Source organism: Hydrogenophaga sp. NFH-34 (assembly GCF_021401345.1).
Lineage (GTDB): Bacteria > Pseudomonadota > Gammaproteobacteria > Burkholderiales > Burkholderiaceae_C > Hydrogenophaga > Hydrogenophaga electricum.
Genome location: NZ_JACBGE010000011.1, coordinates 53,940 through 110,782 on the forward strand (window position 1 = coordinate 53,940; position 56,843 = coordinate 110,782).

58 protein-coding genes (2 of these 58 cut by a window edge) are annotated in these 56,843 nt (G+C 58.1%); 47 read left to right on the plus strand and 11 right to left on the minus strand.

Annotated elements, in window-relative coordinates; genetic code table 11:
• From L0977_RS12115 to L0977_RS12130, 4 genes are all read right to left on the minus strand, one after another.
• Positions 1-968, minus strand: partial view of an IS5 family transposase gene (locus L0977_RS12115; protein WP_234265107.1) — the 5' portion only. 16 nt of this gene lie to the left of the window's left edge; the window shows 968 of its 984 coding nt (coding positions 1-968); the start codon lies at positions 966-968; its stop codon lies beyond the left edge, outside the window.
• A 103-nt stretch (positions 969-1,071) separates the two neighbouring features.
• On the minus strand, positions 1,072-1,608 hold the full coding sequence (locus L0977_RS12120) for a hypothetical protein (RefSeq protein ID WP_234265108.1): 537 nt from the start codon (positions 1,606-1,608) through the stop codon (positions 1,072-1,074).
• 61 nt (positions 1,609-1,669) lie between these two features.
• Entirely contained in the window at positions 1,670-2,260 is a 591-nt protein-coding gene (locus L0977_RS12125; RefSeq protein WP_234265109.1) for a hypothetical protein, read from the minus strand.
• 467 nt (positions 2,261-2,727) lie between these two features.
• A complete protein-coding gene (locus tag L0977_RS12130; protein ID WP_234265110.1) occupies positions 2,728-2,982 on the minus strand; it encodes a hypothetical protein in 255 nt (84 codons plus the stop codon).
• Positions 2,983-3,117: 135 nt separating this feature from the next.
• Between L0977_RS12130 and L0977_RS12135 the strand changes: the two genes are divergently transcribed.
• The 12 genes from L0977_RS12135 (at position 3,118) to L0977_RS12190 (ending at position 13,461) form a co-directional block, all read left to right on the plus strand.
• Positions 3,118-3,690, plus strand: a complete 573-nt coding sequence (locus L0977_RS12135) for a JAB domain-containing protein (RefSeq protein WP_234265111.1) — start codon at positions 3,118-3,120, stop codon at positions 3,688-3,690.
• Between the two features lie 107 nt (positions 3,691-3,797).
• Complete coding sequence (locus L0977_RS12140; protein WP_234265112.1) at positions 3,798-4,160, plus strand: hypothetical protein; 363 nt, start codon at positions 3,798-3,800, stop codon at positions 4,158-4,160.
• Positions 4,147-4,647 (plus strand): DUF262 domain-containing protein, encoded by a 501-nt coding sequence (locus tag L0977_RS12145; RefSeq protein ID WP_234265113.1) that lies wholly within the window; start codon positions 4,147-4,149, stop codon positions 4,645-4,647. The genes L0977_RS12140 and L0977_RS12145 overlap by 14 nt, the downstream gene beginning before the upstream one ends.
• A 31-nt stretch (positions 4,648-4,678) precedes the next feature.
• Positions 4,679-4,960 carry a hypothetical protein gene (locus tag L0977_RS12150; RefSeq protein WP_234265114.1) on the plus strand — a complete coding sequence of 94 codons (282 nt, stop codon included), beginning with the start codon at positions 4,679-4,681 and terminating at the stop codon, positions 4,958-4,960.
• A gap of 129 nt (positions 4,961-5,089) precedes the next feature.
• The gene (locus L0977_RS12155) at positions 5,090-5,965 is read left to right on the plus strand and encodes a hypothetical protein (RefSeq protein WP_234265115.1); all 876 of its coding nucleotides are present in this window, start codon (positions 5,090-5,092) and stop codon (positions 5,963-5,965) included.
• Between the two features lie 120 nt (positions 5,966-6,085).
• A complete protein-coding gene (locus tag L0977_RS12160) occupies positions 6,086-6,400 on the plus strand; it encodes a hypothetical protein (protein WP_234265116.1) in 315 nt (104 codons plus the stop codon).
• Entirely contained in the window at positions 6,397-7,821 is a 1,425-nt protein-coding gene (locus tag L0977_RS12165; protein WP_234265117.1) for a DNA cytosine methyltransferase, read from the plus strand. The genes L0977_RS12160 and L0977_RS12165 overlap by 4 nt, the downstream gene beginning before the upstream one ends.
• 301 nt (positions 7,822-8,122) lie before the next feature.
• Positions 8,123-8,632, plus strand: coding sequence for a hypothetical protein (locus L0977_RS12170; RefSeq protein WP_234265118.1), 510 nt, complete (start codon positions 8,123-8,125; stop codon positions 8,630-8,632).
• Positions 8,625-9,149, plus strand: coding sequence for a hypothetical protein (locus L0977_RS12175; RefSeq protein ID WP_234265119.1), 525 nt, complete (start codon positions 8,625-8,627; stop codon positions 9,147-9,149). The genes L0977_RS12170 and L0977_RS12175 overlap by 8 nt, the downstream gene beginning before the upstream one ends.
• A 158-nt stretch (positions 9,150-9,307) precedes the next feature.
• On the plus strand, positions 9,308-11,896 hold the full coding sequence (locus L0977_RS12180) for an adenosylcobalamin-dependent ribonucleoside-diphosphate reductase (protein ID WP_234265120.1): 2,589 nt from the start codon (positions 9,308-9,310) through the stop codon (positions 11,894-11,896).
• A gap of 729 nt (positions 11,897-12,625) precedes the next feature.
• The gene (locus L0977_RS12185; RefSeq protein WP_234265121.1) at positions 12,626-13,186 is read left to right on the plus strand and encodes a hypothetical protein; all 561 of its coding nucleotides are present in this window, start codon (positions 12,626-12,628) and stop codon (positions 13,184-13,186) included.
• Positions 13,183-13,461: a hypothetical protein gene (locus L0977_RS12190; protein ID WP_234265122.1), complete on the plus strand. Its 279-nt coding sequence runs from the start codon at positions 13,183-13,185 to the stop codon at positions 13,459-13,461. Before L0977_RS12185 ends, L0977_RS12190 begins: the two co-directional genes overlap by 4 nt.
• Positions 13,462-13,529: 68 nt before the next feature.
• Here L0977_RS12190 and L0977_RS12195 read toward each other — a convergent pair whose 3' ends face one another.
• Positions 13,530-14,405, minus strand: coding sequence for a nuclease-related domain-containing protein (locus L0977_RS12195; RefSeq protein ID WP_234265123.1), 876 nt, complete (start codon positions 14,403-14,405; stop codon positions 13,530-13,532).
• A 181-nt stretch (positions 14,406-14,586) separates the two neighbouring features.
• On the opposite strand from L0977_RS12195, the gene L0977_RS12200 reads away from it, so the two are divergent.
• From L0977_RS12200 to L0977_RS12305, 22 genes are all read left to right on the plus strand, one after another.
• Entirely contained in the window at positions 14,587-15,612 is a 1,026-nt protein-coding gene (locus L0977_RS12200; RefSeq protein ID WP_234265124.1) for an ATPase, T2SS/T4P/T4SS family, read from the plus strand.
• Complete coding sequence (locus L0977_RS12205) at positions 15,560-15,928, plus strand: hypothetical protein (RefSeq protein ID WP_234265125.1); 369 nt, start codon at positions 15,560-15,562, stop codon at positions 15,926-15,928. Before L0977_RS12200 ends, L0977_RS12205 begins: the two co-directional genes overlap by 53 nt.
• A gap of 6 nt (positions 15,929-15,934) precedes the next feature.
• Positions 15,935-16,264: a hypothetical protein gene (locus L0977_RS12210; RefSeq protein WP_234265126.1), complete on the plus strand. Its 330-nt coding sequence runs from the start codon at positions 15,935-15,937 to the stop codon at positions 16,262-16,264.
• Between the two features lie 9 nt (positions 16,265-16,273).
• Positions 16,274-18,775 (plus strand): VirB4 family type IV secretion system protein, encoded by a 2,502-nt coding sequence (locus tag L0977_RS12215; RefSeq protein ID WP_234265127.1) that lies wholly within the window; start codon positions 16,274-16,276, stop codon positions 18,773-18,775.
• A 2-nt stretch (positions 18,776-18,777) separates the two neighbouring features.
• Positions 18,778-19,527 (plus strand): hypothetical protein, encoded by a 750-nt coding sequence (locus L0977_RS12220; RefSeq protein WP_234265128.1) that lies wholly within the window; start codon positions 18,778-18,780, stop codon positions 19,525-19,527.
• A gap of 9 nt (positions 19,528-19,536) precedes the next feature.
• A complete protein-coding gene (locus tag L0977_RS12225; RefSeq protein ID WP_234265129.1) occupies positions 19,537-20,958 on the plus strand; it encodes a type IV secretion system protein in 1,422 nt (473 codons plus the stop codon).
• Positions 20,959-21,002: 44 nt separating this feature from the next.
• The gene (locus tag L0977_RS12230) at positions 21,003-21,491 is read left to right on the plus strand and encodes a hypothetical protein (RefSeq protein ID WP_234265130.1); all 489 of its coding nucleotides are present in this window, start codon (positions 21,003-21,005) and stop codon (positions 21,489-21,491) included.
• A 216-nt stretch (positions 21,492-21,707) separates the two neighbouring features.
• A complete protein-coding gene (locus L0977_RS12235) occupies positions 21,708-22,430 on the plus strand; it encodes a transglycosylase SLT domain-containing protein (protein ID WP_234265131.1) in 723 nt (240 codons plus the stop codon).
• Positions 22,424-23,176: a toxin co-regulated pilus biosynthesis Q family protein gene (locus L0977_RS12240; RefSeq protein ID WP_234265132.1), complete on the plus strand. Its 753-nt coding sequence runs from the start codon at positions 22,424-22,426 to the stop codon at positions 23,174-23,176. Before L0977_RS12235 ends, L0977_RS12240 begins: the two co-directional genes overlap by 7 nt.
• A gap of 6 nt (positions 23,177-23,182) precedes the next feature.
• The gene (locus tag L0977_RS12245; protein WP_234265133.1) at positions 23,183-24,913 is read left to right on the plus strand and encodes a type II and III secretion system protein; all 1,731 of its coding nucleotides are present in this window, start codon (positions 23,183-23,185) and stop codon (positions 24,911-24,913) included.
• 15 nt (positions 24,914-24,928) lie between these two features.
• The gene (locus L0977_RS12250; RefSeq protein WP_234265134.1) at positions 24,929-26,224 is read left to right on the plus strand and encodes a hypothetical protein; all 1,296 of its coding nucleotides are present in this window, start codon (positions 24,929-24,931) and stop codon (positions 26,222-26,224) included.
• Positions 26,214-26,864: a hypothetical protein gene (locus tag L0977_RS12255; RefSeq protein ID WP_234265135.1), complete on the plus strand. Its 651-nt coding sequence runs from the start codon at positions 26,214-26,216 to the stop codon at positions 26,862-26,864. Before L0977_RS12250 ends, L0977_RS12255 begins: the two co-directional genes overlap by 11 nt.
• Positions 26,865-26,895: 31 nt before the next feature.
• Positions 26,896-28,761 (plus strand): GspE/PulE family protein, encoded by a 1,866-nt coding sequence (locus L0977_RS12260; RefSeq protein ID WP_234265136.1) that lies wholly within the window; start codon positions 26,896-26,898, stop codon positions 28,759-28,761.
• Complete coding sequence (locus L0977_RS12265) at positions 28,758-29,984, plus strand: hypothetical protein (RefSeq protein WP_234265137.1); 1,227 nt, start codon at positions 28,758-28,760, stop codon at positions 29,982-29,984. Before L0977_RS12260 ends, L0977_RS12265 begins: the two co-directional genes overlap by 4 nt.
• Positions 29,985-29,991: 7 nt before the next feature.
• A complete protein-coding gene (locus tag L0977_RS12270; RefSeq protein ID WP_234265138.1) occupies positions 29,992-30,600 on the plus strand; it encodes a type 4 pilus major pilin in 609 nt (202 codons plus the stop codon).
• An 86-nt stretch (positions 30,601-30,686) separates the two neighbouring features.
• On the plus strand, positions 30,687-31,160 hold the full coding sequence (locus L0977_RS12275; RefSeq protein WP_234265139.1) for a hypothetical protein: 474 nt from the start codon (positions 30,687-30,689) through the stop codon (positions 31,158-31,160).
• A gap of 64 nt (positions 31,161-31,224) precedes the next feature.
• Positions 31,225-32,493 (plus strand): type II secretion system protein, encoded by a 1,269-nt coding sequence (locus L0977_RS12280; protein WP_234265140.1) that lies wholly within the window; start codon positions 31,225-31,227, stop codon positions 32,491-32,493.
• 191 nt (positions 32,494-32,684) lie between these two features.
• Positions 32,685-33,377, plus strand: coding sequence for a type IV secretion system protein (locus tag L0977_RS12285; protein ID WP_234265141.1), 693 nt, complete (start codon positions 32,685-32,687; stop codon positions 33,375-33,377).
• Positions 33,374-34,186, plus strand: coding sequence for a TrbG/VirB9 family P-type conjugative transfer protein (locus tag L0977_RS12290; protein WP_234265142.1), 813 nt, complete (start codon positions 33,374-33,376; stop codon positions 34,184-34,186). The genes L0977_RS12285 and L0977_RS12290 overlap by 4 nt, the downstream gene beginning before the upstream one ends.
• Positions 34,187-34,191: 5 nt before the next feature.
• Entirely contained in the window at positions 34,192-35,493 is a 1,302-nt protein-coding gene (locus tag L0977_RS12295; protein ID WP_234265143.1) for a TrbI/VirB10 family protein, read from the plus strand.
• Between the two features lie 8 nt (positions 35,494-35,501).
• A complete protein-coding gene (locus L0977_RS12300; RefSeq protein WP_234265144.1) occupies positions 35,502-35,858 on the plus strand; it encodes a hypothetical protein in 357 nt (118 codons plus the stop codon).
• A 68-nt stretch (positions 35,859-35,926) separates the two neighbouring features.
• Entirely contained in the window at positions 35,927-36,322 is a 396-nt protein-coding gene (locus tag L0977_RS12305) for a phage integrase N-terminal domain-containing protein (protein WP_234265145.1), read from the plus strand.
• Here L0977_RS12305 and L0977_RS12310 read toward each other — a convergent pair.
• Entirely contained in the window at positions 36,297-36,797 is a 501-nt protein-coding gene (locus tag L0977_RS12310) for a hypothetical protein (protein ID WP_234265146.1), read from the minus strand. The genes L0977_RS12305 and L0977_RS12310 overlap by 26 nt on opposite strands.
• Before the next feature lie 398 nt (positions 36,798-37,195).
• Here L0977_RS12310 and L0977_RS12315 point away from each other — a divergent pair, with 398 nt between their 5' ends.
• From L0977_RS12315 to L0977_RS12360, 10 genes are all read left to right on the plus strand, one after another.
• Positions 37,196-37,756 carry a YcbK family protein gene (locus tag L0977_RS12315; protein ID WP_234265147.1) on the plus strand — a complete coding sequence of 187 codons (561 nt, stop codon included), beginning with the start codon at positions 37,196-37,198 and terminating at the stop codon, positions 37,754-37,756.
• A gap of 238 nt (positions 37,757-37,994) precedes the next feature.
• Positions 37,995-38,336 carry a DUF1566 domain-containing protein gene (locus tag L0977_RS12320; protein WP_234265148.1) on the plus strand — a complete coding sequence of 114 codons (342 nt, stop codon included), beginning with the start codon at positions 37,995-37,997 and terminating at the stop codon, positions 38,334-38,336.
• A 140-nt stretch (positions 38,337-38,476) separates the two neighbouring features.
• Positions 38,477-43,426: an Eco57I restriction-modification methylase domain-containing protein gene (locus L0977_RS12325; protein WP_234265149.1), complete on the plus strand. Its 4,950-nt coding sequence runs from the start codon at positions 38,477-38,479 to the stop codon at positions 43,424-43,426.
• A gap of 219 nt (positions 43,427-43,645) precedes the next feature.
• Positions 43,646-43,981: a hypothetical protein gene (locus tag L0977_RS12330; protein ID WP_234265150.1), complete on the plus strand. Its 336-nt coding sequence runs from the start codon at positions 43,646-43,648 to the stop codon at positions 43,979-43,981.
• A 68-nt stretch (positions 43,982-44,049) separates the two neighbouring features.
• Positions 44,050-45,018 (plus strand): phosphoadenosine phosphosulfate reductase domain-containing protein, encoded by a 969-nt coding sequence (locus tag L0977_RS12335; RefSeq protein ID WP_234265151.1) that lies wholly within the window; start codon positions 44,050-44,052, stop codon positions 45,016-45,018.
• 128 nt (positions 45,019-45,146) lie between these two features.
• The gene (locus tag L0977_RS12340) at positions 45,147-45,446 is read left to right on the plus strand and encodes a hypothetical protein (RefSeq protein ID WP_234265152.1); all 300 of its coding nucleotides are present in this window, start codon (positions 45,147-45,149) and stop codon (positions 45,444-45,446) included.
• 15 nt (positions 45,447-45,461) lie between these two features.
• Positions 45,462-45,635 (plus strand): hypothetical protein, encoded by a 174-nt coding sequence (locus L0977_RS12345; protein WP_234265153.1) that lies wholly within the window; start codon positions 45,462-45,464, stop codon positions 45,633-45,635.
• Positions 45,632-46,027 carry a hypothetical protein gene (locus L0977_RS12350; protein WP_234265154.1) on the plus strand — a complete coding sequence of 132 codons (396 nt, stop codon included), beginning with the start codon at positions 45,632-45,634 and terminating at the stop codon, positions 46,025-46,027. The genes L0977_RS12345 and L0977_RS12350 overlap by 4 nt, the downstream gene beginning before the upstream one ends.
• A gap of 121 nt (positions 46,028-46,148) precedes the next feature.
• On the plus strand, positions 46,149-46,622 hold the full coding sequence (locus L0977_RS12355; protein WP_234265155.1) for a DUF1419 domain-containing protein: 474 nt from the start codon (positions 46,149-46,151) through the stop codon (positions 46,620-46,622).
• The gene (locus tag L0977_RS12360; RefSeq protein ID WP_234265156.1) at positions 46,619-47,098 is read left to right on the plus strand and encodes a thermonuclease family protein; all 480 of its coding nucleotides are present in this window, start codon (positions 46,619-46,621) and stop codon (positions 47,096-47,098) included. Before L0977_RS12355 ends, L0977_RS12360 begins: the two co-directional genes overlap by 4 nt.
• Positions 47,099-47,192: 94 nt before the next feature.
• Here L0977_RS12360 and L0977_RS12365 read toward each other — a convergent pair whose 3' ends face one another.
• The gene (locus L0977_RS12365; protein ID WP_234265157.1) at positions 47,193-49,076 is read right to left on the minus strand and encodes a DEAD/DEAH box helicase; all 1,884 of its coding nucleotides are present in this window, start codon (positions 49,074-49,076) and stop codon (positions 47,193-47,195) included.
• A gap of 288 nt (positions 49,077-49,364) precedes the next feature.
• On the opposite strand from L0977_RS12365, the gene L0977_RS12370 reads away from it, so the two are divergent.
• Positions 49,365-50,921 carry a recombination directionality factor gene (locus tag L0977_RS12370; protein WP_234265158.1) on the plus strand — a complete coding sequence of 519 codons (1,557 nt, stop codon included), beginning with the start codon at positions 49,365-49,367 and terminating at the stop codon, positions 50,919-50,921.
• 66 nt (positions 50,922-50,987) lie between these two features.
• Here the strand turns inward: L0977_RS12370 and L0977_RS12375 are convergent, their stop codons facing one another.
• The 3 genes from L0977_RS12375 to L0977_RS12385 are packed head-to-tail and all read right to left on the minus strand — an operon-like array spanning position 50,988 to position 52,091.
• Complete coding sequence (locus tag L0977_RS12375; RefSeq protein ID WP_234265159.1) at positions 50,988-51,560, minus strand: AAA family ATPase; 573 nt, start codon at positions 51,558-51,560, stop codon at positions 50,988-50,990.
• Positions 51,547-51,768: a hypothetical protein gene (locus L0977_RS12380; RefSeq protein ID WP_234265160.1), complete on the minus strand. Its 222-nt coding sequence runs from the start codon at positions 51,766-51,768 to the stop codon at positions 51,547-51,549. The genes L0977_RS12375 and L0977_RS12380 overlap by 14 nt, the downstream gene beginning before the upstream one ends.
• Positions 51,769-51,806: 38 nt before the next feature.
• Entirely contained in the window at positions 51,807-52,091 is a 285-nt protein-coding gene (locus L0977_RS12385; protein WP_234265161.1) for a hypothetical protein, read from the minus strand.
• Between the two features lie 591 nt (positions 52,092-52,682).
• On the opposite strand from L0977_RS12385, the gene L0977_RS12390 reads away from it, so the two are divergent.
• Both L0977_RS12390 and L0977_RS12395 read left to right on the plus strand, forming a co-directional pair.
• A complete protein-coding gene (locus L0977_RS12390; RefSeq protein WP_234265162.1) occupies positions 52,683-53,570 on the plus strand; it encodes a hypothetical protein in 888 nt (295 codons plus the stop codon).
• An 83-nt stretch (positions 53,571-53,653) separates the two neighbouring features.
• Positions 53,654-55,534 carry an ATP-dependent helicase gene (locus L0977_RS12395; protein ID WP_234265163.1) on the plus strand — a complete coding sequence of 627 codons (1,881 nt, stop codon included), beginning with the start codon at positions 53,654-53,656 and terminating at the stop codon, positions 55,532-55,534.
• A 15-nt stretch (positions 55,535-55,549) separates the two neighbouring features.
• Here the strand turns inward: L0977_RS12395 and L0977_RS12400 are convergent, their stop codons facing one another.
• A protein-coding gene (locus L0977_RS12400; protein WP_234265164.1) for a helicase C-terminal domain-containing protein crosses the window boundary here: on the minus strand, positions 55,550-56,843 show its 3' portion. The gene runs 725 nt beyond the window's last position; only the last 1,294 of its 2,019 coding nucleotides appear in the window; its start codon lies off the right edge, out of view — the gene reads right to left on this strand; it ends in the stop codon at positions 55,550-55,552.

Below are 56,843 nucleotides of genomic sequence, written 5' to 3' on the forward strand. Positions count from 1 at the left end.
TGCAGCAACGTGCGCCGCACCATCCACAGGTTGGACAGCGCAAACAGCGTGCGCAGTTGCGCCGTGTTCTTGGCCAGCCCCCGGTAGCGAACCTTCACATGCCCGAACTGGCACTTGATCACCCGGAACGGGTGTTCAACCTTGGCCCGCATGCGCGCCTTGAGCTGTTCGAGTCGGTCGAGGATTGCGCCCCTGGGCGTGCTCTTGTCCAGCACCTTGCGCTTGCCCGGTCGCATCGCAACGTGCCAGTGGGCGTTGATGCCTTGGGTCTCTTCTCGCTTGTCCACGCCTTGGTAGCCCGCATCGGCAAGGACATTGGTTTCCTCTCCGTGCACCAGCGCATGCGCCTGCGTCACGTCGTTGACATTGGCAGCCGTGCCCACCACCGTGTGCACCAGGCCCGAGTCCGCATCGATCCCAATGTGGGCCTTCATCCCGAAGTGCCATTGGTTGCCCTTCTTGGTCTGGTGCATCTCGGGGTCGCGTTCGCCGCCGCTGTTCTTGGTCGAACTCGGTGCAGCAATCAGCGTGGCATCGACCACGGTGCCGCTCTTGAGAAGCAGGCCCTTGGCCGCCAGCGTGGCGTTAACGGTGGCCAGGATCTGCAAGCTAAGGTTGTGGGCTTCGAGCAGATGGCGAAAGCGCAGGATGGTGCTCTCGTCGGGCAGGTTGTCTTCGCCAGCGTCCAGCCCCACAAACTCGCGGAACAGCGCCATGTCGTACAGCGCTTCTTCCATGGCCGGGTCCGAGAGGTTGAACCACTGCTGCAGGAAGTGAATGCGCAGCATGGTCTCGACGGCAAACGGCGGGCGTCCGCCCTTGGCGCCCGGTGCCGGCGCATGCGGTGCGATCAACGACACCAGCTCAGCCCACGGCACCACCAGGTTCATCTCGTCCAGGAACTCGCGCTTGCGTGTGCGCTTGGTCTTGCGCTCGAATCCGCTCTCGCCCAGGCTCATTTGCTTCATGCCGTCAATGTCTCACATCGGGCCAGGGGTGCCGGGGTTGTGCAGACCTTCCCTAACGGTCCTGTTGGGAGTGCGCCCAAATTTGAGCGCTCGAAAGCTGTTCCTACAGCATCAGGATTTGAGCGCCCAAATTTGGGCGGCCCTTCGACTTGGGTGCGTTGGGTGTGCAAGCATGCTTGTCTACTCTCAGTGCGGCGATATCTTGTGGGACCAGCGAGCCCTGGATGATGACGGGCGTGTCGCACCCGTCGATGGCTACCCACAGGGGCAGCGCCAACCGGCCGATACTGCGGAAGACTTCGGTGTTTGCATTCAAGAACGATGCGTGCAAGGCATCCTTCTCCCTGGTCGTCGCGTAGATGGCGATTGGAACAATCTTCGTAGGGACGGGCGAGGTGCCAGCTTGTGCAACGGCTTCGCTACATATCGCGCACTCGGGGTCCACGAAGAGGAATGCACGGGGAGTGCCCGCTTGCACCTGGTAGCCATGAGTGGCTCGAAGGGAAAGCTCAAAGGCCTGCTCTGGAGTCAAGCTTCGGGATTCAGCCCTGCTTGTGGTCAGGATTACGGCGCATCCGATGCATGACGCTGCCACCAGCAGATAGCCCATGAATGAGGAAATGATGTTCTGTTGTTGCACTGCAAGCTCCTTTGAAGGCATGCTTGCACTTGGATTGGCAAATGCAACTTGGCACGAGAGCCTAGAGGCCGGCTTCTTCCAGAAGCTCAGTTGTCGATTTCAAGGGCAGCTTCATGGCCCGGGCCTTGAATCCCATGTATGCCATCTGACTGGGCAGTGTGAGCGCCCAACGTTGCTTGGGTTGCATACGTCCTGATTTCTGCGCGTTGATGAGGATCGTGTAGGCCTGGTCGTACTTTGTGAAAGCTCGAAGCCACTGAGCGCAAATCGGGTGAACGATCTGCAGGTTGATCTTTCGAGGTCTCATCCACGCATGTTCGATCTGTCCGACTGGCAAGGACTTGACGATATCCAGTAGGTCCGACATCTGCCAGGTCATCTCGGCAGCGTCTTCGCGGACGAGCTTGGCCCAATCTGGGTCAAGGCAGTTCAGGAATAGCTTGGCCGAGACGATGTTCCAGTCACGCCGGAGGATCCGTGCTATCGGCGAAGTGGCGAACTGGATCGATGCCGCGGCACTCATCGAAGCGCGGATGCGCTGCAGTCGATGGCCATTCTTCAACTCGACGACCAGTGGTTCGGTACTGGTTTCGAGTTCGTTGTCGAGTACGCGATCGACGGACAAGTCGTTGTGATTGATGATTGCTTCCACACGTTGATTCTGATGACGAGTGCCGATGGTGGACCATGAATACCTATGTTCAAAGGGCTACATTTGTTCGCACGCTCTTGTGCATCGGAAGAAAAATATCTCTACTCACAAAACCACATCTGTGGAACGAGATGGCCGGCCCAGTGCTCCGAATCTCTTGGCCCGCCAACCAGCGACCTTCGTGTCGCCCCTCTGAGCCTGACTACTCAGATTGACATGTGCCCGTTGCGGCGATTGGCCTAGTCAGCCAAATGGTGAACCTGCCAGTGTCAACGTCCAGGCTAATCCTGACGTGATGCAGATGGTCCCGTAAGGGTGCGTGTCCTGTATGCGCAGTCCCTTGTGGGGCTGGGCGGATTCGCTACTTCGCAATGTGTGGTTGTTCTACAACCGCAGCAAAAGCCCCCTCCGAACCACCAACCACGGTTCGGAGGGGGTCGGCCTTTTCAGACACCCATCAAACAACACTAAGCCGCTCGCTGATCAAGATATCCTTTTTCGGGCATCTCGATAAGCCGGTGGCTGCGCTCATTTTTTTCAACTTCATACATGAAGGAGATGAGTATGCTGAAAATCCAAGCAACCGTGTACTCCCAGTGCCGCGCAAGCCGGCGCAATTTCCTCCAGCCCGAGTTCCACGGCACTCGAAGCGAATGCAATCGATTCATATCAGATCGCGCAAGGCAAGGCCGTCCGACGCATTTCTCGTTCTTGTCGTCCATGGATCGTCGCAAAGCCACCCGTAGGTAATGCGATGAGGCGCTTCGTGCGCCTTCCTTGGTGTTGCTCAAGCAGCACCAAGGAAGGCTCATGCCGTTTCCTATTTGAAAACCTCATTCGAGGAAAGGAAACGCAAAATGAACACCATATCTGCATCGATCGACGAACTCTTGCAGTTCGCCTTTGGCCTGACCCCGCAACAGGCCGAAGAAGCGAAGGACCAACTATTCCCGCGAAATGGTCAGCTTTTCCTCCAGGACAGCGCAGGCTTCGACGCTCGCGCAAAGCTGGAGGCAGCAGTCGAAATTGATCGCCGTATAGCCGCATCGAAATTGGCTTCGGTTAGCAGCCCTGAAATGGCGGTCGAAATGCTCAGAAAGATCATTGGACCGCAGGAGCATGAGTCGTTCTGGTGTATCTGGCTCGATTCACAGCACAACATCATTGGTGCCGAAGAGATGTTTCGCGGAACTGCCACGCAGACCTCTGTTTATCCTCGGGAAGTGGTGAAGAAAGCACTGAAGACCAACGCATCAGCGATCATCATGGCCCACAACCACCCCAGCGGAAGCACCCAGCCCAGCCGCTCTGACGAAGAACTCACGCGCACGGTCAAGTCCGCGCTAAGCCTGGTCGATGTGAGGGTGCTCGATCACGTCATCATCACTCGGGAGAAGACGACTTCCATGGTCGCCATGGGTCTTTTCTAAACCCATCTCAAACCCCGCTTCGGCGGGTTTTCCAGTGGGGAATGCCACCGGAAAGCCCACCGGCTTTTGTCCTTTCAAAACTCACTTTCGAGGAAAGGATACGAGACATGGACTGGAAAACGCAAGCCTCCATGGAGGCCGAAAAGAACTGCACGGTCATCGCGATGCGTAACCGTGCTCAATGGCATCGTGAGCGTGGCATGGACTTCTTGAACAACAGCGTTCGAGCCATGGCTCAGCATGATGACGATGCCAGGGCTCTCGATGCAGCGGCCGACATGATCGTCCAAGAGCACATCGCCAACGCGGGCGTCAAGGCCGGCGTGTACGAGTCGGCAGTCACCGGCTTCGATCGTGTTCGTGGGAAGTACGTCGAGGTTCGAGACGAGAAGGGCTGGCGCTGCATCTGGAGTGAAAAGCTCAATGCACAAGAGGCAGTGGATATGGAGGCATCCGATGCCTATTCCTAAACGGCTTCTAAGGGGGACAACGCGGGAAACCACGATCGAACACCTGTTTCTGCGTGAAACGGCGATCAATTGCCATCCTGGCGAACGCCTCATCTTCAACCAGTTCATTCCACCCTGGCAGAGGCCGGAGGTGTGGACCATCGAGCAGAAGCGCAACTTCCTTGAAAGCGTCTTCCTCGGTCTGAACTGCGGGTTGATCGTGTGCAACGGCTTGGACTGGACTGCCAGCGGGCGAAAGCCGATGTCGGGATGGGTTCTGGATGGCCAGCAGCGTTTGACGGCTCTGCGTGAGTTCATCGAACGCGGCATGCTCATCTTCGATGACGTGACTTATCACGGGATTAGCCCCGTCGAGAAACTGCGATTTCACCGAAAGCATTTCACACGCCATGAGCTGGACTACATCGATGATGAGTCTGTTCTCAAGGAACTGTACAACCGTCTCAACTTTGGTGGAACAAGCCACTATCACTCCCAGAGACTTTGATTTTTCAATATTACGGAAGAAGGAATCTGCAATGCAACTGCTGCTTACGAAATCACTGAATATCACATCGAAGAATGGTGTGGCTTTGGAACTCTTTCCTGTCCACATGGAAAATGGATTTCCGAGTCGAGACCCGGGCCTGTGGTTGGATTTTCTATATCCACCAAGCAAAGAGAACACTCATGAGCTGAGCGCAATAGAGTGTGAAAAGGCCCAAGACTACATGCGAAAGCATCAGACTGAAGCGCTCAGCGAGGATGGGGAAAAAGCCTTCACCATAGCTGGGGACCGTTTGGTTCGGTGCAAGCCGTAGCTCATCTTAAAACAATGAAAGACCAACCCGCATCAGTGGGTTTTCTCATTCGTGAAGGAATGAGAAAGCCTGTTGGCACTCCTTTCTAGTCACCGACATGTTCGGTATGAAAGGAAAAATATGAGCATCATGAGCTTTCCCGATCGTGGGAATTGGGGGAAATCGGCGTGGCGTGGCAACTGCAGTGGCCATGTCTACAAAGAACTGTTCGAGCGCCTGAAGCCTGGTGTTTTTGTTGACCCCATGGTCGGCTCTGGCACCTCCGTTGAGGTGGCGAAGGAAATGGGCATTGAGGCCTATGGCCTGGATCTGCATTCCGGATTCAACGCCGTCAGGGACAGCATTCTGCTGGCCGTGGGGAAGCCTGCTGACCTGTGCATCTCGCACCCTCCCTATGGCGCGATGATCGTGTACAGCGGCAACGTCTGGGGAAAGGCAGATCCCAATGACTTGTCCCGCTGCCCGAGCGATGAAGACTTCCACGAGAAGATGCAGCTCGTGCTGATGAACCAACGTGAGGCCACCAACTCCGGTGGTTACTACGGGACGATCATCGGAGACTGGCGCCGCAAGGGGGTCTATACCAGCTACCAGGCTGAAATGATCGCCCGGATGCCCAAGGGTGAGTTGGCCGCGGTGATCATCAAGGCTCAGCACAACTGCACATCTGACCGCAAGACGTATGGTTTGATGAAGCTGCCCCACATCCTCCACGAGTACATCCTGCTCTGGCAGAAGAAGGCGGTTCCTGTCCTGCTGATGCTCCGCGATCTCGCGCATCAGCAATACAGCCGGCTGACCGGCACCTGGAAGAACATCGTCAAGTGCATCCTGATGGAGCTTGGCGGTAAATCCGACCTGTCGGCGATCTACCAGGAAATCGAAAAGTCCGCACCGGACAAGCTTGCAAGTAATCCCCACTGGAAAGCCAAGATCCGGCAAACCCTCAACCAGAATGAAGACCTGTTCAGGCCCGTTGCAACTGGTGTCTGGGCGATCGCCTGATTCCAAAACCCAAACCCGCTTCGGCGGGCTTTCTTCTGGTGCTTGCCGGACCCAGTAGAAAGCCTACCCGGCTTTCCTTTCTCTCATCGCCGCATCTGCCGGCAATTCAGAAAGGAAACCATGAGCAACAACATCAAAATTACGGCCTTGCCGTACGACATCAATCCGGAGGCTTCCAGCGAAGGCTACGGACCTGAGTACATGTGCCGAGTAAGCGCCAAGACTGCCCGTGGACTCGCCCGTATGTACCCCATGCCTCGCATGGGCGAAAGTCTCACCGTCGCCATCCCGCGACTGGCGTTGGTCAACGTGTCGGGCAGCTTCTACCTTCGCCACACGGATGTACCGATCCGCGATTGGCCTTCGGTCTTCAGGATCGAGGTCATTCAAAGCAAGGATTCCAAGGCCAGCAAAGAAGAGGGGGCCGAGGCATGAGCATCCGGCGATACCTCATCCGCAAGCTCGGCGAACACCGCGGCTCGCCGCGCCTTTACATCGACACGATGGCGCTGAAGGAAGCCGGCTTCGAGCCTGGCGCATCCTACACGCGCCACGTCGATAAGGAGGCAGGCCGCATCGTGCTCAAGCTCGATCCGATTGGGACGCACCGCGTCTCCAAGAAGGAAAAGAGCGGCAACACGATGCCGGTGATCGACATCAACAGCCGTGAGGCTCTGAGTCCCCTGGATGGCCTGCAAGCCGTGAGGCTGGTAATCCAGGACGGCATGATTGCCGCAATGGCCCCGGCCTCGCAACTGAACGCTCGTCGCCGGCTGCATCGTTTGCGCGAACACCTGGTGCAGGGCAGGGTGGTCACAGGGTCGCTCTCGCATGGCGGGGGTATCCTGGACAACGCCGCGCATGCAGGCTTGGCATCTGCCGGTGTCGATTCGAGCCTCGCTTTTGCCAATGAAATCGACGAGGGCCTGATGGAGCACTCCAGCAAGGTCAACGAAATCTGGGACATGGGCACGATCGGGATTGGCGCTGGCATGCAGGAGGCCGTCCAGGATGAGTGGCTGATGCAGCGTCTGCCGCAGATCGACGTTCTGGCCGTGGGCATTCCGTGCAGCGGCGCATCGAAAGCCGGTGCCGCCAAGCGCAAGCTGGAGTTGATGGAGAATCACCCGGAAGTAGGTCACCTGGCCGCCAGCTTCCTGATGATGGTCCAACGCACCCAGCCCGCGGTTGTCGTTGTCGAGTGTGTTCAGGAGTATGCGAATACTGGGTCCGCCCAGATCATCCGCCAGCACCTTCGAGACAGTGGCTACAACGTCAATGAGGTCACCCTGAAAGGGGAGGACTTTGGCGTGCTGGAATGTCGCAAGCGCTGGTTCTTGGTGGCCGCTACGAACGGAATCACCATCGAGCTGGACAAGTTGGAGCCCGCCTGTACTCCGGTCCGGATCGTTGCCGAAGCTCTCGATGAGATTGCCGATGATGACGCAATCTGGCGCAGCTTCGACTACCTCAAAGCCAAAGCTGTCCGTGACGTGGAGAAGGGAAACAACTTCTCCATGCAACTCGTGCAGCCTACTGATACGTTCGTACCTACGCTGCGCAAGGGTTATCACAAAGGCGGATCAACCGACCCGCTCCTGGCGCATCCCCGCAAAGAAGGACTGTACCGGTTGTTCACGGCAAAGGAGCATGCTCGAATCAAGCAGATCCCAGATCACCTGATCGTTGGTATGTCCGAGTGTCGAGCACACCAACTCCTAGGACAGAGCGTGCTGTTCACTCCTGTTAAGGCGCTGTTCAACCGGATCGGGCAAGCACTGGCGATGTGGGTAGAAGGCGAGCAAACCTCCAGCACCTACTCAGCCGGCTACAACCTGATCCGTGCAACCGGTTGACTGACCAATAACGAAGTCCCTTCGGGGGCTTTCTTCTGGATGTTGATGCTCTCCAGAAGAAAGCCAAACCCGTAGCAGCGTCCAAAATTGAGCGCTCGAATTCGACGACAACTGATGCGACTTTTGATCGCCTCGGTAGTAGGTGACTTCTCAGAATGAACCCATCTGGCATCTGTCCGCTACTGCGGAAGCCAGATCACTTCCACTGCAATCTCAGGTCCGTGCTCACCCAGAGTAGCGCGACCCATATGCGCTCACCAAGATCCCCGGCCGGCTTCCTCATGGTGCCCTTCAAGGCCACATGAGAAAGCCATTCGGCACTTCCTTTCAACCAATACCAGTTCGTCTGGAAGAAGGGAAATTCGAAATGAAAGCTCAAACGATCGCGTGCCAATACGCACCGTACGAACTCATCAAGGAATGGGGTATCCGTGGTGTACGCCACCCCCTGGCACTGACCCAGGCCCCTGATGCAGCCACTTCTCGAAGAATGGTCAAGAAGCTCTTCCCGTACATGAGCAAGGAAGAGCATGCACTTCATGCGCGGGCATGGGAGCGTGAACTTCACATCTTGCAAGACTGTTGGAAGAAAACGGTGGACAAGAGCTTTCGGAAGATCTTTGGCCGCCCGTACACGGCGGCTGACTATGTGGTTAGCGGAATCGCCCGAGACGAGTTCGATGAACCCACAAAGAAGAAACTTCGTCTGATCTGCCACAAGCAGAGCGTTGCAGCGTCAGCGGGGAATGCCCATGCATCGGCCGCTACCAAGGCTGTCATGGCAAAGTTCCAGGAGGTGCAACATGCTTGAGCTGGCACTTCCTCGCCACGTTCTGGACGAACGGGACCAGGCCCTTGCAAAAGTGATCAAGGCTGCTTGGCTCGACCGTCCCGGAATGCGTGTTGGTGACTTCGTTCATTGGCCCAATGGGGAAGTCCGCCGCTGCTCTTACGACTGGGGTGACGGCATGCAGACCAGCAAGATCGACAAAGGAAGCTTCTACATCGGTCGTGATGCAGGAGTCTCGTTTTCTGGGGGGCTCCAGCCGGCAAATCCGATGGAGTTCTTCAAGCCCACCGACGAGATCATGGACGGTAGGTTCTGGTTCTTCTCCCATGGAAGGCCCGGCGCCGGCAGGGGCAAGGACGTGACGCTTCCTTGCAGGGTGTATCTCCTGGAACCCTATGCAATGTCCGAGGAAGAGGCCATGAGGCGACCTCAGATGCGCCGAATCCTGCAGGAGTGGGGCAAGCGCTCACATGTCTTTCGCGAGAACCTGCAGGCTTTGATTGATCCGCCTGTCCTCCGCGATCCCGACTACTACTGAAGCGAATGTAGCCATCTCGATCTCCGAAATCGAAGTGGCTTCAACGCTGAAAGAAAGCAGATTCAACTCATTGTGCGCAGCAGCGTGCGATGGGTTTTTTGTGCTCGTCTTTTAACCCAGCGGACTGTTCCGCACCCTATCATTTTCAGGAGAAATGCATGCACAACGAAATCACAAAGGCTGTCCTGGCCGAAAAGTACCTCAAGGGCGAAGAGCAATCCGCCCAAGACCTGTTCAAGCGCGTGTCTGCAGGCATCGCGAAGGCAGAGCAGAATCCCAAAGCCACGCAAGAGTGGGCCATGAAGTTCGAAACCATGATGAACCACGGCGCCATCGGTGCAGGCCGCATCATGAGCGCAGGCGGTACCGATATCAAGGCAACCCTCATCAACTGCTTCGTGCAACCGGTGGGAGACTGCATCACGGGCATGGACGATGACGGGTATCCCGGAATCTACACCGCCCTGCAGGAAGCCAGCGAGACGATGCGCCGCGGCGGCGGTGTGGGCTACGACTTCTCGCGGATTCGCCCCAAAGGCGCTTTCGTGAAGGGCACCCACAGCGAAGCCAGCGGCCCGTGCAGCTACATGGACGTGTTCGACCAAAGCTGCAAGACAGTCGAGTCGGCTGGCTCGCGCCGTGGTGCCCAGATGGGTGTCCTGCGGATCGACCACCCCGACGTGCTGGAGTTCATCACGGCCAAGCGCACGCCCGGTCGTTGGAACAACTTCAACGTCAGCCTGTTCGTCGAGGATGCCTTCTTCTTCGCGATGGCTGCCGGTGCCGAGTGGGAACTCGTCCACAAGGCTGAGCCCAGCCCGAAGACCAAGGCAAACAACCCCGGGATCTATCAGCGTGAATCTGATGGCAAGTGGGTGTACGCCAAGGTCAATGCAGCCGAACTGTGGGACACCGTGATGCGGAGCAACTACGACTTCGCTGAGCCCGGTATCTTGCTGGGAAGCAACATCAACCGCGAGAACAACCTGTTCTACTGTGAGAAGCTGGAGGCTTCCAACCCCTGCGGCGAACAGAATCTTCCACCTTACGGCTGCTGCGACCTGGGCCAGATCATCCTGCCGAAGTTCGTGCGCAATCCGTTCACGGATGACGCGAGCCTGGACTGGGAATGGTTCGAGGAAGCGGCACGAACGATGGTCCGCTTCCTTGACAACGTGCTGGACGTGACGGTCTGGCCACTGGAAAAACAGCGTGAAGAGGCGATGAACAAGCGCCGCATCGGCATCGGCTTCACGGGCCTAGGTTCGACCATGGCCATGCTGGGGCTGAAGTACAGCGACCACTTGGGCGTTGCCTTTGCCGAGACTGTCAGCAGGAAGCTCCGCGATGCCGTTTACCAGGCGTCGATCGATCTTGCAGTGGAGCGTGGCCCGTTCCCCGCTTACAACGAACTCTATCTCCAAAGCGAGTTTGTGAAGCGCTTGCCCGCGAACCTGCAAAAGGCAATCAAGGCGCATGGAATCCGCAACAGTCATCTGTTGTCCATCGCGCCTACGGGTACGGTGAGCCTTGCCTTCGGTGACAACTGCTCCAACGGCATCGAGCCGATCTTCGACCTGTCCTACAAGCGCAACAAGCGCACGGCAGACGGGGGTAACGAGGTCTTCCACGTCATGGATCACGCCCTGCGTGTGTTTCTGGAAAGCGGGGACGTCAGCGCCCATGTCGATGGTCTTCACGCGCAGGCCTACAAGCTTGCGATGCTCGAAGCGGTGTTGGAGAAGAAGGAAACATTCAGCTTCGGCGGGGTGGATCAACTGGTCAGCGCCGTGTTGCCGGAATCCTTTGTGACAGCCCAGAAACTGACGGTGGACCAACACCTGAACGTCCTGGCAGCAGTGCAGCCGTACATCGACAGCGCCATCTCCAAGACCATCAACGTGCCCGCGGACTACCCGTTCGGGGACTTCAAGGCGATCTACACGAAAGCCAATGAGATGGGTCTGAAGGGTGTGGCCTGCTACCGCCCGAACGACATCCTTGGTTCGGTACTGGTGGCTGAGCCGGCAAATCCCAAATCCGATCCGCAAGCCGAGGCGAAGAATGAGCAGGCGTCAACTCGTCTGGATGAAGACCCGGGCAACGTGAAGCTGAGCAAGCGTCCCAAGGGCGACCTCGATGCCATCGTCAAGAAGGTGTCATACAGCGGCCCTGCCGGCGATGCGAGCATGTACCTCACCGTGTCCTTTGCTCGCGTGCAAGGGGTCATCGGTGGTGATGGTGTGAGCGTCGAGCGCCCCGTGGAAGTGTTCGTGACGGCTTCGCCCGATGGTGTGCCGGCGGAATGGGTTGCAGCCTACGCTCGCAATCTGTCGCTGCTGGCTCGCTCTGGTGTGGAGTTCCTGTCCAAGGCGCTTCAGGACGGCCGTGCAGTGCGATCCGACAAGGGCCGCGTTCGCTACGGCTGGTACGAAAAGGACGATGGCTCCAAGGTGCCGCGTTTCCACAGCTCCGAGGTGGCCCTGATCGCGTACGCGGTTCAGGAGATCCTGGTGGCCAAGGGCGTGCTGGACGTGGACGGCAATCCCGTACCGAGCAGGGTTCGTGCAGCCAAGGCCTTCGTTGCCGAGAAAGCCGAGCCCGAGAAGGCCAAGGAAGTCGTCACCAGCCAGTCGAATCAGGTCATGGCGGGCAAGGAGTGCAAGGAATGCGGTGCACATGCTGTCATCCGAAAGGATGGCTGTGATTTCTGCACGAACTGTGGCTCCGTCGGTTCCTGTGGCTGATTGCAAATCCCGCTCTCTGGAGCGTTGAGTCCATCCCCGAAAGGGGGTGGGCTTTCTCAAGGCCATATGCCTTCAGAAAGCCCACCTGACTCATGCATGGTGCGGTGTTGTGCATGGTGATTTGAGCTTCACGAGACACTACCCCCGAAATCGGGAAGTCCTCTTTCAAACCTGAGATTCATCAGTGAATCCTGCGGGAATCACGTGGCGATTCGCTGTTGCCTATCCAATTCAAAGGAGCTGCTTAGGTGGCCGCCTGGTAAGTGCCATGCCTGGTCAGGCCGGATCATGGCGCCCCCTGATGCCCTACCCAATGTGGGTCATGAGGGGGCGCCGTGCCCGTAACCAAACCAGGAGCACATCATGGTTCATAACGCAAACTCCAACCCTCTGAACCCCCAAGTTCTCAAGGCGGCCGGTGTGCCGCTGGATGACGCCCTGTGGTTCGCAAAGGTGCCTGTCAACCGGAAGGTGGCCGCGCTGATGTGCTCTCGTGGGAGGCGAATTATCCAGTTGGTGCAACACCACTTTGGAGTGCATTCCGGGTCAATCGGGTGCACTGCTTGAGGTGAGGATATGGATTCGGCAACGGCGCCAGGAGTCTTTGAGCTTCTGGCGCTCGAAGCCTTTGCCGTGGACTTTCTCCTGGGTGCTCATATTTGGGCGGCAGAAGAAAGCCGATGGCTTGCACCTTTCAACAACAACCCAGATAGGGGATGAAAGGAAATCATGAGCAAGAAGAAAATGACCCTGTGCGTCGATCTGTGCGCCTATGTCACTCTCGATCTTCCGATGGACACCGATATGTCGGAGGAGAATCTGAAGAAGCTGGCCAAGCAGGCTGATGAAGACGGTGAGTTCAACGGACAGGATGTGATTTACCAGGCTGACTGGTCCACACAAGAGGGCCTGCGCATCGTCTGCACAGAAGACGAGGGCGGCGATGACCTGAGCGACATCCCGGTCGATCAGTGCCCGAACGATGCAGGCTTGTTGCTGCGCACATACCTTGCAGGCCAAGGGCCTATGACCCTGGAAGGTCTGGTGAAAGAAGCGGCGCCGTTCCTGGGTATCAATCTCGATGACCAGGAGATGTTCGAGGGCCAGTTCAAGATCCCGGGCTGGACCGTGCCTGTCAAGGTGAGCTTCCAATGCCGCAAGGACGCGACCAAAGAAGAGAAGGATTTGGCCTTCTTCAGCGCCCTGGTCGAAGAAACCCCTGCATCGTTCGATTACCTCTGCGTCGGTAGCGAGCAAGCCGTGTCGAAAGCGGAAGGGATGGGAGCATGAAGAAGCGAGTCTGGCGCGACAAGGACGTTCGGGCTCTTGCCCTGCGGATCAGCTCCGCGATTCTCGAACTTCCGAAGCCTGCCTCCAATCAGGATGTGATCCGGGTGTTCGAAGAAGCAGAGGCACCGCCACATGTGCTTTGTGACGCCTTCTGGAAACTGGACAACTGCCCATCCCACTGGCCGTCTTACATGATCTGGCATCCACCGCTGCGAGCACTGCGCAACGATCCCCACGACGCCCCAAAACTGTTCGCTCTGTTCAGACTGAAGTAAGCCCTTCACGGCCTAACGGCCACATCACCTAGCCCCCGCAGCCTCATGGCTCGCGGGGGCTTTTTTGCCTAAGCGGTAGCGAGAAGGCAAGTATTCAATGCATATCTGGGAGACATGTGCCACGCCGCCTGCGTCAATCCCATATGGGGATACTGACCCAGCAGTTCATCCACTGGATTGCGGCACACGGCTCTGCTCAGCAGGAAAGCCGCATCAGCTCGGTCTTTCTGACGCGATTGATCTCGGGTTTTCAACAGCTCCGATTTTTCATGGGGGGTGGGTGAGAGTGAAGAAGAATCCGAGAGCTTTGCCGTCTCACGTTGCTTCCTGGCATTGACGTAGGCCATGACATTGGCCAGGTGCATCTCAGGTGTCAACCCGGCGCCGGCCTCCAGTAGAACGTCTGCGATGGCATCGATCATGCGCTGGTCGATGAACTTCTCGCAAACATCCTTGTGCTTCTGACGAATGAGCCGCGGGAGCATTGTGACCTCCTTGGAGGTCACGAGGTAGACCGACATATCGGGCGCCACTTCCAGATCCGGATGGGTGAAGAGCACGTAGTGCTGCGTCCAGATGCCCAGTTGCTCTCGCAGCAGGCGAGTCTTGCCGACGCATTGCTTGAGCGCATTACTTCGCTCGTCTGGCTTGACTTCGTCGTTGAATCGCATGTACCAGCGGCTTTGGCCGTGGTGGTCAGTCTCACTGAAGAGGTACGAACCACGCCAGCCTTTGACCTCGAAGTGCACGAGGCCGTACTTCCAAACGACGATGACATCGTATTCGGCGGTCGCTGATCCGGCGGAGATGTCAAGGCCTGTGCGAATGATCACGTTGGTCAGCACTCGGCACCCAGGGCATGCTCTCTCGAAGATCTCCTTGAGCTGATTGTGGGCCTGCATCTCGCTTTCACTGGCCAGGCAAGGTTCATTGTCGTTTCGCACTTTGATGTCCTCTTTGAAAGTTGAGTTGATCTTCAACTCAGAAGGACAGCATGGCCCATTGAGCACGCCGTTCAAATCGGATTGGCGGTGTTATGCCGTCCAAATTTGGGCGCTTGAAAGGGGTGGCTGATTTGATCGCTTTCGCTTGAGGGTAAGAGTTCAAAGCGGGAATGATCGATGCATGCTCAATCCGTCACGGCTCCAGGAAATCATCAGGGGATCACTTCAAGCAGTGGCCCATCTGATGGACGACAAGCTGGTGTCAGAAATCATGGTGATCGGCTCCGGGCTCGTATTCGTTGAGCGACGTGGAGCTATCGAAAGGACCGACATCGTTCTGCCCGAAAATGATCGTCGGCTAGCTCTCATCGCCGTTTCCAAGTACGCGGGAGGGGGGTCAAAGGGCATCGATATAGTGGAGGGCACCGAATCTGCTGTTGCCTCCACCAGCGTAGGGGGGTTGCGCTTTGCGGGTGCCATCAAGGGTGTTGACAGCGCCGGAACCACGCTCACGATTCGCAAGCACCTGGACCCAGAAGAGCGGCCCGATTTGGCCCAGTTGATCGATTGGGGAATGCTGTCCCATGAGCTTGCTGAAAAGCTCGTCGATCTCATCATCCATCAACGGCTGAACTGCGTTTTTGCCGGCCCCACATCAGGTGGGAAAACAACGCTGGCCAACGCGATTCTCATGCGTCTTCCCAGCCATGAGCGCATTGGCCTGATCGAAGACGCACGTGAGATGGCATTGCGCGTCGAGCACAAGAACTGCTACCTGGCTTCTCCCCAAACGGGCCTGACGGCAAAGGTTCTTGTCAAGCAAGCCATGCGCGAGCGCTACGACCGACTCATCCTGTCCGAGACACGGGGCGACGACACGTTCGACCTGCTTCGGGCGCTTTCATCGGGACACAACGGCTCAGTGACGACTCTTCACGCTTCGTCGGCCGTCGGTGCCTTGAGCACCCTCGAACTGCTCTTCCAGATGTCGCTTCCTCCTGGCGTGCAGATGTCTCCGGCCGCCGCCCAGGGCTACATCACCAGTTGCATCAACCTCATCGTGTTTTGCTCACGCCCATACGAGCGTCAGGCCGATGGGACAGAGAAATCCTCTCGTCGCGTTTCCGAAGTCGCCATTGTCAAAGGAGTCAAAGATGGCATCTACCAGCTTGAGTACGTTTTTCCAGAGCCTCAAACACTCCACTGACGCCAGTGAGTTTGCAGCACGCCAGCGGCTGCAGATTCGAGTCATGGCTGCGTTCTTCTTGGTGGCACTCGCGTTCTTCATGCCCGACGCGATGGCCCAGCAGGTCGAGGGCATTTGCGGCTTCGCACGGTTCTTGAAGCAACTTGTAGCCGGCGCCGCCATCGTCGCTGTGCTGCTCTTCATCATCAACTCGTTCTTCCTCAAGAGTTCGGTGATCGGCGACATCATCATGTACGTGATCATCGGGTGCGTGATCGCCGTGGCCGTGGTGTTCATCATCGAATCAACTGGGCTCGCCGTTACCTGCACCCTCTGAATCTCAATGAGCGAACCAGCGTTCATCACCGACTACCCAGCCCTGCGCAGGCCTCGGCTTAGCGCAGGGGTGGGTGCAAAGACCGCGACGATGATCTGGTCGGTTTCCGCCCTGATTGGCATCCTGATTCCAATGCCCTGGAGTCTGATCGTTGTTCCAATCGGCTTGCTTGTCCACACGGCGCTTGCGTGGTTTTTCAAGAAGGACCCGCACATCATGGCCTTGTACGTGGTTCACGAAGTTGTGCCCAACAACTTGTTTGCTGGTGTGCCTTCCCACGGGGAGAAATGGTCATCGCGACCCTCAGGTTACGCGGCGCATTTGCCCCTCAACTGATTCCTGAACGTGCTCAATTCCATCTTCAGCAAAGGCGATCGTGGTACCACCAAGGCACGATCGCCGCGACCAGCCTCAGACTCGCGGATTTCAGAGCATTTGCCATGGCTCGTGCACGTGAAGCCGGACATGGTGCTGACCAAAGATGGGTCATTGCTGGCTGCCTACGAGATGGGCGGCATCGATCTGGATGAGGATGGCGTTCACAGGCTTCAGCAAGCCATTCGAGAGATGCAGGAAAGCCTGTCGATGCTCGACGAGCGCTACTACCTGTGGATGGTCACGGACAAGCGGCTGAAGCTCCACCCTGATCGCTGGGATGGAATGAATGAGAACATCGTTACGTCCATCATTGAGCAGCGCCGGGAGAACGTCTACAAGCAGCAACGCGTCTACACGCTCAGTACCTACCTCTACATCCTATTCACCGGCGAGACGGGCGTATATGCGTTCATGGAGAACGTGCGCCGGAAGATGACAGAAGAAGACCAGGGCTTTGCTGCGGCCTTCCTGTCGAGCTTGAATCCTGCCAACAACACCCGTTCTGCAATCCTCCATGACGCTCGCCAACTGGATTCAAACATCGCCATCGCCGAAGATGGATTTGCCAGCTACATCAGCGCACACAGCCTGATCAATTTCACCAGGCTGACAGGTCATGCGCTGGACACCGTGCTCCATCGTATGGCCAATCCGACGATGGCCGATGACTCCTATGTGGAGCCCTTCCCGTCGAGCATGCTGGACGCCACCTTGGCGTGCTCTGATGTTCGATTCGGTCGCGAGGTCTACGCAGTTCACGGTCCTGACCGAAGCCTCTACGGCACGACAGTTTCTTTGACGGGATACCCGTCCAGCCATTCGACGCTGATGAGCGTATTGGGTGTCCAAGCTGAGTTCCGCCTTGTTCATGTACTGCGATGCATGAGCTACGAGGCCGGACGCAAGCTGGTAAAGGAGCATGCCGACTACTACCACATGACTCAGAGCACAGTGATGCAAAGAGCCGCCGCATACTTGAGCGGGACCAAAGCGGAGGTGGATCCAGGAAAAGGCGATCTCTATTTGCAGTGCACCAACGCTCTTGCTCGGATGCAGTCTGAGAATCTGGGGTTCAGTGAGCACTCTGTCAGCCTGACATTCTTCGCGGAATCCGCAGAAGACGCAAAAAGGCTATCCGCGAATGTCCTTCGGGAAATCGGTGGGATACCTCATACCCGCGAACGGATTGGCCTGAAGTCAGCCGTGCTTTCCACATTGCCAGGCCAGTGGGCGCACAACCGGCGGCTCATGCTCGCCAACAACCAATTGATTGCGCACACGACGCCAGTCACCACCATCTACCCCGGGAGCCCGAACTCTGCGCACCTGAGCGACATCTACGGCCGTCAAATGCCCGCGCTGGCCACTTTTACCTCACGGTATGGAACCGAGGTGAATTTCGATCCCTATGTGGGTCAAGTTGGACATGGGTTGCTGGTCATGCCAACCGGGGGCGGCAAGACAACGTTCGTCAACTACTGTCTGGCCTGTTTTTCGCGCTACCCAGACGCCCAGGTGATCATCTTCGACCGTGACCACTCCTGCCGGATCATCACGCACCTGATCGGAGGAGCGCACCTGGACATGCGTGAGGGCCTTGCACTGAACCCGATGAAGCACATTCGGGAAAGTGACTTGGAGCGCGTGCAGGCAAGCGAGTTCATCATCCGGCGGATCGAAGAGGGCGGCGAGCGCCTGAGTGCCGAAGAGCGCAAGCAGATCTACGACACCATCGTGATGGTGGCGAGCACGAGTTCGCAAGAAGCGAGCTTGAACACGATTTTCTCGCTCCTTCCCAATGGCCTGCAGATGAAGCTGCACGAATGGGTGGAGGGAGGTCCATACAGCTACTTCGGCGGGGCCGAGGATCGCTTGTCTCTGTCCGACTGGACTTGCATCGAGATGAAGGAGATCATGAAGGTGGACCGGCTCTCCCGCGCCTTCCTCGATCACGCATTCACAACGATCAGCAGGCTGTTGACCGGGCGGCCCACATTCATCTACGTGGAAGAGGCGTCCTTCGCCCTGAGCAATCCCACCTTCCTCGATGGTTTGGATGAGTGGCTGAAAACCTTCCGCAAGAAAAATGCCTTCGTCTGGTTGACTGTGCAGTCTCCAGAATCGGTGACCGGCGTCGATGTCGAGAAGATCCGGGCCACCCTCACGGACAACGTGCCCAACATCATTCTCGGGGCCAATTCCAGGCTTGAAAGTCATCGTGACCTTTACCGTCAGTTCTTCGGCTTGACCGATGACCAGGTTTCGATGATCGGCAATTTGCGTCCTCGTCGCGATTACCTGCGAATTGCGGACAACATTTGTCGCGTGCTTCGAACCAGCTTCGATGACCATGTACTGGCTCTGATCCGCTCGGAGCCACGGTTTCAGAGCCAGCTTGATCGGCTGCTCAGCAGTGGCGACCCTGAGTGGCGACAGAAATACATCGCCGAAACCCTCTCAAGGAACTGACCATGAAGCTGCAAGCCAAACTCCGTGCCGTGACCCTGGCCGCTTTCTTGGGAATGAGCTTGGGTGCACACCAGTCTTCTTCGGCCTACGTGCTGCCTGTCGTCGAGGTCGGCCCGAACGTCTGGGCAAATATCGCCACCGAGTACGAACAGGCCATCAACACGGCACAAGCATACATCTCGGCCTACAACGACGTTCTTCAGACGTGGAACGAGATCAGCACTTTCGATGTCGCCTCTGTCTTCCTGACGACGGATGAGAAGAACGCACTGATGTCTTTCATCAGCACGGGCAAGAACGTCTATGGGGCTGTCCGCAAGACGCAGGACGTGTACACGCAACTGCAAACTGCGTTCGCGACATCCCCTTTCCAGCGTTTTGAGGATTTCCTGAAGGACTTCTCACGTCGCAATGCGCACGGCGAACAGATGGCCAAGACCCTCTATGACGCCGCAGTCGTTGCCGAAGATGAACTCAAGAAAGCGCACGAGCAGCACACCAGGGTCGTCAATGAAATGCCAAATATCCACGGCGTTACGGAGGCGGCAAAAGCAACCGCCCAATCCGTGGGTGTTCTCATTCAGCAGAACCAGGGCGTTGTTCAACTGCTGTCGGCCCAGGTGCGTGCTCAAGGGCAAGAACTGCAGCGCCAGTATCAAGAACAAGCCCAGGATGAAGAGGCCAAGCTCAAGATCTTGGAGCTGCAGCGTGAAGCTTTCCGGAAAGACATGGGTTTGATGGGTGGCCGATAAGGAATCCACATGAGTATTCAATTTTCGTGGAAAACACGCCATTACGCCTGTATTTCGCATTTGCAACTTACATTGCTGGCGATTGCCCTTGTTCTTTCGCTCATGCCAACAACGGCATTTGCTCAGCAAGAGGCCGGTATGTTTGAAAGTATGCTGTCGGCAGCAAAGATGTGGATGGCCGACATCATCAATGGTGTTTTTGGCCGAAATTTTGCCGAAACTATCAAGAATTCGGCTCTAACCTTCGCCGGGAATTTGACTGCAACCGCAAATGTTCTGGGTGGCGCCTTGGCGCTTGTCACTTTACTTTGGAAAGTGACTCTGGCAATGGTCAGCAAGACATCAGTGATAAACGCTACGTTTGAAGTCTTGTTGTTTGGCATTATCGCATTCGCCCTGATCAATAACTACGCCTTGCTGGTCAATCAAGTGTGGGATATCGCCACGGCAGCACTCAGTGCTGTCGGTGCCGATATTGGTTCGGCATTCTCTGATTTTGTGACCGCATTCCTGACCCCTGTTGGAAATGCATTTGCTCGATGGCAGGCTGTTACGTCAGGTCAGGGATTTTGGTCGAGTCTCTTCAGCAAGGCATCCCTTGACTGGATTGGCACGGTGCTGATGTCCATCGTTATTATGTTGCTGATCATCTTCTCGATCATCAATATCGTAGGCGTGTTTCTCATGGGGCCAATGTTCTTCGGAGTGGGAGTAATTTTTGGTCCTTTGATGATCGCCTCCATCGTCTCTGATTTCACTCGCAAATGGTTTGATCAGTGGCTCAACTTCATGGTTGGTTCAGCTTTTTTGACAGCGGTTGCAGTAGCTGTGCTCAAACTGCTGACTGAAGTCATAGGGACAACCGTGAAGACAATCGCTGACGGTACCAGTTCGACACTAGGCCTGATGGGTGTCGCGCTCCTCATGGCCAGTGCAGCGAAGCTCTTTGGAGCAGTTCCCGCCATCACTGACGCAATCTTCCCGGGTCGCACTGGTGCTGGATCTGCGATTCCAGGTGGAGGGGGATCCAGCAAGGTCGGTGGTGGCGTGGCAGGTGGCGCCACGGGTGCGGTTACCGGCGCTGCCGCGGGTGCAGCCGTCGGAGCCGCCGTGTCCGGCATGACGGCCAACGTGGGCAGTAGGGCATCAGGTGGTGGTATCGGTGGAGCGGTGGCAGCGGCGAAGGGCACTTTTGCCAAAGCAGCAGCGCCGCTCAAGGAAATGGGGGCGGAGGCGGCCCGATCAGGCAGTGCAAACCCAGTCTCGACTATTGCGAACATGGGTGGAACCGCAATCAAGTCCGGAGCAACCGCTGCTGCCTCAGGTGTCAAAGCGGCATACGACGGTGGCATGAGCCTGGCAAAAAGTATTGGTGGCGAAAAGCCATCTGCTGATAAACCTGCCGAAGGTGGTGGAGTCAGAGGCGTTTGATTGATTCAACATTTCATTCCCATCAACATCAATAGGAGTTTTTCATGAAAAAGTCCATGTTCGCCATTGCGGCCGTTGTCGCTGCATTCAGCGCGTCAGCGCAATCTTCCATCGAGTGCCGTCCGGCCGATGATGGTTCCTACCAGGCTGCGCTCATTTGGCAGAACACACTGGGTGCAGAACGGGCGAATGCCATCTGTCAGCGCTACTCAATGAACTTGGGGCTGGCCAAGAAGACCCCGCAAGTCCATGGCGGCGGTTCCCACTCAGATGTGGTGGCAGCGCAGGACTCTTCAAAGCCTGGCGCCGTGGCTCCCACCGCTCACGTGAAGCAGGTGTCCCGCTTCGATCAGGACGTACTGGCGAAGGCCTATGCGTCCTCGGTGAGGATGGGTGCAGTCCCGATGCAGTCTTCTTCGCCGTCGGTACCACCTGTGGTTGTGCAAGCTGATCCCGTCCTGGCCGGCTATGACAACATCTCGGAGATGGAGGCCAACGTCCACCCGGACAATCAGTACATGCTGCTGCGTTAATCCGTGATCACTTCGACGTAGGCATAGTCCGTCTTCACGTCGCCCCCCTGGCAGAAATGCTTGGGGGGTTTTTCTTTGGCACCATCTAAGAAGTCACAGCAATCGCCCCAGAAGCTAGGTGGTCGTCAAAGCGCTCAAATTTGGGCGCTTGAAAACTGGTTGAAAGTCCAATGCATTCAATCTAGGACGGCAAGGGTGTAAGTCTTTAATCGATGCATGCGTTCAGCAGCATCGTTCCTCAAGCTCCTTGTCTTTCCCGTGGCGATCATTGCCTGCGCGGGGTTGGTTCAGGCTGGGGAGATCGATGTTTTCACGTGCAAGAGTGGTCAGTTGACTACCGTGCGCGTCAAGTCCAGCAGCACCGAAGTTGAAGCGCTCATCCGTAGTGGGAATGCCATATGGTCATCGCGTGAAGTGGATGCTGTCACTGTCCAAGCAATTGCCGAAGGTCGGGGTATCTGGGCACTGACTCCCGATCAGACCATCTTCAATGTCCTGAAAACAAAGACCCCCTCCGCGTACATGGCGGCAATCGCCAACCAGGAATCAGGCAGGAAAGGGCGCTTTTGGCCCTGGACCATCAACTACGCGGGCAAAGGGTACTTCTTCACGACCAAAAGCCAGGCCATTGCAGCAGCACGTCAACTGATCGAGCGAGGCGCAGAGCTGTTCGATGTCGGTCTGATGCAAGTGAACTGGTTCTATCACGGCAATCGATTTGCATCCATCGAACAGGCCTTCGACCCTGTTTCGAACATCCGCGCAGCCGACGACATCGTTCAGGAACACCTGAACGATTCAGGGTCAATGCAAGAGGCACTGGGCCGCTATCACTCGAAAACTCCGAGCTTGAAAGCGAAATACCAGGGCCAGCTCGATGCGCAATTGCGCAGGGTTTCCCTCAACTCCAACCTCCAAAAAGGAATTCAGCCATGCTGAAACTTGCCGCCGCAATGGTGTTGGCTGCCGCTACGTTTGGTGCGGCGGCTCAGCCGACGATCTCCCACATCGGACAGCCGCAGGACGCCGCCACGGTGCCCAGTTCCCTGAAAGTCGTCAGCGATCTGATGGGCGCGACCAAGGTGATCCTCCCAGGCGGCTGGGCAGCCTACGCCCGCCAGGGTATGGACGTGCGCCGAGCTTCGACTGCCGAGTTCGTTGCCGGCGAAACCTGGACCAGTGCACTGGAGCGCTGGGCCTCTGATGAAGGGCTGTCGGTTCGACTGGACTGGAAGAACAAGCGGGCCTACCTCGATCAGGTTTCAGCCCCGAGGGTTCCCCTCGAAATCGACACCGCTTCCAAGCCGGCCGCCACCACCGCACCCGCTGTCGCCACCCTGGCCATGCCGGCGGCAACTCCAGCGCCAAACGTTCCGGCGGCGCCGAAGGCCATCAATCTTCCGGCCGAAACCTGGTCGATCCAGATCAGCGATGTGCGCCTGGAAACCACGCTCGAACGCTGGGCCAAGCAGGCCGGCTACACGCTGATCTGGGATGCCGACCGCCACGTCCTGATCACCGCCGAAGACAACTTCAGCGGCTCGTTCGACGAGGCATTGCTTCGTGTCCTGTCATCGCCCGCGATCAGCAAGAGCGACTTCCCCCTGGAAGCCGTCATCTACGGCAACAACCCCCCAGTCCTGCGAATCACCGGCCTCGGTGAACAAGGCGCCGCAAAGGAGTAAGCCAACATGCGCTCGAACACGAACAAAATCATCTTCGCCTTCTCGGCCATCGCTTCTGCCGTCGTGCTCTCCGGGTGCTCCAGCCCGGGCATGACGCGACAGCAGCAGGAGATCAAGAACATGGTGCCCACTGGCGCCATCACGCAATCCCTGCACGCGACCAGTGAAACCTACGGCGCACCGGACCACGTGGCACAACGGGGAACCGAGTTCCGGTCGCAAAATGTCGTCCGCCGTGTGAGCGCTCCATGGGTTGGTGGCCTGCGCACTGTCGCCAAGACCGAAGACCGTCTGCCGGCGGTGTTCAACGCCCGCTACACCTTCGACTTCGCAGGGCGCACTTCGATCAATACCGTGGCCGAGCGCCTGTCCATGATGACCGGCGTGCCGGTGCGCGTGCGCGCCGATGTCTTCGCCTCTCCTGGTGCACCCGAGTCCGCGCAAGAAGGAGATCCAGTCAAGCCGGCGTTCCCGACACCGATTGCTGGTGCAAGTCTCGACGCGGCCGTGCCCAATCTGGGGATCACGGCGAAGTCACCCCAGATCCTGGCCGATGCGAAGCTGACGACGGTTCGCTCTGTCGATATGCGCTTCGAAGGACGCCTGCGCGACTTCCTCGACAGCATGACGGCCAAGATGGGCCTGAGCTGGGAGTTCCGCGACGGCGCTGTCGCCATCGTTCGACTGCTGACCGAGTCCTACGATGTGGGCGCTTTCCCTGGCAGCCAGAACTACACCTTCAACACTGGTGGCGGCTCGGGCGGCACGAGCAGTGAGGACGGCGTTCGCATGTCGGCCTCCAACCGCCTGGCGATCGCGCAAAGCGGCGAGACCGACGTACGCGAGTCGATCCTGAAAACGGTCCAGGAAATCGTCGCAACCGACATCGGTGCGTCGGTGACCTGGGCGGATGGTTCCGGGCGACTCGTGGTGGTCGCTTCCAAGGAAACCCAGGCGCGTGTCCGCGACTTCCTGAACAAGGAACACAAGGCCCTGACCCAGATGGTCAACGTCACGTTCGACGTGTACTCGGTCCTCGTGAGCGAGAACGACGAGAAGGGCGTGGACTGGAGCAGCGTCTTCCAGTCGCTGAATCAACGCTACGGGATCACCTTCAAGTCGCCCAGCTTCACCAGTACATCCACCGCTGGCAGCCTGACCACGAACTACATCTCGGCCGGGGCAACCACCAATACCAGCTCGATCCTCACGCTGCTCAACTCCTACGGCAACACGGCCAAGATCCGCCCCGTCTCCATCAATACCCTCAACGGCCAGTGGGACACGAAAAGCCGGCTGTCCACCGACGGCTACCTGAAGGAAACCACGCCTGGTACGGCAAGCTCCAGCGGTGCTGCAGGCGCCCCGGGCCTGAAGACGGACACCATCACCACGGGTGACCAGTACGCCGCCCTGCCATACATCCAGTCGGACAAGTCGATCCTGCTGAAGTATTCGATCAGCCTGTCGGACCTGCTGGGCCTGTTCGAGGTATCGACGGGTGCTGGTGAGACCTTCCAGAAGGTCCAGACGCCCCGTGTGGACTCCATCAATGCCAGTTCGACCATTCGCCTGGCGCCCGGCGAAACCGCGGTGATCACTGGTCTGTCGCGGCTGGTGGCTTCCAAGAACGAGAACCGGCTCTCCCGCGAAGTGCCCGTCATCGCGGGAGGCAATCTCAAGTCGTCAATCCAGCGCGAGCACTTCATGGTTCTCGTGCGTGCAACGCCGCTCTGATCGGACGGAGTTCCAATGAGCAAAGTCGTACACCTGGATCACAAGGGCAACGCGATCGTCGCCCGGCTGAACTGGTCACCCATCAATGGCACCCGTCGGTCTCACATCCGTGATTCCGCCACAAGCCGCGGTACGGGAGCCAGGCGCTACGTCATCTACAAGCCCGATGAGGCGATGTATATCGGCCTGGAGTCGGATGATGTGATGGCTGAAGTTCCGGTCAAGGCAAAGAGTCGGCATTCCTTTGCCTTGCTGTGCCTGGAACATCTGCTGTGCAATGAAGCCGATGAGCTGTCTGCTTCGAACGGGATTTTCGTCCTGAGCATCGAAGAGGAGAAGGACCAGGACCGCCGTGCGATCTGCATCATCCGCAACGGGGCAATCGTTCACGATTCGGTCGAGAACGGCGATCGTGCCCTGAACATCGCGCAAACCCAGTTCCAGGAAATGGGGGGGTACTGCCTGGTCTTCTCTGACCATAGCGATGTGCCTATCCAGCAGGTCGAGACCATCGAGTGGGGTCACCTGGCCAAGCACGAGAGTAAGGCAACGTCGCTGAGCCCTGTTCCCATCAGCCCCCTCGTGCCGCTGGGAATCGCTGCGGTGCTCTTGTTCATCGGGTGTGGCTTCGCCTACCACCAGATGATCCACATCCCCAAGAAGGAGGCAGAGCGGGCAAAGCGCATGGCCGAGGCGGACAAAACGCCTCAGTACCTCCAGGCGCTGCGGCAAGCTGCCGACAGCTTGGGCTGGGAGCGAGGTGCACTGATCGACCTGATCGATTCGATGAAGGGCCGTGTGTACTTCCATGACGGCTGGTCGTTGTCGGAGGTCACGTGCACGACTTCGAAGTGCACCGAGAAGTGGGAGCGCGAAGGTGGAACCCTTGCGGACCTGCTCAAGATGCAAGCCGGCTCCACCCTGGTGCCCGATCCGAAGTTGAGCACGAAGGTCGCACAACTTGAATGGTCGATCGCGTCGAAGCCCACAAGCCTGGACCTCAACAACCTGCCTCGGGGTGACCTCGAAAAGCAGTTGAGCTACAAGCCCGTGCTCCAGATGCTGGACAACGCAGGCATCAGCACGAACATCGGGACGCCTCGTGCCTGGCCCAACTTCGACGTGCGCAACGTCAAGAAGAAGGACGTGATCGTCAAGGCAGAGAAGTTCGAGGTCCGAACCATCTACCCGTTCGGCTCCGACTCCATACGTGAGCTTCCGAGCAACGTCATCTTCAACGGCTTCACCCTCAAAGCCGTCAGCCCAAAATCGTTTGTCCTCGTCGTGGAAGGAGCTGGCTATGTCCGCTGAAATCAAGAAACTGGCCAAAGCGAAGCTGGCGATCGTGCTCGCAACATCATTCGTCACGGGAGCACTGGCTGATGAAGTCCAGCTTCCCGAGGCGCCGCGGATGACGGCTGCTCAACTGCAGGAACGGCCGGACGGCGCAGGCCAGCCCTTCGTCATCGGACCGCCTGTCGAAGCCACCGACGAGAAGGGGCGCATCTACCGGGACCCGAGCCAGCCGCTGACCATCGGCGAGATGTCCGACATCCAGAAGGAGAAGGCCGTGGCCGACTTCCTGCGCAAAGCCGGGTTCACGACCGAGAAGCCGCCGGAGCCTCCCAAGCCCGAAGCTCCGAAGGCTCCTGAACGAGTCGAGTCCAAGCTCTCGGTGAAGTCGGTCTTTGCCCGTGAGGGGCAAGAGCCATTCGCGGAAATCGAAACGGCAGCCGGTTCGATCCTGAAGGCGTCGGTGGGCACTCGGATCAGTGACCGGATTTCGATTGCTGCTGTCGATGGCCGGCAGATTGCGCTTTCCGTGATCCCTGAACCCCGCCCAGGCTGCGAGAAGGGTGCTCGTGCGTCCAAACGAAAGGCCACGTCCTGCAATCTCGCACCGAGTCTCGTCTTCCTGATGGCAGGCGACCAGTACACCTGGTTCGAGTAATCGGCCATCGAACCGCCTACGAGGACTCTCAATGGGATTGTTCGATCGCCTTCGAGGCCGTGAATCCGCCGAGATTGTCGCTGTGCCCACCATGGCCCAGCGCCGTCGCACGCCGAAAGCTGCGCAGGCGAACGACTCGATTCCTACGCCAACCCTCCAGGTACAGGACGTGGATTTCGTCGAGTCCAGGCCCGAGAGGGAACAGCGGACCATGGGCAGCGTGATCTCGCAGATTTCCGATATGCCTTCGGTGCGTGAAGTGCTCACTGCTACCGATTCATCGAACCCTGCGCTGCGTATCCCAAAGGGGTTGCAGGATGCCGTCATCGCCGTGAAAACGGGGCCGGGCAAGGGTGGCATCTACTTCGACTTCAAAAGAGTCAATGAGGTATCGAAATACTTCCCGACGCTCCATTCAGCACTGGCCAATGCAGGTTTGTCTGTTGGTGGTCGTGAATACCCGGCGACGGGCGACATCATCCGGCAGGTCCGACTGAACTACGAGCGTAGTACGGGCAAGGGTGGATCGGGTCTGACCTCCCAATCTGCTGGGGCGGAGATGTTTCGTGAATGGACTCGGGTTGCGCAAAGCATCAAGGCGACGGACATCCATTTGCGAATTCTCGAAGGCGGGAAGGGTGAGGTCATGGTCCGGGTTGACGGCACCCTGGAGCCTATCCCTGACGGCAGCGGCGGTCTTTTCACCGAGCTGGATGTGAAGAACGCCATCAAGGCAGCCTACGAAGTGCTTTCGGACAGGCACAGCAACAACCAGGGCGCGTTCTCGGAAACATCGACGCTCTCGTCGATGATCGACGCGGCTTTGCAGATTCCTGACCTGCGGTTGCGCTTCTCGTCGATTCCCGGCCTGTACGGCCCAAAGTCTGTTTGCCGACTGCTCTCGAATGTCTCGGGTGAGAACGCCATGTCGTTCGAGACCATGGGTTTCGCACCCAGCCACATCGCCATGTTCGATCGTGCACAGCGGCTGCAGGCCGGCGCTATCGGCCAGATGGGTGTGACCGGCTCTGGCAAGACAACCGCGGCGAAGACCTTCGTCGAAACGCACCCGGGCTACGGATCGATGGCGATGTACCAGATTGCTGATCCGATCGAGTACCCCATCGCTCAGATGCACCAGATCTACGTGCAGCGCAGCCTGGTGACCTCGAAGGAAGAGGGCAAGAAAGACCCGTTCACGGTCGCCATCGAGTCCCTGATGCGCTCGGACCCTGATTTCGTCGACGTTGGCGAAGTCCGTGATGCTCTGTCCGCTCGCGCAATGGCCAACGTTGCCAAGTCCGGCCACATGAGTCTTTTCACGTTGCACGCAGACTCCCTTGCCGGCGCCCTGAACCGCCTCACCGACCCGAACATCGGTCTCTCTCGCTCGGAGCTGACCACATCCAACTTGCTGGGGATGCTGTGCTACCAGGCGCTCTCCCCGGTGCTGTGTCCACACTGCCGGCTCAATCACGCGCAGGCTCACCAACACCACAAGTCCCGGGACACGAACCGTGACCAGCAGGAGGCCAAGTACATCCAATGGCTGGTTGAGATCCTGGAGAGCAGATTCGGTATCGAGCGCGAGCGCCTGCGCTTTCGCAATCCTCAGGGATGCGAACACTGCCGCTCCCGGGGGACGAAGGGGCTGACCATCTGCGCGGAAATGCTCATGCCTGAGAACGGCTGGCTGGATCTGTCGGCCATCGGCAAGGACCGCGATGCCATCCGGTGGTGGCGACACGAATACAGCGACAGGGATCTCCTGTCGCCAAACATGGACGGAAAACTCGTTTCAGAGCACGCCATGTTCAAGGCCGCCCAAGGCCTCATCGACCCACGCGAAATCGAGCGATTCACACAACTGCAATCGCTGGAGGTTCTCAAAAAATGAAAATCGTTGCCAACCTGAAGCGCTGGTGGAAACTCGGCTGGACCGGATTCTGGGGTGAGCGTCACGTCTTCTACAAGACGCTGGCCCGCTCTCTGGAAAAGAAGGAACTCCTTCGTGATTTCGTCGATGGCGAGTACGCCATTGCGATGGATGAGCGCACACGTGACAGGGCCAAAGCCTCGGGCCTGCGATATATGCGCGAGGTGATGTCCAGGGGTGTGACGACGATTGCCGAAGTGCTTCAGGCAGTCATGCCGGAACAGGACCGGATGGCGCTTTCCATTCTCGGTGAATCGAAAGACCAGGTGGCCGCCCTGTATCACCTGTCTGCTGCCATCGAAGAGCAGAACGCCATGAAGAAGGTGGTAAGGATGGCGCTTTTCACGCCCATCTTCCTGATCCCGGTCGGATTCGCCTTTGCGTACATGCTGACCACGTCCACGATCCCGGCCTTCGTGGAGTCTGCCCCTGAAGAGGTGTGGGTGGGGTTCAATGCCTTCTTCCGCTCATTTGCCGAGGGCTTTTCCAAGTATGGCCTCTATGTCTTCGCGTTCCTGACGGCGATGACTGTTTTCGTTCTGTACTGGTGCCTGCCCAATCTGACTGCGTCCTGGCGGTACAAGGCGGAAAAGGCGCAGGGCATCAAGAAACTGGGTTGGACGCTTGCAATGCCATATCGCCCTGTCTTCGGGCTGTACCGAGACATTCAGGGCACGCGCATGCTCACCGATCTGTCGTTCATGCTCCAGTCCGGCCGGATCTTGAGGGATGCGGTGGAGACACTTGCTACAAGCGCCCAGCCTTGGATGCGCAAGCACCTGCTGGTGATCCTGACGCATATGCAGGAAATGCCCGGCCAATACGTGCAGGCATTCAGCCACGGGGTTCTGTCGCCATTCCTGGCCGGATACATGCAATCGCTCAATCGAGTGGATAGCGAGGCACGCTTCGACAAGGTTCTCGTGGAAATTGCCACACGAGGCATGAATGACGCAAGAGAAGCAGTCAGAAAGACAGCATTCAAACTGAATTTCTGGCTGCTCGCATTGATCATGGGCCTCATTCTTTTCCTGTACGGCGGCCAGGCATTTGTGGTGATGGCGATTCAGGAGGCCAATCAGCCTGCGGCCATCATGAAACGCGAAGCCGCTCGCCGCAAGGCTGCCGAACAACAACAGTTTCAGTCAAGCACACCACGGTCCGTAACTTCAACAAGCGAGTGAAAAAAACATGACGAAAAACATCTTCGATCTGTCCCGCGCAGTCCAGGCACGGGCTCTGAGCAGCCGCGCCCGGCTGAAGTCCGCCAAAGGGCTGAAGCAGAGCGGTTTCATGTCCATCGAACTGGGCCTGGTGTTGCTGGCGGTGGCCGCGCTGATCGCCTTCGCCGTCCTCTACTACCGTGAGAACCAGCGCAAGAACTCGGTGAACAGCAATCACTCCGACATCATCGCCATCAGCGGCAACCTGGTGTCCAAGTACGGGCAGCTCAACCGGTACGGTGACGTGACGACGGAGCTGGCGGTGAAGTCCGGCGTGATTCCCGCACACCTGCGTGATCCGGGCGCCGACACCGCTCAGAACCGCTTCGGCGGCGTGATCGAAGTCGCGCCCGTGGACCTGACCGGCACCAGCGATGGCATTTCCATCACATGGCCCAACGTGTCTGCGAACCAGTGCAGCGACATCGTGAGCGCGTCCGAGGGCGAGTTCCGCGTGATCACGGTGGACGGCTCCGAAATCAAGGGGGACGGCGGCGCGATTGACATCACAGCCCTGGAGGAAGCCTGTGACACCGACGCTCCGGTCGAACTGGTGTTCACGGCCGGCCGTTTCTAAGGCCCTACAAGCACTCGCTCTGTGACCAGTGAGGGCGTGAGCCCTCACTGCTCCAGCAAGCAGATATCAACTCTCTGGAGTCACCTATGCAAGCACCTTCGAAATTCAAGCGCGGCCTGATCATGGCTGCGGCTATTGCAACCATCACCCTGGCCGGCTGCGGCGGTGGCGACGAAGATGGTCCCGGCAGCGTCCAGACCCCCGAACTGCGCACGCATACCGTGAGCCCTGCCGATTCCGCTTCGGGAAAAGTCGGCATGCGCGTGCCCATCGACTCGTACACCGAGACCTTCGGCACCACGATCGAGCAAGTCGAGTGGCAAGTCGAACCCATCGCCGATGCCGAAGGAGATCTGAAGATCGCAGACCCGACGTGCACCAAGGGAGAAAAGTCCGTGCGAACCGTTCCCGGCAGCGACAAGGTGATCGAGGCACTGTCCTGCGAGACCACCGTCATGGCCCTGGATGGGGCCAAAGGCAAGTTCGAAGTGACCTCCCGCGTCACGCTCGGCACCGGTTCGGCCAAGAAGGCCAGCTTCGTCTTCACCGCAACGAAGTAGTGACCGAAGGGCTGGATTCGCCCAGCCTGATTTCTGACTTTCGATTTGAGTTCCGGAGAACATCATGCAGCACCTTCGCGTCCGAAGCGCGCCTATGAGACGCCAACGAGGCATTGGCCTCGTCGAAACGGCGCTGGCGATGATCCTCATCTCGATGGTGCTGCTCTTCCTGTTCAATCTTTGGAGCAAGAACGAGGACGGCAAGAGGGCTGAGAACCAGGCCCAGGTGCTGAACCTCATCCGCGAGTCCGCCCAGACGCTGGTCTTCGAACACTACGATGCCTACCAGGCCGGTGAAGACATCACCCGCAACGGCATCACTCTGCCGTTCGGCGACGATGAAGGCCAGGCTCTTCGGCCCACGGTCGAACAGCTCAACGATCTGGCCGTTGGTCTACACAACGCATCGAGTTCTCCGCTCTATAAATCCTTGGCGGAGGGGGGGTATTTCATCCGCATCAATCGCGAGCCCGCCGGCTGCGAAGCATCCCCCCAGGGCCAGGAGTGCAACATCACGGGGCACGTCTGCTTCGACCAGCCACTTCGCGACCCCAAGCGCTCAAACGAAGACACAGATGGCTTTGCCATCGGACGCATGTTGACCCAGCTTGGCTCAAATGGCGGAGCAAGCGTTGACGACGCCGATGGTTCGACGATCTACGGCTATGGCGGAAGCTGGAGTATCGACAATCCCATTGCAGGCCAACCACCTGGAATCGTGTGCGCGAGATTCGGATTCGGCTCGGCTGGGTTCGGCAATTTCCTGCGCGTGCGCGACTCCCGCGACCCCGAGTTTCAGAACAATGTCACTCTCCGTGGTGGACTGAACATTCAGCGAACAGTCGTGAACAACGAAGTGTGTACGGCCGATGAAACCGGGCTGATTGCCCAGGGCGTTCTGGCTGGCCAGCAGATGCTGTTCCGATGCAATGGCACGATCTTTGAGCCGGTCAATGGCATCGAATACGGAACCATCGGGGGGGTGTGTACGACTGCCAACCAATGGGCTTTGGTGGAGGCAACTGGGCAGGCGCTCGTGTGTTCCAATGGACGATGGGTAACCCAGGAGGGCAGGGGCATCAGGACGATGGGTTACTTCGGGCACGGCGCTGTCGTCCCGACTCCCGCGTGCCCGGCCCTGCATACGCCGGCAGCGGTAGTCGCTGCAGTCTCCGCGGCCAATATCATCGGCCTCAATAACCCAGGCAACAACTCGGGTGCTTTCCAGGCCGCGATCAGTGCCGGCTGGCAGGTCACGATCCGTGGGTCAAATGGCGCGACCGCGGGAACGTCAGCGCTTGCATTGGTGATCACAAGCTGCAATCGCACCTGATCGCCTTTCCCTCTGGCTTGCGCCCATGACCGCCCAAATTTGGGCGGTCATTTTTTTGCTTGGCGATACACCAGCGAGGGAGACCATTTCATGCAAAGCGGAATGCAGACATGCTCATTGGTATTGAATGATCGTGCGCTAACCACTCCTTTCAATGCTCTTACGCTTCAAGGATTCCGACAATCGTATGCATGAGCAAATCGCAGATTGGACGGCGTCCAACCCCAGATCATGTGCCGGGCAGCATCGAAGAAGCTGCAGCCAGGATCTATTTTGAAAGGGGTACGAAAGAAGCTGTCGAACGCAACAGATGGGCTCTTTCTGGAATTCTGAATGCATCCATCTCGGTGCTCTTGCTGATCGCGCTCATCAGTCTGATCTTGAACCAGAAGATCTACGTCTTCCAGGCAGACAAAGACCCGGCAGGCCGCATCTCTGTCAGTGAGGTGGCCACTTCGTTCAAGGCCGACGAAGACACCCAGATGGCGTGGGCATCGGCCTGGGTTGCGACACTGACCGAGATTACTCCTGCGCTCTGGCAGCGCAACGTCAAACTGGTTCAGTCCAAATCCGCAGGCGTGGCGCTCGATCAAATCAAGGCCTACCTCCAGCGGGCGGAAAACAACCCTGCACAGCTCGTCCACCGGTACCCGACCTACGTGCGTGAGTACAAACGTGGCTCGGTCAACAAGGTTACGGGCATGACCTATCTGATCCGATACGAACTATTGAGCCGGCCGGCTCCTGGGATCGATCCTCAGACGAAATCCTACGCAATGACGGTGACCTTGACCCATGTTGGGCACAAGAGCCGTGATGACGTTTTCTCCAACCCCGAGGGCCTGACGGTTCTCAACTTCAGCGTTTCAGAGGAAGCAAGATGAAGAAGCTCCTGTTCACCATCGTCGGCACCTTGATTGCCGCCAGCGCCCTGGCCCAATCCACTTCCTCGATCTCTGCCCCCGTGCCAGGAAACCTGGATAGCAGGATCGTGACCTTCGCCTACACACCGGACGTTGTGTTCAAGTTGCCGGTGACCGTGGGCATGCACACACACATCATGCTCGGCCAGGATGAAGAGCTGGTGGAAGTGCCGCGGCTGGGTGACAAGATCCGCTGGCGCGTGGAAGGCAATGAGCGCAACCTCTACATCAAGTCCACGGTGCCCGACACGAAGACCTCGCTGTCCTTGGTGACAAGCCGGCGGACTTACCAGTTCGAGTTGGTGGCGACACAAAAGGGCGATGAGCGGGTCCAGCAAGTTGCCTTCAGCTACCCGGATCAGGAAGAGTCCATCCGGGTCGCCACACGGCGAAGCCTGGAAGCCGAGCGCACGATGGCCGAGATGGCCGCCTCGAAGCTACGTGCCCAGAATCTGGCGGCAGAGCCCATCGATCCGTCCCAACTGCGGTTCCTCAAGGTCACGACCAAGAATGAACAGTATGCGCGCATCCACGCATACACCAACGGCATTCAGACATGGATCAGGATGCCCAATGGCGTGCAAGACCTTCCGGCCGTCTTCATGGTGTCGGTCAATGAGCGGGGCAAGGAAAGCCTGATGCCTGTCAATTACTCCGTGGGGGACCGGAAATCGATTCTCGATCGCGACGCACTCATCATCGATCGCACCGCGCCCATCTGGATGCTGCAGGTCGGTGAAGACATCCAGGTTCGCTTGACCCAGGAGTAAGCGCCATGAAGCAACCGAAGATGCCTCGTGCATCCACAAACCCACTCGCAGACGAATCCCTGGATGGTGGGGCTGACCAGGGCCTAGATCCGGATGTCGCCATCCAGAAGGGCATGCCGGCTCGGAACTTGAAGAGCATTCTCATGATGGTGGCGCTGGTCGGTGTTGGGGTCTTCATGCTGTGGAGTAACAATTTCAAGACGGCCAAGCCCAAAGATCCACCCCCGGTCAGGCCATCCACCGAAAACGTCGTGGATGACCTGATCGATGGCCTGAAGAACCCGCCGGTGCCGTATGCGCCTTCCGAGATCAAGGCCCCGACGCCTGAGCCCATGTTGCAAGCTCAGGTCGAGCCGGTCGATGAGCGGTTGCAGGCTGCGCTTGTCGCGCCCATGGATGCCTCGGACGTGAACATCAACTCAGGTGTCAAGGTGGTGCAGCAACAGCGTGCCAGCGTAGATGATCGCATCCGTAACCTCATGGCCGAACAGCGGACCATCGCCGACAACCGGGCGAAGGAGTCGTATCAGCGCCAGATGGAAGACCTCAGGGCCATGGGGCTTGCGCCTGGTGGTGCTGCAGGTGCTGCTGCCGGCGGAATGGCTGGTATCGGTTCGGGGCAGGGGGGGAACATCACCTCCGGTCAGGACACCATGCATGCCCGTTTCATCGAAGACCAGATGCGGCGATCAGACCTCGCAGACTCGACGAAGGTGGTGGCTGCCAGAAAGGGGCATACGCTCTATGAGGGCACGATCGTTCGGGCAGTTCTGACCCGTTCGCTGAAAACGGATCTGCCCGGGATGATCACGGCCAAGGTCACATCGGACCTGTACGACACGCTGACCCAAAAAGTCGTTCTGGTCCCCCGTGGCTCCGAGATCACGTGCAACTACCAGCCTACGCTCATGGTCGGCCAGAAGCTCGTTCTTGCGGCATGCAATCGCCTTCGCCTGCCCAACGGCCGATCGTTCTCGCTGCATGCGGCGTCAGCCAGCGACATGCAAGGGGCCTCTGGCTTGCCTGCGGACATCGACAACCACTTCTGGGAGATGTTCAGGGATGCGCTGATCGTTGGTGCCGCTTCCTACCTGCTGCCTGATGAAGACAGGAGAACGACGGCGAACTCCACGGCATCTGGAACCCAGGTCGTTGGGTCTGTTTTGGGCACGACTCTGGGCAAGGTGATCGACGCGACCATCGGCCGCAATGTCCGGATTCCACCGACAGGCCATGTCGAAGTTGGAACCCCGTTCACGCTCACGCTCTCGCGTGATGTGGAACTGGAGCCGTACTTCACACGATGAACGGAGTCATGATGCGCAAGAACCAATGGAAACCGTCGCACTTCTTGGGGGCTGCGGCGCTGGCGGTAAGCATCAGTGCTTGCACCCATGCGCCAATCTACGAGGGCACCACCTTCATCAAGCCCCCTGAAGACATTTCCACCGCGTGGCTTGCCGAGGATGGTGGCGTCTACCTGGTTCCCGAGAAGGGGGTTGTGGTCGATCGGGTATTGGATCGCGAGGGCAACTCGGTCAAGTGGTCGTTGGTGGGCTCATACCTGGCCATCGGCAAGGACGTGCTCGACAGCGCAGATGGAGCGCTCTGGTTGCTGATCGAGGGCAAGAAGCGCAAGCTCGACTACAAGGCCCTGCCAACTCGGAGATAACCGTGGCTCGAAAAAGGAGCCATCTGGTGGTCGCGGGAAGCCCTCAGCTCGAAGTGCTCCAGCATAGCTTGAGTCAGCTCATCAAAAAGAAGCTGCGCTCGGAGACGGCAGGGAAGCCCGTCTCCGAAGCAACGATCAAGATGACATCCAACACTCTCAGCGCTGCGATCATGCGCCTATGGGCGATGGGGTTCCACCTGCAAAGCGTGTCTCAGTTGCGCAGCCGGCACTGCAAGGCCCTTGCGGAAGACTGGCTGAGAGAAGGGTACAGCGTCAATACCATCGTGAACAACCTGTGCCGCTTGCGCAGATTGGGCCACTGGATAGGCCGGGACGATCTCGTTCCGAACAATGCCGCAGCTATCTGGCTCAATGTCAAACGTCCAAAGCCTGGTTCATCGCGAGCGAAGGTCGAGATAGTGGCAGCCGTACAGGATCTCAAGCAGCACGCGCCTGCTCGATGACCTGGCCGAGTACCTGATACTCATTCGGATTGAGCAAGCTGGGCATCAAGATGGCCTGGCGCTTGAGTTCTTCCATCATCTCTCTGGACAAGCAGCGCGTCCTGCCCAGGCGGCTGGAGTCTTCAGGGTAGTCGAACTTGCAGCGTTGCAGCCAGCCTTCGGCTTCACCACGCAGGAAGGGGTAGAGGTTGCGAAGGTCCAGCGCTTCGGCTTCGTCTCTGGCATACATATTTGCCCACGCCTTCACGCGCTCGATGTTCATAGCGACATGAAAGAGCCGAACAGGCCTCAGCTCCCCGCTAAATACGGCGTAAGGCTTGAGCTGGTCAACGATGATTTCTTCACCGCCCATCATGTCGATGGGCTCAAAAACTAGGGTCTTCTGCCCTTTTGTTTTTACTTCAAGGTGCCAGAAGGCGACATGTACTCGAATGTCGCCCGCGATCTTGAAACGTGCGGAACGGAATGATTGCATGCCTCCATGCTCTATTAAGGGGCGTGCATGCCGCTTACAAATAATCCAGGGCACCGTCCATCATTCAGTCAAAGACTTCTCCCTCCTTGAATCACACTGAAACTCAAATCGAAGGACTCGATACCGTACCTGACTGCCTGGTGCTCTGAAACGAAATCCGCTTTTGTGCCAGTCCAGCTCGATGGTTGTTTTGAGGACCCGGTTGATGTTCGGATCTGAATGCCATTGGGCAGGCAAATTGCGCGCCTGTCCAGGCCTCTGGTCATTCTGTTGCATTTGTCTTCCGTGGCGGTCTGCGAGCCGCTTCGCTGGGGGTCTAAAGGGTGTGTGCATTGTGTGGGCTGGAAGATAAGTCGCGGGCAGGAATGTCGGCCGGGAAAAGTCCGCAATCGTCCGCGGTGAGCATCGATGCACCAAGCTTTTCAAGGCGTCAGCTTTTGCTTGCCGCGGGTGCATTGCCTGCCGTAATGGCTACCAACGCACTTGGTCGAGATTTCTGGTCAATGCCCCGTGAAATTTGGATTCAAAGGCAAACGCCCAAGGGGCTCGAAGCACACCGTACCGTGTATTTCGCCGATGGCAACTTGGTGTGGCCGGAGTACAAGCGGCTTTGCATGATCCTCAGGGACGTTCGGGCGGGGCAAGCCGTGCAAATGTCCCCTGTCTTGCTGGACATCCTTTGTGGCATCCAGGGCGTGGCAAGAGCCAACGGCCACGACGCTCCGCTCATCACGACATCAGGCTATCGGAGCCCGAAGACGAATTCAAGCACCGAGGGCGCGGCCAGGCACAGCCTGCACATGGAGGCTCGCGCATGGGATGGACGGATGCCTGGGTACAAGGCCTCCGTGGTCGCGGATATCGCCAAGTACCTCCAGGGTGGAGGCGTGGGCCTGTACCTTGAGCGCGACTTCATTCACGTCGATGACGGGCGCCTGCGTACGTGGACAGGCAAGTAGGTTTGCAGAAAGGCGTTCCTGCTGCAACGTGATTCACTCCCCGTTCAGACACATCACGGCCTGAGAATCGTCCTGTCCGACAGACCCAATTTTGGGGATGGACAACACAGCCGCCCAAATTTGGGCGCTATCAGCCCAAGTCCTCTGCCGGCTTTCGTGTGGGACAACTCACAGGAAAGCTATGTGCTTGCTCCTTTTTCAAATCCGCATGTGCGGAACTTTCAAAGGAGTTCACCCTATGTCCGTTGTCATCAATCCAGTTCTGTGGTTGGCACTGCCGCGATTTCTTTCCGAAGAATTCTACCGAATGGAGCCCTGCGGGGCATCCGGCCGTGATGTCACATCGCTACTGCAAGAGATCAACACCTCCGAAGAGCTGGGCCATTCCTTCTCGGACTGGCGCCTCCCGACACTGGAGGAGATCACAGAACTGTCGAGCCAGGGCCTCCTGAAGATCAATAAAACGGTCTGGACCAGCACGCGACATCTCCAGGGGTACAAGGTGTTCAACCCTTGGTCCGGCTATATCGGGGCATACGGCCCCAAGTGCTTCGTGCACGTTCTGCCTGTGCGCGGCTGAAATAAATCGACGATTCACCAAAACCCCTATTGAGGGGTTTTTTCTTTGCTTTCTGCATTTGATTCGAGCAGTGCGCCAAGAAAAGGCTCCGCAGCGCCTTCCCCTTTCAACCAACGCTCTGATTGAGCAGGAAGGGCAAAATGCGATTCAACAATAAGGATACGAAGGCTCAGTTGAGCCTGTTTGATGATTTCGCAGTGGTGGCCGAGCCACCTTGCGAAGTCGCAGAAATGCAGCCCGTCGCCCTGGCGGTGCAGCAGGCCTACGAAGAGCCGGCCTTGGTGCGGGAGTTCTTCCGCCTGGATGAGACGGTCCTCGATGCACTTCGTGGTCCCCGCTCGAAGGCATTGGCCAACCTCAAGGCGATCGAGACGCTCAAGGCCTGCGAGGCTGAACGGCGCATCCCCACGACCGAAGAGCGCAGCACGATCTCGGCCTATACGGGCTGGGGCGGGCTCTCCGAGGTCTTCGCCAAGAACAGCGAGCTTCAGGACATCCAGGACAAGCTGCGTGAGCTGCTGTCCGTGGATGAGTACCGCTCGGCCATGGAGTCCGTTCTGACGGCCTACTACACGGAGCCGCACGTCGTGCGGGCGATGTGGGAGATGGTCCGCGGCTACGGTTTCACACACGGCCGCATCTGTGAGCCCAGCGTCGGCGTCGGCCACTTCATAGGGTGCATGCCCGATGACATGCGCGAGCAATCGCGCGTGATGGCCATCGACATCGATCCGCTTTCGGCCGAGATGACCCGAGCGCTCTACGGAGACCGTGAGACGTTCGTGGACTGCACCGGGATCGAGAAAACGTCCTTCGTGGACGAATTCGACCTGGTGATCGGCAACGTCCCGTTCGGCAACTATCGCGTGAGCGACCGTCGCCTGAGCCACCTGAAGTACCCGATCCATGAGTATTTCGTGGCCAAGGCGCTGGACATGGTGCGGGTTGGTGGACTGGTGGCATTGATCGTCACCTCGTCCATGCTCGATAAGGTCGGAAGCGAGGGGATCAAGAAGTACATGCTGCAACGCGGCAAGCTGCTCAAGGCGATCAGGCTGCCCTCGGGTGCCTTCAATCGTCTGGGTGGGACCGACGTGGTGGCTGACATCATCGTGCTGCAGAAGCGACCTGCCGCCCTGGATCTGGATGAATTGCGCCGCCTCGAACCGCAGGCGGCTGACATCTTCGATTGGAAGCGCACCAGCTTCCCGGAGGCGATCTACTGTTCCTACTTCTTCAACAACCCGCACCATGTGCTGGGTCGGCTTGAGGGCGTCAAGGGTCAGTACGGCATGAAAGCCGGAGTGAAGGCGCATCCCGACTGGGTAGAGCGTCTGCGCGAGCTGGCGGGCGAGAAGGTCGAGATCTGCTTCGATCCTCAGACGAATGTGACGCTGCAAAGCGCTTTCCGCGTCGAGAGGTCGATGGAACCGTCTGGTCGCAAAACGATCTGGACTCCGGGTTTCTTCTTCGACGAAGACGGCCGGTTGATGGAAGTGGATGACCACGCCAACGTGTCGCCCAAGGACAATCTGCCGGCGGCCACGCTCAAGCGGTTGGAGGGGATGACGCGCATCCGAGACCTCGCACTGAGGTTGCTGGAAGCCGATGCATCGCGAAGTCAGAACGCAGCACAGATCCGTGAGGAACTGAACGTGCTGTATGACCGATTCGTCAAAGTCAGCGGGTTCCTGCTGTCGTCGGCCAACCGCCGGCTGTTCCGTACCGACACACACGCACCCCTGCTGTGGTCGCTGGAACACTGGGACGATGAAAAGGAGGTGGCGGTCAAGGCAGATCTGTTCCACAAGAGCACGATCTCCGCGGCCACGCTCGCCGAAACAGCCGATACGGTTGAGGATGGCCTCGCGCTGTCCTACAACAGGTTCGGTCGCATGGACGCACAGTTCATCGCAAGGGCAATGGGTGTGTCCAAGTCCAATGTCATCGAGCAACTGATGGCAAAGGGCATGGCGTTCATCGACCCGGTGAGCGGTGAGGCAGAGGACGCGACGGCATACCTGAGCGGCAACGTGAGGGTCAAGCTCCAGCAAGCCAAAGCCGCGGCTGTGCTGGAGGGCGTGTTCGATGCCAACGTGAAGGCCTTGGAGGCGGTGCAGCCGCAGTGGATCGCGTTCAGCGAGATCGACACCAAGCTGGGCGCTCCATGGATCTCAGCGGAGCAAGTATCTGACTGGCTCAAGGCCACCTTCGGCTTTGGCAATGATGGTCAGATGAAGTATGAGAGCGCGAACGTGAACTCGGTTGTGTCTACTGCGTCATGGTCTGTGACCTGTACCCACGAGAAACACGAAATCTTCAGGACCGAATGGGGTACCCAGCGAAAGTCATTTTGGGACCTGCTTCGGTGCATTCTGAACCAGCAGACGCCCGAGGTCTATGACGAGATCGAGACGAGTGACAAGAAGACGAAGCGGGTCATCAACCGTGACGAGACCCTGGCGTGCCAGGTGAAGGCCGAGATGATCCAGGCGCGGTTCATGGAATGGCTCAAGGCCGACCATGGCTGTGTTCAGGAAGTCGAGACGGACTACAACATGCGCTTCAACTCGCATGTCAACCGTTCGTACGACGGCTCGCACCTGGTCATCCCGGGGCTCAATCCACAAATTGAGTTGCGTGCCGCTCAAAAGGACTCGATCTGGCGGGGCATCGTCTCTGGCAACACGCTCTACGCGCTGGCAGTCGGTGGGGGTAAGACCCTCATCCAGATCTGCTGCGCCCAAGAGTACAAGCGCCTGGGGCTGGCTTCGAAGCCTGTGCTCGTGGTGCCGAACCATATGTTGGAGGCCTTTGCCGGCGAGTATCTGCGTGCGTTCCCACGTGCGAAGGTGCTGGCGATGTCCAAGGACGACATGCAAGGAGAGCGTTGCAAGACGATCCTGATGCGTGCGGCGACCAACGATTGGGACTGCATCATCGTTACCCACTCCACCTTTGGCCGGATCTCGGTCAGCGAAGACTGCATCAAGCGGTACATCGTCGATTTCAAGGCGAAAGCTGCGGAATCGATGTTGGGGGTGAGCGACAGGAACATGGTTCGAGAGGTTTCACGCGCCGCAAAGGTCGTGGAGACTCGTCTGGAATCGCTGGCTTCGGCTGCGCGTGACAACGAGTTGCTCGGGTTTGAGGAAATCGGGATCGACATGATCCTGGTAGACGAGGCCGACATCTTCAAGAACTTGTTTTTCTTTACAAAAAAGAAGCGCATCCCGGGGATTTCTTCGGCGTTCTCGTCACGGGCACTAGATCTGTTCATCAAGAGCAGGCTGGTGTTTGAGCGGCGGGGCAACAAGCGCTCGGGATTGATGTTCTCCACAGCTACGCCGATCAGCAACACGATCGCGGAGCTGTACATCATGCAGACCTACCTTCAAGAGGAAAGACTGCAGGAGCTGGACATCGCTTCCTTCGATGCCTGGGCGGCGAGCTTTGCACGTGAGGTGACTTGCGTGGAGGTCAAACCCGAGGGCAGCGGCTACAGGCTGCATACCCGGTTCGCCCAGTTCGTCAACGTCCCGGAACTGATGAACGCATTCCGCGAGGTGGCTGAAATCAGAACCAAGGCAATGCTCAAGCTCCCTGAGCCCAAGCTGCGCGGCGGTGGACACACAGTTGTCGCTGTGCCGGCGAGCGAGGCCCAGAAAGAGTACGTTAAAGGCCTGGTCACAAGGGCGGATGACATTCGGTCGGGCCTGGTCAAACCTGATCAGGACAACATGCTGTGTGTGACTGGTGATGGCCGCAAGGCTGCGCTGGACATTAGATGCGTGCTCCCGTTCGAGGCAAATGACCCCAGCTCGAAGGTCAACGAGTGCGTGCGCAACGTGTACGCCATCTGGAAGGAATACCAGGCCATCAAGGCGACCCAACTGGTGTTCTGCGACCTGAGCATCCCGGGCACACTGGGGTTCTCGGTCTACGAGCATGTCAGGGACAGCCTCGTGGAGATGGGTGTACCCAAGGAAGAAATCGCTTTTGCGCAGGAGTGGAAAACCGATGCGAGGAAGGCCCAACTGCACCGCATGGTGCGAAGCGGCAAGATACGCATCCTCATCGGCTCAACCGAGTTGATGGGCTTCGGTACCAACGTGCAAGATCGCCTGATCGCCAAACACGACTTGGACGCCCCTTGGCGTCCGCGGGACGTGGAACAGCGTGATGGCCGAATCATCCGACAAGGGTGCATGCACGACGAAGTGGTGATCTTCCGGTATGTGACCGAGGGCACATTCGATGCCTACATGTGGCAGACCCTGGAGCGAAAAGCTCTATTCATCGCGCAAGTGATGGAGAACAACGGGGTCGCCCGTCGAGTCGAGGACGTGACATCGCAAGCCCTTTCCTTTGCCGAGGTGAAAGCCATGGCAACGGGAAACCCGATCGTCATCGAGAAGGCTGCCGTGGACGCTGAAGTGGCAAAGCTGCTGGCGATTCGTGCTGTGTTCAACAACGACCAGGCAAACCTCCGCTGGAAGTTGAAGAACGAGCAATGGAGCATCAAGTACATGCGCGAAAGCGAGCGTGACTTGGTGGCCTGGGTGGAAGCTGTGAAGTTCGACGAAAGCGCGGTGAAGGTCAATGGGGTTGTTTACAGCAATCCTGAAGAGGCGGGAGTCGCGATCATGCGTCGGCGTCGAATGTTCACGGAGATGCTGCGCAAGAGCAAAACAGTGAGCCAAAGGTCCGAGAAAGTGGAACTGTTTGAGGCAGGCAACCTGAAGGTCTATCTGGAATCCATCGCGGGAGAGCGGGATCACTCAGAGTGGGCCGAGGTGGTTGGTGCCGATTGTGTCGATGCGAGGGTTGCGGTTCCGTATGCAGCATCCGACATCACGGCCTGGCTCAAAGAAGCTGGCATGGTCAAGCAGATTCAAGAGCGTTTGAAGAGCATCCAGCTCCGCACCGAAAGTGTGGAAGAGGTTGCGAAATCGATCGCCAATCAACTGGATCGGCCCTTCGAGCACGAAGAGCGGCTTCAGGCTGCCCTGGCTCGCAAGGTAGAAATCGACGAAGCGCTGGAGATCGATACCGACGAGAAGTCGGCCTTGGCCCTGGCCGAGGACTGATCCCAGTTCATTTACCCCCCCCATGAGCGCTTTGGCGCTTTGGGGGGGTGTCTTTTTGAATGCGATCTCCGGGTGATGCCCATTTAGGCCCCACTCCCAGACGCATTTCAGCACCATTGTGCTTAGTCCTGTTGTGATTGCCCTCGTGCGAGCGCATCCACAAGCGGACTGCCGCCATTCCTTTCATTAACCCGGAACTCCGGAACGAAAGGACAAGCCATGCTGGCAACGAAACTGGATTCCCTGGCCATCGGCCCGGCCCCACACGAAGAAAATCCCGCGCAAGTGGGTTCCGAGAACTACGCTCGGCGATCAATGCTGGAGTGTGCTGCGTTCAAGGCGCAGATCCTGCGGCACTACCCGATTCCCGAAGATGCCATCGCCGGAATCCGTATCTCGCTCAACCCCCATGAAATGGGCACCTATCGCGAGGTGGAGGTGGCCTACGGCGATGAAGTGGGATGCAACTGGGCCTACGAAGTCGAGTCCGACCCCAAGGGCGCCTTGGCCAAATGGGATGACGAATCCCTGGCTTTCCTGCATGCGCCTGCCTGAACATGGCATGCCGACAGCCTGGCCTGTTCGAGGACATCCCCCCTGCCACTGAATCAAGGTATCCAATCGTGGACCCCGACCTGGGCATCTACGATCGGTTCCTGGTGTTCATGTCGGGGGGGAAGGACTCCTTGGCCTGCATCCTACGCTTGCTGGACCTGGGCGTCCCGGCCAGCAAGATCGAGCTTCATCACCATCTGGTTGATGGAGTTGAGGGCTCAAAGCTCATGGATTGGCCAGTCACCAATGCCTACTCCCGCGCCGTTGCCGATGCCCTGGGCATGGAGTACCGGACAAGCTGGAGGGAAGGGGGCTTTGAGCGTGAAATGCTCCGACAGGATGCGCCTACTGCTCCAGTCTGGATTCCTGACGACAACGGCGGTCACAGGAGGGTCGGTGGTAATGGTCCACTGGGGACTCGACTGAAGTTTCCTCAGGTCAGTGCCAACCTATCAGTCCGATGGTGCTCCAGTGCCCTGAAGATCGACGTTGGCGCCAGATACCTGACCAACCACCCGAAGTTCACCCACGGCAAGACCCTGGTGCTCACAGGAGAGCGTGCGCAAGAGAGCACGGCACGCTCACGCTACGCCAGCTTCGAGCCCCACCGTAGCGACCTTCGCTCCGGCCGGAAGTACCAGCGCCACATCGATCATTGGCGACCCTTACACCAATGGTCTGAGCAGCAGGTCTGGGCGATCATCGAGCGCCACCGAGTGTTGCCTCATCCGGCCTATTACCTGGGCTGGGGGAGAACTTCCTGCCGTCAATGCATCTTCGGTAGCAAAGACCAGTGGGCCACGGTCAAGGCGATTGCACCCAGGAACCTCGCCGTAATTGCCAACCATGAGCGCACCTTCGGCGTCACGATTCACCGCAAGGATGACGTGTTGACCTTGGCTCGCAAGGGCACTCCCTACACGACAAATCCGTACTGGGTCGACATAGCGAACTCCGAAAGCTTCGATCTGCCGGTCATCGTCGAGAACTGGGTTCTTCCGCAAGGCGCCTACGGTGAATCCTGCGGCCCCACCTGATCCACGCGCCAGTCACCTTCGGGTGGCTGGTGTGCTGGTTTTGGAATGCACACATCCTCGTGCATCCCAAAGCCAGTCACTTGCCTGGCCTGTCCTTCAACAACCCTCTTTTGAAGGAAGGAATCCCCATGAACAAGAAAGACTCGATTGGCGTGCTGCGGTGCAAGCTCAAGCTCGTGATCATGTCTCACTGCCGCTCGGATGTTCCTGTCCGCAAGGTAGGGATGTCGCTGCTGGCTGGCGAAGTCGATGTGTACAGCAGTCCTTCCACATTGGAAATGGACTTGCTCGCGTACGTTGATCAGCTCAAGGACTCGTACATCTTCCCACTTCTTCAGTGGGGTCGTGAGTTGCGCGAGATGTCCACCAAGGACGTCACACCCAATGCAATTCCCCCGCTACCCAAATTCCAACTGGAACTCGTTTGAAGAAAGGAGAGCAACATGCTCGAAGTGAACTACCAAGCCAAGACGGTTGCAGGCTCCGACCTGCGCATCAAGGCGCAACTGTCCCCCGAGGTCCAGGCCATGGTCGCCTGGATCCTCATGAGCGATTCGAAGGATGTGCAGCCGGTTCTGGTTGCCTTTCACCAGGCCCAACAGAAGGAGTCGGCATGATTCTGAACAAGACGCAAGCACATCACGTGTACGCGGCCATGTGCGTGCTGAACAACGTAAGTGCCAAGATCAAGGTGCTCTTTGGAAATGTCGCTGAAGACGGCATCAACGTGTTCGAGGACTCAGATGGTGTCAATGTCGTCCGAGTCCGCCGCTACGACGTGGTGGAGTCGGAGAACTACGCCAACCAGAGTGATTTCGAGATGGCTTATGAACTGGACGAGGCAACGACTCGTGCGGAGATGGTGATCGAGGGGAGCCACCCCACGATCACGTATACCGAAATCATCGAATACTTCGGTCTCGATGAATCTTTCGTGTACACGCCAAAGACGTTCACTCCCTACGTGGAAGAGTTCGTGAAGATGCTGGCGGGTGACCAGAAATCATGACCAGCAAGGCCCCTTCGGGGGCTTTCTACTGTCGCCACTTCCTGTGGCTCCAGCAGAAAGCCTCTGGCTCATCCTTTCTCAACCACCCCTGTGTTCAGGGATTTAACGAAAGGAACACCGCATGACAACTGCATCGGACACGAATCTGCCTTTCTATACGAAGGATGTCTTCTATATTCCCGAGAAGGACGGGTGCCCACCTCAAGGGATAGATGAAGTCGTCATCTGCCGTGATGGGGTCAAGCGTGGCGTCTATTCCAGGAGAACGGCCGAAGAACTGAGCGAGCGTCACAACGGCCAGGTTCTCATCACGACCACCAAAGACTTCCGCGAAATGGAGGAAGCGTTCTACAAGTCGGAACCAGAAGAGATCGACCGGGATGCCTACTTTTCCGCGCTCCAATGTCTTCCACCTTTGGGATGGGAGCGCTTTTGCGGCGTCGAGTCGTTCAAGTTCTCTGAGTTCAAGACCGGTCGCATCACGACGATCTACGCGACCTTCGATGGCCGCTACTGGAAGTTCTTGGACTTGGCCGACCTCGCACCGAGCGCGGTCGCCTTACGCATCCTCAACCACATCAAGGAAAAAGCATGAACCAGTTCGCCATGATGTTCATCCTGGCCATGAACCCTGTTTTGGGTGTGGCCCAACACACCGATGTCCGTGTCGTCGGCGTCTCTGACGGTGACACGATCTCGGTCCTCACCGCAAACAAGCAGTCGTTCCGGGTGCGTTTGTCCGAGATCGATGCTCCTGAAACGGGTCAGGACTTCGGCCAGCGCTCCAAGAAGGCACTGAGCGATCTGTGCTTCGGAAAATTGGCCACCGTCGAGTTGGGCAGCACCGATCAGTACGGCCGCACACTCAGTCGTGTGTCCTGCAACGGTGTCGATGCCCAGTCGCATATGGTCGCCAATGGTATGGCATGGGTCTATGACCGCTATGTCGAGGACAAGAGCCTCTATGGGCTCCAGGAACAGGCAAAGCGTGAGAGGCTGGGGCTGTGGTCGCATCCGTCGCCCGTGCCGCCCTGGCATTACCGCGCTGCAAAGCGCAGTGGTGCCAAGTAGCACTGCTTTACCTGGTGCGAAAATGGAGCCCGTTTCTGCGGGCTTCACTCTGCTCAAGTTAGAGACAGCTAGGGCCGCTTTTGCGGCCCTTTTTTTATGTGCTGATGAAATCGGCGGCGCCCAACCTGGCCAGCTTGAACAAGGTCGTGGCGTCGCCGACCTGTGCCTCACCGAGCAACTCACCAAAACCCCGCAGCTCCAGATCCTTCTGAGCGAGTGCAAAGCCATCGTTCGTTTGGGCAACGGCTTCCAGGCGCCTGCGCGTGGTCTTGCTGATGGTCTTGGAAGTCAGCATCGCAAAGTCCCCCTCGCCTCCATTGCGCACCAGGCGGCCTCGAAGCTGATGAAGCTGGGCCACGCCAAAGCGGTCGGCACCGGTCACCACCATCAGTCCTACATCCGGCACGTCCACGCCCACCTCGATGGCGGTAGATGAGACGATGATGGGCTTCTCACCAGTGCGGAAAGAGTCCAGGGCTTCGACTTTTTCCTGTGGCTTGAGCTTGCCATGGAGCACCGCCACTTTGCCCTCAAACCGAGCGGCAAGCGCCTCACCCTTGCTCTTGACACCTGTCTCCTTGCCGTTGACCGTGGGGTATAGAAAGATCACCTTGCGGCCAGCCTGCAAGTGCTTGCGCACGAGTAACGCGGCCACCTCGCGCTCGTCTCCAACAAGCACGTGGTTGATGATCGTCTTATTCACGTGCCCAGCTTCGATGACTGCGTTGGTCCAGCCGTCGAACAGGGCAAGGGCGAGCGTACGAGGGATCGGTGTTGCACTGGCCTCGATGATATGGGTGTGAGATGCCAGCAGGGCTGTGCGTTGGTCCACGGACAGCTTGTGCTGTTCATCTACCACCAAAGCTTCAAAGGTCGGGAGCCTCCGCGACAGGAGCGCTTGGGTGCCCACGAACATCTGTGCACTCTGAAGCTGCTCTTCTGTCGCATCACTCTTGGGGTCACCACTGACCAGGCAGGGTGCAAGGTGAGGGAAGCGTAGAGTGGCCTGCTCGTGGATCTGTCGAGCAACAAGATCACTGGGAGCCATCACGGCGACACGTCCCCGGCTCGCATTTGCAATTGCCGCCAGCGCCAGAAGGAAGACCAGGGTCTTGCCCGAGCCCACATCACCGTTCAGCAGGATATGCGCCGGTCGCGCTGCATTGCACGCAAGCCTGATGCGGTTGAGTGCCTTCCGCTGGGACTGGCTCAGGGTTTCAGACTGAGCTTGCACCAGCTCAATCAGGGCATCGTCGATGGAATATGGTGAGGGCAGGGGGCATCGAGTGGGTTTCGCATGTGCTTTGACCTCTGCCACGGTGGCCACACGCGCTAGGCCCAGCGCTTCGTCGGCCTGCATAAGGCTCTTTGGCTGATGTAGACCCTGCAGCAACCACATTGGCGTGCGCCTGGCTGCAGACAGCACTTCCATCACCGCTGGGATCTGCTCAATGGCCTTGACCGCATCATGCCAAAGGTCATCCTCAATCGCCTGACTCACTGCCGACCGAATGATGTCTCCAGCCAGTTGACCGGAGACGCCCGTGTAAACAGGCTCCACGCGCCCGGTGACCGCGGATATCGATGGCGATTTGATCGCCCAGAACCGCCCTCGATGCTCGATCGTCGCATCCAGGATGACCTTTTCATCGGCCATTTCCAGGATTTCAGACGTCGATGCCCGGTAGAAACGAGTTTTCACGTACTCATCATCTATTCGAAGCTCGACCTGGACGTAGGCCGGATATGGACTTTTGGTAACCCGGTCCTCGCTGTCGAACCCGACTGCATTGATGATCTTGGCCTGGATCAGGCAGGGCCTGCCTTGAGGCGCTCGATGCAGCGACGTGTATGCGCCTCGTTTGTCGATATGGATCTTTGGCAGACACAGCAGCGCTTCCCATGGCTGCTCACAGCCGATGGGGCGCAGATCGGCTCGCTGTGCAACCTGGGCATCCATGGGACCAAAGTAGTCCATGAGCCATTGAAATCAAATCTTGAATGAGTGGATAGCACCTATCTCATTCATGAGCCGTAAGGCAATGCTCATCTCTATTCTTGAGTGGCTGCATATGCAGAACTCATTGCTGTGCCCTGGTGCGCCATCGGACTGGTGGTTGTGCTTGCAGGATGTCGGCTCACTCAGGGCACAGCAATGGGTTGCTCAACCCAATCTCCTTCAACAGCCGCGAATGTGGCATTGGAGATCGCAGGTCATTTCGACAAGCGATAACTGCAACGGCGGGAACCTGCCGGGAGCAAGAAAATGAGCAGAAACTTTTTCGAAGCGCGCATGGCGCAGCGTAGTGGTGACAGTGCGTTCCCCATCAGCGGGAAGATCCGGGTTGGCACCAAAGCCATCTCGAAGAAAGCCGCGGCTATCCCTGGTGCCGCAAAGCTGTTCCAGGACGCACTGGATGGCAAGGTCAGCTTCCAGGCAGCAGAAAAGCAGATCAGCGAGCAGTTCCAGGTCCGGAACCCCTTCTACCCCCGAAACACCCAGGAATTTCACGCACATGCGTGGGACATGGGTGCCGGCGGCAAGGCAATTTCGGACAAGCTCATGGCCCTGTACGGTGAATCCGTGAACGGCGGACCGGTCAAGCTGTATCGCTTCCCCATCGTCTTCCCGGACGTGGGTGGCGATGTGGATGCGATCATCGAGGGCCGTATGGCGGTACAAGGGGGTGGCCCGAACATCGTGCGCTACTGGTCCGAGTTCAATGAGCATGGGCTCCAGGTATGCAGGCACCTCCCCGAGGTCAAGAAGAGCGACATGGCGCAACGTCGGGCAGGCAAGCCGATTCGTCATCCCGAGCGTCAGGCAGTCACTCGCGGATACTGCGTTCCCCAGAAATGCAACGAATTCGCGATGGGCATGTGTCGATTCTCCGGAAAGATCCGCTTCTACATCCCCGGTATCCCCGGGGCTGGGCTGTTCGAGCTGCACACCGGCAGCACGCCAGCGGCAACGGAGATCTACCAGCGGATCATGCAGGCGCTCCGTGCACTCAACGGCAAGTTGCGCAACTACACGCCTGATGGACGTCCCATCTTCTGGCTCACCAAGAAGAAGGCAGTGCGGCAATACTTCGACGAGGAAGGCAACCCGAAAAAAGGAGAGCAGTGGGTGCCCGAGATCGAGATGGAAATCGAGATGCCGCGGGTCATCATGCTGCAGGAAATGCGTGGTGAAGAACCGCAGGGCCTCAAGCCCGTGGCGGGCCTCGCAGCTACGCCCAGTGCATGGAACCAGCAGAGCCAAGAAGTGAACCGCGCCACAAGCGAGGCAGACGACGATGGCACGGGCGAGCAGTTCCACGGTGGTGATTTCGAGCATCTTCGTGAACGTGCGCCCGACGATGAAGACGCCTGCAAACCTGCCGCTGTCGAAGACGCGAAGGTGCGTGAGGCTACTCCGGTGGCCAAGTCCGGAGACGGAGCGTCAGCCTCGCCGGCGGGCGGACAGGACACCATCAGCCAGATGCAGTCTCATGCTGAACGCCTGGGCTACGTTGAAGAGCTGGGGCGCTGGGTTCAGGTGAAGCACGGTGGCGACTTCGCTGCTGCGCACAAGGCCTGGATGTCCCTTTCCGAGCGCTTCTCCGCACGTCTGAAAGACTACCTTTCGCTGTCGCTGCTGATCCACGATCAGGGACTCAACTCCGACCTGGTGATGAAGTACCTGAAGCTGCGCTACGGCCCGGTTGGCGCCGGTGCAAAGCTCGCTGAGATGCTGGCGCACGTGAAGGACTTGTGCAACGACGGCGCCTCGGTGGCCACGTCGGTGATGGAAGAGTTGTTGGATGACGCAACGGCGTAAGCCCGCGCAAGTCCCGCCGATTCCTAGAAAGCACGCCGCCCCTTTGGGGGCGGTTTTTTTTTTGGCCTACAAGAACGTTGACTTTGCCAGGTTGGCGATCGAGGCTACCGAGCGCTCAACGCCACTCGTGTTCTCGATATGCCACAGCGGGTATTGGCACTCAAGCGCAGCATCGATGATGGAGGGAATGGCCTCATCCCTGAGTGATCTTTGGCCCGGGGTCCACAAGCGCTTGGTGACTGAAGCCCTATGCAGAAGGCGTGTTTCACGCTCGCTGTCCGGTACGGTGATGTGGACGATGGCGCCACCCATTGGCAGCAGTGCAATATGCTCGGCCTCCGCTGGGAATCCATCAACTGACACTGGACCAACGTGACGAAGTCGCTCGATCTCCTTGCGCAGTGCCTGAACCACGTTGGGCTCAAGGCGCTGTCCAGCGGCTTGGCCGGCCAGCGCAACCAGAAACCTCAGGGAGTGCTCGCTCGGGAACTTCATCGATCTGGCCAACCGACCCAGGTCACCCAGGCTGACGTGGATGTATCCGTGTTCCCGTTGAAGCTGGCGCCCTATCGTTGTCTTTCCGCTTCCATGAAAGCCCACGAGGAAGATACAAGGGTGCATTTTTTCAGTGCAGGCCATGTCCGTCTGAGGCCGAACAGCTCGTAGGGGTCTTTGATGACTCCAATTCGGTCTTGATCGTCTCCAGTTGTTCGACGTGACGAGCGAACGGTAGCTGGACGCCAAGTGCCTTCTGTGCAGCAGCGATGAACAGGCTGGCGAGCTTGGCCGAGGACATGGCCGGGTATCGAGGTGTCAGGAGCTGGTCGAGAGGGTCGAACGATTTCATGTGACCATGATGTGTCTTGGTCGGAACGGGTCAAATCCTTACCGCTTGGACTGGACCTTCACGTCGATCCAGCAGCCGACGGGGACCACATGAATGACGCGAGTCGAAGCATCGGAGAAAACCAGCGAGCCGCGGCGGATGAATACGGATTCGGCTTTCGAAACCGATACCTCACGGTTTGGAGTTCCGTTGCCTGCCGGTGTGGTGTAGGCAATTTCCTCGGCGGTCGAGGCGTGAAGAGATAGGTGAGGGAAAAGCAATTGGGATCTCATGTTGAGGGCGTGAAAGTGCTGCCCTTTCTGCGGGCAAACCAGGGTACCCATCTTCTAGCCCTCAGGGGGGTCGAGAGAGAACGAAAACCAGCAGAAGAAGGTCCGCTATCGAGCGCTCAAATTTGGGCGGCCCTCGGAGAGGCACAGAGGCAGCGAGGAGGCACTCTAAGATGATTCAGAGCATTCCAGGCAAATGGTGGCTGATAATCTCCATCTTTCAAGCGCTCAAATTTGAGCGCTGCAGGACGTCGGAAACCGATCTGGCGATGCTGTCGAAGGGGGCGTAGCGCCAAGTCGAAATCTGGAGGGCGTCCAAACTTGAGCGCTTGTGTCGAGGTGGCTACAAAGCAACAAGCACAAACCGAAAGCGGGAACCGCTTTCGCGGAATGCCTATCTGGGGTTTGTCTACTTCATTTCGATAGTTCAGATAGTTATTCCAAGAATAATTAAATAATTCATTTGATTGAATTTATTATTCTTCAATACATTCAATATTTTATATTTAAGATTGATATTCTTGATGTTGGCGCACGAAGTCTCTTTGTGAATGGTCTTTCTTTTTGACTGTCATTCGTTTCGGGAGTGGATGGACCGCTCAACAGAATGAAAAGGCAATCCCAGCCCATTCATCAGGAGTATCCATGTCCGATTCCGAAACCCTGCAGCCCAGCGAAGAGCAGAACCCCATCGACGCGAGTTCGACGGCACTTTCTGCCGAGTCGCCCGATGCCGAAGCCGTTGCCGCTCACGCGGCGATCACCGAGGCCGTTGAGTTCGCCAACGCCAGCATCAGCGCCGGTGAAGCAGGGGATGCCAAGCCCATCGAGCGCAAGCAACTGACCCGTGAAGAGCGGCAGGCCATGTCACGCAAGATCGCCAGGCGCCAGCGCGAGCTGGGTACCCGCGAACTGGAACGGAAATACCCCAATACGATCGTGGTGCCGGCCGGCATCGCCATCGGAGATCCCAACATCGCTTCTTCGGCAGTCCGCTTCCTGGGGCTGACCGACCGCACCCTCCATCTGCTGCACCGGTACGGTCAACGCTTCATGGGTGCCACCGAAGTTGCCAAAGTCCATGAGTCGATGGACAACGCGATTCGCAAGTACGTGGAAGAGGCCAGCCAGGCTCTCAGCCTGGGCCGCTCCCTGACAGAGAAAGCAAAGCTGGCGTCGGCCAACTCGGGCGACCCATGGTTCGCTCCTGAATACACCAGCACCACCCTCGAAGTGACCTTCGGCGTCAAGACGCGCCAGGCACTGAACCTCGTCCGAGCCCTTCAGCAGTGGGATCTGGCCATCGTTGAATTCGCCGCCCTGGACTTTAACGGCGAGGGAGACATCGACCAGATCGACACCCTGCGCCAGAACGAGCGGCGACTCTTCGGCGACATCAGCCGCCTGTGCCTGCGGGTGATCCAGTCCGTGAACCGTCGCAGTCAGGCCATGGCGCGGCCTGCACCCAAGGAAGAAGGGGAGGGGCAGGCAGAGGCCACCGAAGCCGCAAACGGAGCCCCTGAAGCTGCCTGAGCCCGAGCATCCGGCGGTCGATCCACGCAGCATCAACCATGGAGCCCGGTTCGCCGGGCTTTTGCATTCTTGGAGCCCTTCGAATGTCAGAAATTCAGTCCCAGATCGATTCTCTGAACCCCGAACAAAAAGAGGTTGCCCTGTGTATGGGTCATTGCCTGGCCATCGCGGCGCCGGGGTCCGGAAAGACAAAGACGCTGGCCGTGAAAGCAGCCTATCTTTTGGACAAGGGCCATACGGTGACCGCTGTGACGTTCACACGTGATGCCGCATTGGAGCTTCGGGACCGGATCATCGCGCTGACCGGGCGTGAGGCACTTCCCAATTTGCTGGTGGGTACCTTTCACTCCATCGACCTTCTGATGGCCTTTCCGGGAAAGGCCAGGTCCGGAATGGGCAGCAATATCCTGAAGGCAGGTCACTCCCGGCTGACCCGGCAGTGGGAGATCGTCAAGGAGGCCACGCGGCGCTCTATCGTGGACAGGGCCATTGCCCAGGCAGGTCTGGCTATCGAGCGTGACGAAGGCACCAGGCTGATCGAGACCATCAAATCCGGATATGCAAAGCCGGGCACTGATCAAGAGGCGCAGTTGGTCAAGGCATATGCCGAGCTGTTGCGCCGGCATGGTGTCATCGACTTTCAGGACATCCTGCTGGAGACGAACAAGGCCATGGCCAATGGGCAGATCAGCCCACTGCGCACCGACCACCTGATGATCGATGAATTCCAGGACACGGACACCACCCAGTTTCAGTGGGCCATGCACCACGCAGCCGGCAGCGTCCTGACAGCGGTGGGGGATGATGACCAGTCGATCTATGGCTTTCGACGCGCACTGGGCTATAAGGGCATGGCCGACTTCCATGACCAGCTTCAGGCAACCAGGATCGTGTTGGGCATGAACTACCGTTCCCACAGTGAAGTGCTGGAGCCATCGGCAATGCTCATCGGGAAGAACCAGGACCGCATGGAAAAGGAGCTGGTCTCTTTCAAGGGGCCAGGCGGGGATGCATTCTGGGACCGATTCGGAACTCGCACGGACGAGGCCAGAAATTGCCACGAATGGATCAGGGCGGCACTGGACCGCGGAGAAAGCGCTGGTGTCCTGGCACGAACAAACAAGCGGCTGGATACCATAGAGGTGCAGTGCGTGAAAAACCGAACGCCCTACATCAGGGGCGAAGGTGGCTCCATTCTTCAATCTCGGGAAATGGCTGTCTTCACCGCGGCAATCGGCCTGCTGACCAGGGACAACATGCTCGATGCGGATGAGGTCCTGGCGTGGATGAAGCTGACCGAAGAGGATATTGACGGCATCCATCGCTCCCTTGGCAAAACAGGCTTCATGCGCCTTGATCGAGCCGGGCTGCAGAGGCTCCCTCTTGCGGCAGAGGCCCGCTCGAAAGTGAGTACCTTGGTAAAGCGCAGCCTGGACTGGCGCAAGATTCTGGACCACGGCGGTGTGAACTTCGTGGTGGACCGCATATTCGCCCTGCTCAATGAACACGTGGGCGAAGACAAACGTGCAGGTCGAGCGCTGGAAGTGATCAAGGAAATCTTCTTGAAGCCGGTGGGTAGCGCCGAATCAGGAATTGCGCAGATGGCCAGCAGGTTGGAGCACATCCGAGCATTGATGGAAGGCCGGAAGAAAAAGGATGATGGCAAGGAGGAACCACCGTCGGTTGCCCTGATAACGGCTCATGGCTCCAAGGGGTTGGAATGGGACAACGTGTGGATCGTAGGGGCTGAGCATGGAGCCTTTCCCGATGAATCAGCCTCGGTTCAAGAAGAGCGGCGCCTGTTCTTCGTTGCCATGACCCGGGCAAGGAAGCACCTTCGAGTGAGCGCCTCTGGCACCAAACCACTGTCAGCGTTTGTTGATGATGCAGGGCTCCTTCGGACGCCAGAGCCTGTTGCACTGCCTGCCGCAGATTCAGTTGAACAGGACTGGGACGAGTTCTAACTCAGGCCCTGGCGTTCAGCTCGTCAGAACCTTGGTGAACTGCGTGCTGGCAACGATGCGGCTTCCGTACCGCTTGGAGATCAGTCTCCGGTCCAGAACCATGATCTCGCCATAGTCACTTTCACGGCGCATCAGGCGCCCGCACACCTGGGCAAACTTTCGGCCGCACACAGGCAGTGTCAGAAGGTTGAAGGGCTCCTTGCCCCTTTCCTTCAGGTACTCACCGTGAGTGGCGATCACAGGGTCCTCCTGGGTGGGGAAGGGCAGCTTCGTGATCACCACTTGCGTGCAGTAAGTCCCTGGCAGATCCACTCCCTCGCCAACGCTGTCCAGTCCGAAGATGACGGAGCGCCGGCCGGCGTCGATTCGCCTGCGATGCTCATCGAGCATGCTGGAGGGTTGCCACTTCCCCTGTATCAGGACAAGCTGTTTGATGTGTTCAGGCAGCGCCTCAAAACATTCCTGCATCAGCTTTCGGCTGGTGAAGTAGACCAGCACCCCCTGGTGCTCGCTGGAAAGGTCCTTCAGGTATGCGATGACCCGGCGCCCGTGGCCCGGGTCATTCCCGTCCAGTGCCATTCGTGGCACGTACAGTCGAGCCCGTTCCCTGTCGAAGGGCGTATCGAGCTTGAGGGTTGGCGTCTTCTCGGGCATGCCCAGAGAAAAGATCGTCGGTTTGAACTCACCAAGGGCAGCGATGGTCGCGCTGGTGATCAGCGCGGTTTTAACGACGGGCCACAGGTGCTTTCTTGCCTTGTCTGCTGGATTGAAGGGCGAGCAGCAGATCTCCAGTGATTGGCGACCGCGTTCCAGCCATCGAGCCAGCTCTTCCTCGCCGGTGTACTCAGCGATGCACTTCTGGGCCTCTTCGATCTTGGAGAGCAGCTCACCGAACCGAATTTCGGCGATCGATTGAATTCCCGCAACCTTGGAGCCGCCTTCCTTTTCCTTCTGCCGAACACGGTCGCGGCACTTCGAAACCCGATCCTTGAGTTCGTCTATGTTTCCGGCGAGCGTGACGAGCAGGTCCATGAACTGTGGTGGGGCTTCCCCGAGGCGGAACCTGTGCATCGTCCCGTCTCCGATCATGGTCGCAATCGACTGGGCGGTTGCGTTCCACATTCCCCTGACCCGCTCGCTTGCAAAGTCGATTCCGTCTCGGTCTGAACCAGCGAAGGTCAACACGGCCTTGATCGACTCGTCCCAATACTCCCCGAAGTCCAGCCGTCGAGCGAATGCACTGATGAGCTTGTCGCCGAGATGGTGACCTTCGTCGAACACGTAGATGGCCTTCTGGTCGGCCAGGGGG

Bases quoted from the DNA above. Each gene is read 5' to 3' on its own strand.
- L0977_RS12130 (WP_234265110.1), bottom strand. From the start codon at position 2,982: ATGGACGACAAGAACGAGAAATGCGTCGGACGGCCTTGCCTTGCGCGA.
- L0977_RS12135 (WP_234265111.1), top strand. From the start codon at position 3,118: ATGAACACCATATCTGCATCGATCGACGAACTCTTGCAGTTCGCCTTT.
- L0977_RS12140 (WP_234265112.1), top strand. From the start codon at position 3,798: ATGGACTGGAAAACGCAAGCCTCCATGGAGGCCGAAAAGAACTGCACG.
- L0977_RS12145 (WP_234265113.1), top strand. From the start codon at position 4,147: ATGCCTATTCCTAAACGGCTTCTAAGGGGGACAACGCGGGAAACCACG.
- L0977_RS12150 (WP_234265114.1), top strand. From the start codon at position 4,679: ATGCAACTGCTGCTTACGAAATCACTGAATATCACATCGAAGAATGGT.
- L0977_RS12155 (WP_234265115.1), top strand. From the start codon at position 5,090: ATGAGCTTTCCCGATCGTGGGAATTGGGGGAAATCGGCGTGGCGTGGC.
- L0977_RS12160 (WP_234265116.1), top strand. From the start codon at position 6,086: ATGAGCAACAACATCAAAATTACGGCCTTGCCGTACGACATCAATCCG.
- L0977_RS12165 (WP_234265117.1), top strand. From the start codon at position 6,397: ATGAGCATCCGGCGATACCTCATCCGCAAGCTCGGCGAACACCGCGGC.
- L0977_RS12170 (WP_234265118.1), top strand. From the start codon at position 8,123: ATGAGAAAGCCATTCGGCACTTCCTTTCAACCAATACCAGTTCGTCTG.
- L0977_RS12175 (WP_234265119.1), top strand. From the start codon at position 8,625: ATGCTTGAGCTGGCACTTCCTCGCCACGTTCTGGACGAACGGGACCAG.
- L0977_RS12180 (WP_234265120.1), top strand. From the start codon at position 9,308: ATGCACAACGAAATCACAAAGGCTGTCCTGGCCGAAAAGTACCTCAAG.
- L0977_RS12185 (WP_234265121.1), top strand. From the start codon at position 12,626: ATGAGCAAGAAGAAAATGACCCTGTGCGTCGATCTGTGCGCCTATGTC.
- L0977_RS12190 (WP_234265122.1), top strand. From the start codon at position 13,183: ATGAAGAAGCGAGTCTGGCGCGACAAGGACGTTCGGGCTCTTGCCCTG.
- L0977_RS12200 (WP_234265124.1), top strand. From the start codon at position 14,587: ATGCTCAATCCGTCACGGCTCCAGGAAATCATCAGGGGATCACTTCAA.
- L0977_RS12205 (WP_234265125.1), top strand. From the start codon at position 15,560: ATGGCATCTACCAGCTTGAGTACGTTTTTCCAGAGCCTCAAACACTCC.
- L0977_RS12210 (WP_234265126.1), top strand. From the start codon at position 15,935: ATGAGCGAACCAGCGTTCATCACCGACTACCCAGCCCTGCGCAGGCCT.
- L0977_RS12220 (WP_234265128.1), top strand. From the start codon at position 18,778: ATGAAGCTGCAAGCCAAACTCCGTGCCGTGACCCTGGCCGCTTTCTTG.
- L0977_RS12225 (WP_234265129.1), top strand. From the start codon at position 19,537: ATGAGTATTCAATTTTCGTGGAAAACACGCCATTACGCCTGTATTTCG.
- L0977_RS12230 (WP_234265130.1), top strand. From the start codon at position 21,003: ATGAAAAAGTCCATGTTCGCCATTGCGGCCGTTGTCGCTGCATTCAGC.
- L0977_RS12235 (WP_234265131.1), top strand. From the start codon at position 21,708: ATGCGTTCAGCAGCATCGTTCCTCAAGCTCCTTGTCTTTCCCGTGGCG.
- L0977_RS12240 (WP_234265132.1), top strand. From the start codon at position 22,424: ATGCTGAAACTTGCCGCCGCAATGGTGTTGGCTGCCGCTACGTTTGGT.
- L0977_RS12245 (WP_234265133.1), top strand. From the start codon at position 23,183: ATGCGCTCGAACACGAACAAAATCATCTTCGCCTTCTCGGCCATCGCT.
- L0977_RS12250 (WP_234265134.1), top strand. From the start codon at position 24,929: ATGAGCAAAGTCGTACACCTGGATCACAAGGGCAACGCGATCGTCGCC.
- L0977_RS12255 (WP_234265135.1), top strand. From the start codon at position 26,214: ATGTCCGCTGAAATCAAGAAACTGGCCAAAGCGAAGCTGGCGATCGTG.
- L0977_RS12260 (WP_234265136.1), top strand. From the start codon at position 26,896: ATGGGATTGTTCGATCGCCTTCGAGGCCGTGAATCCGCCGAGATTGTC.
- L0977_RS12265 (WP_234265137.1), top strand. From the start codon at position 28,758: ATGAAAATCGTTGCCAACCTGAAGCGCTGGTGGAAACTCGGCTGGACC.
- L0977_RS12270 (WP_234265138.1), top strand. From the start codon at position 29,992: ATGACGAAAAACATCTTCGATCTGTCCCGCGCAGTCCAGGCACGGGCT.
- L0977_RS12275 (WP_234265139.1), top strand. From the start codon at position 30,687: ATGCAAGCACCTTCGAAATTCAAGCGCGGCCTGATCATGGCTGCGGCT.
- L0977_RS12280 (WP_234265140.1), top strand. From the start codon at position 31,225: ATGCAGCACCTTCGCGTCCGAAGCGCGCCTATGAGACGCCAACGAGGC.
- L0977_RS12285 (WP_234265141.1), top strand. From the start codon at position 32,685: ATGAGCAAATCGCAGATTGGACGGCGTCCAACCCCAGATCATGTGCCG.
- L0977_RS12290 (WP_234265142.1), top strand. From the start codon at position 33,374: ATGAAGAAGCTCCTGTTCACCATCGTCGGCACCTTGATTGCCGCCAGC.
- L0977_RS12295 (WP_234265143.1), top strand. From the start codon at position 34,192: ATGAAGCAACCGAAGATGCCTCGTGCATCCACAAACCCACTCGCAGAC.
- L0977_RS12300 (WP_234265144.1), top strand. From the start codon at position 35,502: ATGATGCGCAAGAACCAATGGAAACCGTCGCACTTCTTGGGGGCTGCG.
- L0977_RS12310 (WP_234265146.1), bottom strand. From the start codon at position 36,797: ATGCAATCATTCCGTTCCGCACGTTTCAAGATCGCGGGCGACATTCGA.
- L0977_RS12320 (WP_234265148.1), top strand. From the start codon at position 37,995: ATGTCCGTTGTCATCAATCCAGTTCTGTGGTTGGCACTGCCGCGATTT.
- L0977_RS12325 (WP_234265149.1), top strand. From the start codon at position 38,477: ATGCGATTCAACAATAAGGATACGAAGGCTCAGTTGAGCCTGTTTGAT.
- L0977_RS12330 (WP_234265150.1), top strand. From the start codon at position 43,646: ATGCTGGCAACGAAACTGGATTCCCTGGCCATCGGCCCGGCCCCACAC.
- L0977_RS12340 (WP_234265152.1), top strand. From the start codon at position 45,147: ATGAACAAGAAAGACTCGATTGGCGTGCTGCGGTGCAAGCTCAAGCTC.
- L0977_RS12345 (WP_234265153.1), top strand. From the start codon at position 45,462: ATGCTCGAAGTGAACTACCAAGCCAAGACGGTTGCAGGCTCCGACCTG.
- L0977_RS12350 (WP_234265154.1), top strand. From the start codon at position 45,632: ATGATTCTGAACAAGACGCAAGCACATCACGTGTACGCGGCCATGTGC.
- L0977_RS12355 (WP_234265155.1), top strand. From the start codon at position 46,149: ATGACAACTGCATCGGACACGAATCTGCCTTTCTATACGAAGGATGTC.
- L0977_RS12360 (WP_234265156.1), top strand. From the start codon at position 46,619: ATGAACCAGTTCGCCATGATGTTCATCCTGGCCATGAACCCTGTTTTG.
- L0977_RS12365 (WP_234265157.1), bottom strand. From the start codon at position 49,076: ATGGACTACTTTGGTCCCATGGATGCCCAGGTTGCACAGCGAGCCGAT.
- L0977_RS12370 (WP_234265158.1), top strand. From the start codon at position 49,365: ATGAGCAGAAACTTTTTCGAAGCGCGCATGGCGCAGCGTAGTGGTGAC.
- L0977_RS12375 (WP_234265159.1), bottom strand. From the start codon at position 51,560: ATGGCCTGCACTGAAAAAATGCACCCTTGTATCTTCCTCGTGGGCTTT.
- L0977_RS12380 (WP_234265160.1), bottom strand. From the start codon at position 51,768: ATGAAATCGTTCGACCCTCTCGACCAGCTCCTGACACCTCGATACCCG.
- L0977_RS12385 (WP_234265161.1), bottom strand. From the start codon at position 52,091: ATGGGTACCCTGGTTTGCCCGCAGAAAGGGCAGCACTTTCACGCCCTC.
- L0977_RS12390 (WP_234265162.1), top strand. From the start codon at position 52,683: ATGTCCGATTCCGAAACCCTGCAGCCCAGCGAAGAGCAGAACCCCATC.
- L0977_RS12395 (WP_234265163.1), top strand. From the start codon at position 53,654: ATGTCAGAAATTCAGTCCCAGATCGATTCTCTGAACCCCGAACAAAAA.